Origin of the sequence: Pseudomonas sp. CG7 (genome assembly GCF_023701885.1) — a bacterium.
Classification (GTDB): domain Bacteria; phylum Pseudomonadota; class Gammaproteobacteria; order Pseudomonadales; family Pseudomonadaceae; genus Aquipseudomonas; species Aquipseudomonas zanjanensis.
On sequence record NZ_JABAEE010000003.1, the window covers coordinates 115344 to 173014 of the forward strand.

54 protein-coding genes and 1 pseudogene (1 of these 55 only partly in view) are annotated in these 57671 nt (G+C 55.0%); 46 read left to right on the forward strand and 9 right to left on the reverse strand.

From position 1 onward, the window contains the following. Positions 1–168 precede the first annotated feature (168 nt). From HGO40_RS02455 to HGO40_RS02590, 28 genes and pseudogenes are all read left to right on the forward strand, one after another. Complete coding sequence (locus tag HGO40_RS02455) at positions 169–918, forward strand: electron transfer flavoprotein subunit beta/FixA family protein (RefSeq protein WP_250961732.1); 750 nt, start codon at positions 169–171, stop codon at positions 916–918. A 1-nt stretch (position 919) separates the two neighbouring features. Beyond that, on the forward strand, positions 920–1849 hold the full coding sequence (locus HGO40_RS02460; protein WP_250961733.1) for an electron transfer flavoprotein subunit alpha/FixB family protein: 930 nt from the start codon (positions 920–922) through the stop codon (positions 1847–1849). A gap of 110 nt (positions 1850–1959) precedes the next feature. After that, positions 1960–2742 (forward strand): glucose 1-dehydrogenase, encoded by a 783-nt coding sequence (locus tag HGO40_RS02465; protein WP_250961734.1) that lies wholly within the window; start codon positions 1960–1962, stop codon positions 2740–2742. Between the two features lie 38 nt (positions 2743–2780). After that, on the forward strand, positions 2781–4313 hold the full coding sequence (locus HGO40_RS02470) for a class I adenylate-forming enzyme family protein (protein ID WP_250961735.1): 1533 nt from the start codon (positions 2781–2783) through the stop codon (positions 4311–4313). Positions 4314–4544: 231 nt separating this feature from the next. Then, the gene (locus HGO40_RS02475; RefSeq protein ID WP_250961736.1) at positions 4545–5243 is read left to right on the forward strand and encodes an aromatic ring-hydroxylating oxygenase subunit alpha; all 699 of its coding nucleotides are present in this window, start codon (positions 4545–4547) and stop codon (positions 5241–5243) included. Positions 5244–5339: 96 nt separating this feature from the next. Next, positions 5340–5906 (forward strand): SRPBCC family protein, encoded by a 567-nt coding sequence (locus HGO40_RS02480; protein WP_250961737.1) that lies wholly within the window; start codon positions 5340–5342, stop codon positions 5904–5906. Continuing rightward, positions 5903–7609, forward strand: coding sequence for an FAD-binding protein (locus HGO40_RS02485; protein WP_250961738.1), 1707 nt, complete (start codon positions 5903–5905; stop codon positions 7607–7609). Before HGO40_RS02480 ends, HGO40_RS02485 begins: the two co-directional genes overlap by 4 nt. Positions 7610–7643: 34 nt before the next feature. Further along, positions 7644–8627 (forward strand): thiamine pyrophosphate-dependent dehydrogenase E1 component subunit alpha, encoded by a 984-nt coding sequence (locus HGO40_RS02490; RefSeq protein WP_250961739.1) that lies wholly within the window; start codon positions 7644–7646, stop codon positions 8625–8627. Further along, on the forward strand, positions 8624–9619 hold the full coding sequence (locus tag HGO40_RS02495) for an alpha-ketoacid dehydrogenase subunit beta (RefSeq protein WP_250961740.1): 996 nt from the start codon (positions 8624–8626) through the stop codon (positions 9617–9619). The genes HGO40_RS02490 and HGO40_RS02495 overlap by 4 nt, the downstream gene beginning before the upstream one ends. 23 nt (positions 9620–9642) lie before the next feature. Continuing rightward, the gene (locus HGO40_RS02500; protein ID WP_250961741.1) at positions 9643–9873 is read left to right on the forward strand and encodes a biotin/lipoyl-containing protein; all 231 of its coding nucleotides are present in this window, start codon (positions 9643–9645) and stop codon (positions 9871–9873) included. Positions 9874–9903: 30 nt separating this feature from the next. Further along, positions 9904–10686, forward strand: coding sequence for a 2-oxo acid dehydrogenase subunit E2 (locus HGO40_RS02505; RefSeq protein ID WP_250961742.1), 783 nt, complete (start codon positions 9904–9906; stop codon positions 10684–10686). 187 nt (positions 10687–10873) lie between these two features. Next, a complete protein-coding gene (locus HGO40_RS02510) occupies positions 10874–12409 on the forward strand; it encodes a class I adenylate-forming enzyme family protein (RefSeq protein WP_250961743.1) in 1536 nt (511 codons plus the stop codon). A 26-nt stretch (positions 12410–12435) separates the two neighbouring features. Then, complete coding sequence (locus tag HGO40_RS02515) at positions 12436–13326, forward strand: crotonase/enoyl-CoA hydratase family protein (RefSeq protein ID WP_250961744.1); 891 nt, start codon at positions 12436–12438, stop codon at positions 13324–13326. 15 nt (positions 13327–13341) lie between these two features. Beyond that, positions 13342–14121, forward strand: coding sequence for an enoyl-CoA hydratase/isomerase family protein (locus HGO40_RS02520; protein ID WP_250961745.1), 780 nt, complete (start codon positions 13342–13344; stop codon positions 14119–14121). Positions 14122–14161: 40 nt separating this feature from the next. After that, positions 14162–15388 (forward strand): acyl-CoA dehydrogenase family protein, encoded by a 1227-nt coding sequence (locus HGO40_RS02525; protein WP_250961746.1) that lies wholly within the window; start codon positions 14162–14164, stop codon positions 15386–15388. A 9-nt stretch (positions 15389–15397) separates the two neighbouring features. Beyond that, positions 15398–16519: an acyl-CoA dehydrogenase family protein gene (locus HGO40_RS02530; protein ID WP_250961747.1), complete on the forward strand. Its 1122-nt coding sequence runs from the start codon at positions 15398–15400 to the stop codon at positions 16517–16519. Positions 16520–16586: 67 nt separating this feature from the next. After that, entirely contained in the window at positions 16587–17129 is a 543-nt protein-coding gene (locus tag HGO40_RS02535; RefSeq protein WP_250961748.1) for a nuclear transport factor 2 family protein, read from the forward strand. A 46-nt stretch (positions 17130–17175) separates the two neighbouring features. Continuing rightward, a complete protein-coding gene (locus tag HGO40_RS02540; RefSeq protein ID WP_250961749.1) occupies positions 17176–18228 on the forward strand; it encodes a zinc-dependent alcohol dehydrogenase family protein in 1053 nt (350 codons plus the stop codon). A gap of 269 nt (positions 18229–18497) precedes the next feature. Then, entirely contained in the window at positions 18498–19250 is a 753-nt protein-coding gene (locus HGO40_RS02545) for an SDR family oxidoreductase (protein WP_250961750.1), read from the forward strand. After that, the gene (locus HGO40_RS02550) at positions 19247–20044 is read left to right on the forward strand and encodes an SDR family NAD(P)-dependent oxidoreductase (RefSeq protein WP_250961751.1); all 798 of its coding nucleotides are present in this window, start codon (positions 19247–19249) and stop codon (positions 20042–20044) included. The genes HGO40_RS02545 and HGO40_RS02550 overlap by 4 nt, the downstream gene beginning before the upstream one ends. Before the next feature lie 17 nt (positions 20045–20061). Continuing rightward, the gene (locus tag HGO40_RS02555) at positions 20062–20883 is read left to right on the forward strand and encodes an SDR family NAD(P)-dependent oxidoreductase (RefSeq protein WP_250961752.1); all 822 of its coding nucleotides are present in this window, start codon (positions 20062–20064) and stop codon (positions 20881–20883) included. An 8-nt stretch (positions 20884–20891) separates the two neighbouring features. After that, positions 20892–21458, forward strand: coding sequence for a nuclear transport factor 2 family protein (locus tag HGO40_RS02560; RefSeq protein WP_250961753.1), 567 nt, complete (start codon positions 20892–20894; stop codon positions 21456–21458). 19 nt (positions 21459–21477) lie between these two features. Then, the gene (locus HGO40_RS02565) at positions 21478–22650 is read left to right on the forward strand and encodes an NADH:flavin oxidoreductase (protein WP_250961754.1); all 1173 of its coding nucleotides are present in this window, start codon (positions 21478–21480) and stop codon (positions 22648–22650) included. A gap of 156 nt (positions 22651–22806) precedes the next feature. Next, positions 22807–23355: pseudogene (gene folE, locus HGO40_RS02570) on the forward strand (GTP cyclohydrolase I FolE); the annotation flags it as partial. A 13-nt stretch (positions 23356–23368) separates the two neighbouring features. After that, positions 23369–24121, forward strand: a complete 753-nt coding sequence (locus HGO40_RS02575; protein WP_250961756.1) for a pteridine reductase — start codon at positions 23369–23371, stop codon at positions 24119–24121. 162 nt (positions 24122–24283) lie between these two features. After that, on the forward strand, positions 24284–25252 hold the full coding sequence (locus HGO40_RS02580; RefSeq protein ID WP_250961757.1) for a phytanoyl-CoA dioxygenase family protein: 969 nt from the start codon (positions 24284–24286) through the stop codon (positions 25250–25252). Between the two features lie 10 nt (positions 25253–25262). Then, a complete protein-coding gene (locus HGO40_RS02585) occupies positions 25263–26081 on the forward strand; it encodes an SDR family NAD(P)-dependent oxidoreductase (protein ID WP_250961758.1) in 819 nt (272 codons plus the stop codon). A gap of 51 nt (positions 26082–26132) precedes the next feature. Then, entirely contained in the window at positions 26133–26552 is a 420-nt protein-coding gene (locus tag HGO40_RS02590) for a carboxymuconolactone decarboxylase family protein (RefSeq protein ID WP_250961759.1), read from the forward strand. Positions 26553–26603: 51 nt separating this feature from the next. On the opposite strand, the gene HGO40_RS02595 is transcribed toward HGO40_RS02590, so the two are convergent. Continuing rightward, complete coding sequence (locus tag HGO40_RS02595) at positions 26604–27428, reverse strand: metalloregulator ArsR/SmtB family transcription factor (protein WP_250961760.1); 825 nt, start codon at positions 27426–27428, stop codon at positions 26604–26606. A 357-nt stretch (positions 27429–27785) separates the two neighbouring features. Between HGO40_RS02595 and HGO40_RS02600 the strand changes: the two genes are divergently transcribed. The 5 genes from HGO40_RS02600 (at position 27786) to HGO40_RS02620 (ending at position 35712) form a co-directional block, all read left to right on the forward strand. Further along, the gene (locus tag HGO40_RS02600; RefSeq protein WP_250961761.1) at positions 27786–29417 is read left to right on the forward strand and encodes a DUF1302 domain-containing protein; all 1632 of its coding nucleotides are present in this window, start codon (positions 27786–27788) and stop codon (positions 29415–29417) included. A gap of 21 nt (positions 29418–29438) precedes the next feature. Beyond that, positions 29439–30818: a DUF1329 domain-containing protein gene (locus tag HGO40_RS02605; RefSeq protein ID WP_250961762.1), complete on the forward strand. Its 1380-nt coding sequence runs from the start codon at positions 29439–29441 to the stop codon at positions 30816–30818. Positions 30819–30879: 61 nt separating this feature from the next. After that, positions 30880–31983 carry a YCF48-related protein gene (locus HGO40_RS02610; RefSeq protein ID WP_250961763.1) on the forward strand — a complete coding sequence of 368 codons (1104 nt, stop codon included), beginning with the start codon at positions 30880–30882 and terminating at the stop codon, positions 31981–31983. Continuing rightward, complete coding sequence (locus tag HGO40_RS02615) at positions 31967–34372, forward strand: efflux RND transporter permease subunit (RefSeq protein WP_250961764.1); 2406 nt, start codon at positions 31967–31969, stop codon at positions 34370–34372. The genes HGO40_RS02610 and HGO40_RS02615 overlap by 17 nt, the downstream gene beginning before the upstream one ends. Then, positions 34372–35712 carry a spinster family MFS transporter gene (locus tag HGO40_RS02620; RefSeq protein ID WP_250961765.1) on the forward strand — a complete coding sequence of 447 codons (1341 nt, stop codon included), beginning with the start codon at positions 34372–34374 and terminating at the stop codon, positions 35710–35712. Before HGO40_RS02615 ends, HGO40_RS02620 begins: the two co-directional genes overlap by 1 nt. 28 nt (positions 35713–35740) lie before the next feature. On the opposite strand, the gene HGO40_RS02625 is transcribed toward HGO40_RS02620, so the two are convergent. Next, positions 35741–36697: a LysR substrate-binding domain-containing protein gene (locus HGO40_RS02625; RefSeq protein ID WP_250961766.1), complete on the reverse strand. Its 957-nt coding sequence runs from the start codon at positions 36695–36697 to the stop codon at positions 35741–35743. A 345-nt stretch (positions 36698–37042) separates the two neighbouring features. On the opposite strand from HGO40_RS02625, the gene HGO40_RS02630 reads away from it, so the two are divergent. The 4 genes from HGO40_RS02630 to HGO40_RS02645 all read left to right on the forward strand — a co-directional run bounded on the left by HGO40_RS02630 (position 37043) and on the right by HGO40_RS02645 (position 41239). Continuing rightward, on the forward strand, positions 37043–38290 hold the full coding sequence (locus HGO40_RS02630) for a cytochrome P450 (protein ID WP_250961767.1): 1248 nt from the start codon (positions 37043–37045) through the stop codon (positions 38288–38290). Positions 38291–38311: 21 nt separating this feature from the next. Beyond that, entirely contained in the window at positions 38312–39469 is a 1158-nt protein-coding gene (locus HGO40_RS02635) for a serine hydrolase domain-containing protein (protein WP_250961768.1), read from the forward strand. A 78-nt stretch (positions 39470–39547) separates the two neighbouring features. Beyond that, positions 39548–40399: an HTD2 family dehydratase gene (locus HGO40_RS02640; protein WP_250961769.1), complete on the forward strand. Its 852-nt coding sequence runs from the start codon at positions 39548–39550 to the stop codon at positions 40397–40399. Positions 40400–40447: 48 nt separating this feature from the next. Then, entirely contained in the window at positions 40448–41239 is a 792-nt protein-coding gene (locus HGO40_RS02645; protein WP_250961770.1) for an HpcH/HpaI aldolase/citrate lyase family protein, read from the forward strand. A gap of 52 nt (positions 41240–41291) precedes the next feature. On the opposite strand, the gene HGO40_RS02650 is transcribed toward HGO40_RS02645, so the two are convergent. The 4 genes from HGO40_RS02650 to HGO40_RS02665 all read right to left on the reverse strand — a co-directional run bounded on the left by HGO40_RS02650 (position 41292) and on the right by HGO40_RS02665 (position 45341). Next, positions 41292–42068: an IclR family transcriptional regulator gene (locus HGO40_RS02650; protein WP_250961771.1), complete on the reverse strand. Its 777-nt coding sequence runs from the start codon at positions 42066–42068 to the stop codon at positions 41292–41294. Between the two features lie 483 nt (positions 42069–42551). Then, the gene (locus HGO40_RS02655; protein WP_250961772.1) at positions 42552–43502 is read right to left on the reverse strand and encodes an SDR family NAD(P)-dependent oxidoreductase; all 951 of its coding nucleotides are present in this window, start codon (positions 43500–43502) and stop codon (positions 42552–42554) included. 235 nt (positions 43503–43737) lie between these two features. Beyond that, the gene (locus tag HGO40_RS02660) at positions 43738–44058 is read right to left on the reverse strand and encodes a 2Fe-2S iron-sulfur cluster-binding protein (protein WP_250961773.1); all 321 of its coding nucleotides are present in this window, start codon (positions 44056–44058) and stop codon (positions 43738–43740) included. A 26-nt stretch (positions 44059–44084) separates the two neighbouring features. After that, on the reverse strand, positions 44085–45341 hold the full coding sequence (locus HGO40_RS02665; RefSeq protein WP_250961774.1) for an NAD(P)/FAD-dependent oxidoreductase: 1257 nt from the start codon (positions 45339–45341) through the stop codon (positions 44085–44087). A 409-nt stretch (positions 45342–45750) separates the two neighbouring features. Between HGO40_RS02665 and HGO40_RS02670 the strand changes: the two genes are divergently transcribed. Genes HGO40_RS02670 through HGO40_RS02680 form a run of 3 tightly spaced genes read left to right on the forward strand, consistent with a single transcriptional unit; the run spans position 45751 to position 48381 of the window. Then, positions 45751–46008, forward strand: coding sequence for a hypothetical protein (locus HGO40_RS02670; RefSeq protein WP_250961775.1), 258 nt, complete (start codon positions 45751–45753; stop codon positions 46006–46008). Between the two features lie 13 nt (positions 46009–46021). Beyond that, positions 46022–47623 (forward strand): GMC family oxidoreductase, encoded by a 1602-nt coding sequence (locus HGO40_RS02675; RefSeq protein WP_250961776.1) that lies wholly within the window; start codon positions 46022–46024, stop codon positions 47621–47623. Next, positions 47620–48381: an enoyl-CoA hydratase/isomerase family protein gene (locus tag HGO40_RS02680; protein ID WP_250961777.1), complete on the forward strand. Its 762-nt coding sequence runs from the start codon at positions 47620–47622 to the stop codon at positions 48379–48381. Before HGO40_RS02675 ends, HGO40_RS02680 begins: the two co-directional genes overlap by 4 nt. A gap of 125 nt (positions 48382–48506) precedes the next feature. Here HGO40_RS02680 and HGO40_RS02685 read toward each other — a convergent pair whose 3' ends face one another. Next, the gene (locus tag HGO40_RS02685) at positions 48507–49565 is read right to left on the reverse strand and encodes a hypothetical protein (protein WP_250961778.1); all 1059 of its coding nucleotides are present in this window, start codon (positions 49563–49565) and stop codon (positions 48507–48509) included. 248 nt (positions 49566–49813) lie between these two features. Between HGO40_RS02685 and HGO40_RS02690 the strand changes: the two genes are divergently transcribed. Continuing rightward, a complete protein-coding gene (locus tag HGO40_RS02690) occupies positions 49814–50749 on the forward strand; it encodes a FadR/GntR family transcriptional regulator (protein ID WP_250961779.1) in 936 nt (311 codons plus the stop codon). A 54-nt stretch (positions 50750–50803) separates the two neighbouring features. Here HGO40_RS02690 and HGO40_RS02695 read toward each other — a convergent pair whose 3' ends face one another. Next, complete coding sequence (locus HGO40_RS02695; RefSeq protein ID WP_250961780.1) at positions 50804–51823, reverse strand: LysR family transcriptional regulator; 1020 nt, start codon at positions 51821–51823, stop codon at positions 50804–50806. Between HGO40_RS02695 and cuyA the strand changes: the two genes are divergently transcribed. The 4 genes from cuyA (at position 51822) to HGO40_RS02715 (ending at position 56187) form a co-directional block, all read left to right on the forward strand. After that, positions 51822–52832: a D-cysteate sulfo-lyase gene (cuyA, locus tag HGO40_RS02700; protein WP_250961781.1), complete on the forward strand. Its 1011-nt coding sequence runs from the start codon at positions 51822–51824 to the stop codon at positions 52830–52832. The genes HGO40_RS02695 and cuyA overlap by 2 nt on opposite strands. Positions 52833–52989: 157 nt before the next feature. Continuing rightward, entirely contained in the window at positions 52990–54027 is a 1038-nt protein-coding gene (locus HGO40_RS02705; protein WP_250961782.1) for a YeiH family protein, read from the forward strand. A gap of 29 nt (positions 54028–54056) precedes the next feature. After that, positions 54057–54755, forward strand: coding sequence for a cysteate racemase (cuyB, locus tag HGO40_RS02710; protein WP_250961783.1), 699 nt, complete (start codon positions 54057–54059; stop codon positions 54753–54755). Positions 54756–54903: 148 nt separating this feature from the next. Continuing rightward, a complete protein-coding gene (locus tag HGO40_RS02715; protein WP_250961784.1) occupies positions 54904–56187 on the forward strand; it encodes a dicarboxylate/amino acid:cation symporter in 1284 nt (427 codons plus the stop codon). A gap of 68 nt (positions 56188–56255) precedes the next feature. Here the strand turns inward: HGO40_RS02715 and HGO40_RS02720 are convergent, their stop codons facing one another. Continuing rightward, positions 56256–56810, reverse strand: a complete 555-nt coding sequence (locus tag HGO40_RS02720) for a DMT family transporter (protein ID WP_250961785.1) — start codon at positions 56808–56810, stop codon at positions 56256–56258. Between the two features lie 94 nt (positions 56811–56904). Here HGO40_RS02720 and HGO40_RS02725 point away from each other — a divergent pair, with 94 nt between their 5' ends. After that, positions 56905–57671 carry the 5' portion of a LysR family transcriptional regulator gene (locus HGO40_RS02725; protein WP_250961786.1) on the forward strand. 136 nt of this gene lie beyond the right edge of the window, so the window shows 767 of its 903 coding nt (coding positions 1–767); the start codon lies at positions 56905–56907; its stop codon lies beyond the right edge, outside the window.

Sequence of the window (57671 nt, forward strand, 5' to 3'; positions counted from 1 at the left end):
TCGTGTGCAGGCGGCATCCGACGCACGGCAGCTGGTATCGGCAAGGTGCTCGCCAGTTGTGTAATAAACCAGGTGATCCGCTAGCCCCGTCGTGCGTTTCGGGATTGACAATGCGAATGGCTGAAGTTCACTATGTTGAACGTCATTCAAAGAATCGGTAGGTCCGCAATGAAAGTGCTCGTCGCCGTGAAGAGGGTTCTCGATTACAACGCCATGCCTCGTGTAAAGCCTGACGGATCGGGTATCGACCTCAGCATCCTCAAGATGTCCATGACCCCTTTCGCCGAAATTGCCGTGGAAGAAGCGGTCAAGCTCAAGGAAAGCGGGATCGCGACCGAGATTGTATTGGTGTCGATTGGTACCCAAGCCTGCCAGGACGTGCTGAGAACGGGATTGGCCCTGGGTGGGGATAGGGCAATTTTGGTCGAAACCGATTTGGCGATTCAGCCTCTGGCAGTCGCCAAAGCGCTCGTGGCAGTGTGTAAAAATGAACGTCCGCAGCTGTTGATATTCGGCAAGCAAGCCATTGATGACGACGCTTGCCAGACAGGTCAGATGACGGCTGCTCTTCTGGATTGGCCTCAAGCGACATTCGCGTCGAAAGTTGAACTGACCGACGAGTATGTCACCGTCACCCGTGAGGTCGACGGTGGCCTGGAAACCCGCAAACTGACCTTGCCTGCAGTGGTGACCACCGATTTGCGTTTGAACACCCCACGCTATGCCTCCCTACCAAACATCATGAAAGCCAAGAAAAAGCCCCTCGAAATTTTGAGTGCGGCTGACTTGGCCGTCGACTTGACGCCGCGCCTCAACATCTTGAATGTCTGCGAACCGGCGGTACGCAAAGGCGGTGTGATTGTGACGGATGTCGCGGCGCTGATCGATAAACTGCGTAACGAAGCGAAGGTGATTTGACATGGCCGTACTTGTAATTGCTGAACACGACAATTTCGCGCTCAAGGGCGCAACTTACAACACCGTCACTGCGGCCCTTCAAATCGGCGGTGACGTCCATGTGTTGGTTGCCGGAAGTGGTTGCGCAGGCGTGGCGGAAGAAGCGGCGAAAATCAGCGGGGTCAACAAGGTCTTGCATGCGGACGGCGCCGTTCATGCTCATGCCAAGCCCGAGAATCTTGCGGCTCAAGTGCTGGATCTGGCCCACGATTACACGCACGTCGTCACGCCCGCCAATGCCGTGGGCAAAAGTTTCATGCCGCGCGTTGCTGCACTACTGGACAGTTCGCAAATCTCGGATGTGATTGCGGTGGTGTCCCGTGACACTTTTGTACATCCCATCTATGCGGGCAATGCGCTGGCAACGGTGCAGTGCGTCGACCCTGTCATTGTCCTCACGGTGCGCAGTACCGGCTTTGATGCTGCACAGAAAAACGGGCAGGCGCGGGTAGAAGCAATCCCCGTAGCTGCAGAGTCCTCCTATTCACAATTCTTGAGTCAGCAGTTGACCCGCTCCGACAGGCCCGAATTAGCCGCAGCTTCGATTGTCGTTTCGGGGGGGCGTGGTATGGGGAGTAGCGAGAACTTCAAATTGCTCGAGACACTCGCAGACCAGTTGGGTGGGGCAGTGGGGGCTTCGCGTGCGGCAGTGGACGCTGGCTTCATGCCCAACGATTACCAGGTGGGGCAGACCGGGAAGATTGTTGCTCCGCAGTTGTATGTTGCGGTTGGTATTTCTGGAGCTATCCAGCACTTGGCGGGGATGAAGGATTCCAAGGTGATTGTGGCGATCAACAAAGATGCGGATGCACCCATCTTTCAGGTTGCTGATTATGGGTTGGTAGCCGATTTGTTCGAAGCGGTTCCCGAGTTGACGAAAGCGCTGGCGTAGAGCCTTTCGCTAAGGTGGCAGTGGGGTAAACTGCTGCCTCGACGAATGCCGTCAAGCTGCCTATAAGACACGCAAATAAAAACAATAATTAAAGCAGGGGGGAGCGCGCTATGCAGCTCTTTTCACTGGCGGGAAAAGTTGCATTGGTAACGGGTGCTTCCCGCGGCTTGGGCAAAGCCATGGCCTGCGGGCTGGCTGAAGCGGGTGCCCATGTCGTCGTGGCGGCCCGTGATCAAGTCGCTCTTCGCCTGGTGGTCGAAGAGATTCGCGACGCTGGTGGTCAGGCCGACGCGCAGGCATTCGATTTGACCGACGAGGCGGCTGTGATGGCGGCCATCCCCACCATCATTGGCCATCATGGTCGTCTGGATATTTTGATCAACAATGCCGGCATCTGCCTTTGGGAGCCGCTGCTTGAGTCTTCGCTGGATGCCTGGAAAAGAACGCTTGAGACCAATTTGACCGTCCCGTACTTGTTGGCGCGTGAAGCCGCCCGACCCATGTTGCGCCAAGGATCTGGTTCAATCATCAATATCGGTTCGTATGTCTCGCGCATAGGTCGCGAGAAGCTGCAAGCCTATGTCGCCAGCAAGCATGGGGTCATTGGTTTGACCAAATCGCTGGCGGGGGAGCTTGGAGCAAGTGGGGTACGTTGTAATGCCATCTGTCCCGGCTACTTCCTGACTGACATGGCCGAGCCTGTTTTAGCCAGCCCGGCATTGATGGAAACAGTCCGCAGCCATATTTCTTTGGGGCGCTGGGGCAATCCGCAGGAGTTGCAAGGCGCTGCGATATTCCTGTCCAGTCAGGCCAGCTCATATATTAACGGACATGCCTTGATGGTTGATGGTGGTGTGTCCGAGGTCCTTTGTTTGCCTGTGTCTGTTGCCTGAGTACGGCATGTGACCGGGTCGTTATTTGGAGAGTCGCCATGAACACAATAGGTGAATTGCTCGAGCGCAATGCCCGCTTGTTTCCGACGCAGGAAGCGGTGGTTTACCAGGATCGGCGGATAACCTACAGCCAGTTGGTCGAACGTGGCCATCGGTTGGCGTCAAGTTTGTATCGTCTGGGTATGCGTCGCCAGGACCGGGTAGCGATCCTGGCAATGAACTGCAACGAGTATTTTGATGTTTTCGCCGCGTGCCAACTTTCAGGCTTTATTTGTGCCACGGTTAACTTCCGCCTGGCAGCTCCGGAGTTGCACTACATCCTGAGTGACAGCGCGCCAAATGTGCTGGTGTTCGAAGATCAGTTCACGGAGGTGATTGAGTCATTGCGCAGCAGTCTGCCAGGTATTGAACATTACCTCTGTATTGGTGACTGTCCACCGTGGGCGCAGCCCTATGAGCAAGCGCTGATTGATGGCGATCCGCAGGGTGCCGGATTGCAGGCTGCGCCCGCAGATATCGTCCATTTACTTTATACCAGCGGCACGACGGGACGACCCAAAGGCGCTGCCCGCTCGCAACACGGCGATCTCTCACTGGCACAAAACCAGTCGGCGACCATGGACATGCGCACCAACGGCAGAGTTCTGGTGATGATGCCCATGTTCCATGCGGGTGGAATTTCCATGATGTTGTCAGAGTTCTGGCACGCCGGCTGTGTGGTGCTCCACCGAAAGTTCGAGCCGGTGGAGGTGCTGCGGACCATCGAGCGAGAACGTATCGTCACGGTTCATATGGCACCCACGATTCTCCAGCAGTTACTCGATTTACCCAATATTCGCGACTTTGATCTATCCAGCCTTGAGACGATTCTTTATGCGGCCGCGCCAATGCCGGGGGCGGTACTCAAGCGGGGAGTCGAGTTGCTGGGGCAGATATTTGTCAATTCCTGGGGCATGACGGAAACCACTGGCACGGTATTGCCACGCCACCTGCATAAGCTTGAAGGCAGTGAGGAAGAAGTACGCCGGCTCGGTTCGATCGGTCAGGCGATGACGTTCTGTGAGATCCGCATCGTTGATGAGCATGATCAGCCGTGTCCGATTGGCGCACCTGGCGAGATCTGGATCCGCTCGCCGGCAAACCTGGCGTTTTACTGGAATAACAGTGCCGCCACTATCGATGCATTGCGCGATGGTTGGCTGCGCACCGGTGATATGGCCTGGATGGATGCTCAGGGTTTCCTGTTTCTGGTCGATCGCAAGAAAGACATGATTATTTCCGGTGGAGAAAATATTTACTCCCAGGAAGTCGAGCAGGCCTTGATGCACCATCCGGAAGTGATAGATGTAGCCGTCATTGGTGTGCCCCATGAGAAGTGGGGAGAAACGGTCAAGGCTGTTGTTGTAAGGAAGCCGGGCAGTACGACCACAGAAGCTGAGCTGATTGAGTTTTCAACCACCCTGATCGCTCGTTATAAAAAACCTGCGAGTGTCGTGTGGGTGGATGAATTGCCACGTTTGCCGAGCGGCAAGATCAACAAGCTCGTTCTGCGAGCGCTCTACTGCGTGTGATCAGGGGTATCAGCAATGACGCCAGGAGCCCGTTAAGGACGTTGACACTATTTTGCACGCTGTTTATAGTTATGAACATCGTTCAGAATATACGATGCGTTGGATTCGGCGTCCGACCTGCCTGGAACTGAGTGAAACCACCGTTGGATCGCGTCTGACAGATTTCGAATTGATAGTCCTGTACCGAAAATAATAAAAGGCAGTTCGTTGCCTGATACCGGAGGATGTCTGATGACTGTTCATGAAACGGCTCCCCAGCCGATTCGCGTAGATTTCGTACCGCACGGCCCCTACATCTCGCCGCAGTTTTTGCAGCTTGAAAACGAGCGTATGTGGCCGAAAGTCTGGCAAGTTGCCTGTCGGCTCGAAGAGATTCCGCATGTCGGCGACTATGTGACCTTCGACGTGATTGGCGAATCAATCATCGTCACTCGCCTGACCGGCGACAAAATCAAGGCTTACTACAACGTCTGTCAGCATCGGGGGCGACGCCTGACCTCCGGTTGCGGCCACGCGACCAAATTCCACTGTGCGTTCCACGGTTGGCAATGGAACCTGGATGGCAGTCTGCTGCGGATTCTTGATGAGGAAGATTGGGCCGGGTGCCCGAGCATGGCCAAGGAAGACCTGGCACTCAAGGAAGTGCTGGTCGACACCTGGGGTGGGTTTGTTTTCATCAACATGGACCCGCAGGCCGAACCTCTGGCCAAATACCTTGCCCCTGTGCCTGAATTCACTGACTGTTTCGAATTCGAGAAAATGCGCTACCGCTGGTACAAGTCGATACGCTTGCCGTGCAACTGGAAGGTTGCACTGGAGGCCTTCAACGAGGGCTACCATGTCGCCGCGACTCACCCGCAGATTCTCGATACTCAAGGTGATGACGTCACTCGCAGTTTCGCCTTTGGCAAACACGGCATGTTCGGCTAATCGACCGCCACGCGCCTACCCGGTACTCCTTCATCACGAACTGGCAAGCCGATTCCAGAGGACATTCGCCCAGGGTTGGTGCGGTTCTATCAACTGATGGAAGATCAGTTGAAAGCCATTTTCACCGATCGTGACAATGAAGCCACCAAGCGTGTGATGACTGAGCTTGAGCCTACCCAGGATCAATTTCTGGTTCTCGGCAAGGCGATGGAATTCCAGCGTGAAGCGGCTATCGCCGACGGTGCAGGTTGGCCGGATATTTCTTTCGAACAGATGGCGAAGGCAGGTACTGACTGGCACGTCTTCCCTAACCTGGTCTTTCTGCTGTATCCGGACGGCGCGCTGTTTTATCGCGCTCGTCCGGATGGCGATAACCCGGATTCCTGCCTTTTTGATATTTGGTCGCTCAAGCGTTACGCCCCAGGTGCCGAGCCGGCAATCAATCGCGAGTTCTATCACGGTGTAGACGACTGGAAAACCGACACCGTAGAGAAGTTCGGACTGATCCTCAGTCAGGACTTCGTGAATATGGGGCAGGTGCAGCAGGGAATGAAATCCCGCGGCTTTGTCGGTGCACGGACAAATCCGCTGCAAGAAACATCGATCTCAAACTTTCATCGTGAGTTGCACGAATACGTGAACGCTACGGAGTCTTCGCGATGAGCGATTGGCAAGAAAGTTATGACTTGGTGATCGTGGGCAGCGGTGGCGGTTCGATGTGCGCTGCGCTGATCGCGCAGCAGCTCGGTAAAAAGGCATTGATCATCGAGAAACTGGACAAAATCGGGGGGTCTACCGGCTATTCCGGCGGTGTTTGGTGGGTGCCCAACAATGCGGTCATGAAACGTCATGGCGTCGATGACTCCTATGAGCGCGCTCGTCTTTACCTTGACAGTACGGTGACCTATGAGGGGCCGTCGACTTCACCGATTCGTCGTGAGGCCTTCCTCAGGACCGGGCCGATAATGGTCGATTTCCTCGAGCGCAATGGTATGGCATTTGAGTATGCCGATGGCTGGTCGGACTACTACGACGAGTTGCCAGGAGGTGAGCCGCGTGGTCGCTCGCTGATCGCCAAGCTTTTCAACATTCGGGAGCTGGGTGACTGGGCATCTAAACTTTCGCGTTATTTGGGGCCTGATATTCCTGCCACGAGTCATGAGTATCCCACACTGTTTTTGATGAAGCGCACCTGGGCTGGCAAGAGAAAAGCCATGCAGCTGGGCCTGCGCATGCTCAAGCAGAAAATACTCGGCCAGAAACTACTCGGCGGTGGCGCGGCAATTCAAGGTCGCATGCTCCAAATCGCACTGCGCAACAATCTACCGATCTGGACTGATACACCTGTCACCGATCTCGTGGTTGAAGATGGTCGAGTCACTGGTGTCGTGGCGATGCGCGACGGTAGGTCAATTCGCATTCAGGGGCGCGACGGGGTGCTGATCAATGTCGGCGGTTTTTCGCGCAATGCGGACATGCGTAAACAATATCAGCCGCAGCCTTCTTCAGCGAAATGGACCAACGCCAACCCCGGTGATACTGGAGAAATCATCCAGGCCGCCATAGCGCTGGGCGCTGCCGTGGATTGCATGGATGAGGCCTGGTGGGTAGTGACATCCCTCGGCCCTGACGAGAGCCTGCCCGAAGGAGCAGTCACCGCCAATGGTGTGCCTTTGCCGTTCATGCATCACCTGGATTTGTCGCTGCCTTATTCAATCATGGTTGATCAGGACGGCATCCGCTTCTGTGACGAGGCGGGGGCCTACATGGAAATTGGGCAGCGCATGTACCGTCGCCAGGCGCAAACCGGCAAAGCCATCCCTGCCTGGGTTGTGATGGACAGCCGTCAGCGCAAATTCTACCCGTGGGGCACTGCAATGCCTGGGCAAATTCCCCAGCAGTGGCTGGACAGCGGTTACATGATCAAAGCCGATACCCTCCAAGAGTTGGCGGCCAAATGCAGCATCGATCCAACAGGGTTGCTCGCAACGGTTAAACGCTTCAACAGCTTTTGCAGCAGCGGCGTCGATCTAGATTATGGGCGAGGCTCGCGGGCATTCGACCGATGCCATGGAGATCCGACTGTTACGCCTAACCCGAATCTGGGCAGTATCGAAGCAGGTCCGTTTTACGCCGTGCGCATGTACCCCGGAGACGTCGGTACCGCCGGTGGATTGGTGACCGATGAATTTGCCCGGGTGCTCAGGGATGACGGCAGCACCATCCAAGGCCTGTATGCGACCGGCAACTCAACAGCCGGTGTCACAGGGCGTTGCTATCCCGGCGCTGGCACCAGCATTGCCGCATCGTTCACTTTTGCCTACATCGCCGCGCAGCATTCGGCGGGCGTGGAAAAAATCTGGTAACCCGAATCCCTAAGGCTTCAACGGAGTTCACATCATGACAGGCGCAGTTCCAGACAGTGGGACGCTGGTGGGCATCTACCAGCGTATGGCTCGCATCAAACAAAACGACGAGCGTTTTCGCGCGGTCATCAAGTCCGGCAAGCTGGTGATGCCGTATTACTCACCCCGGGGGCAGGAAGTTATTCCTTCTGCAGTCTCAGCCAATCTGACCGACGAGGATTACATCTGCACGATCTATCGTGGTGTGCACGACATGATCGCCAAGGGTATTCCGTTGAAAGACCTGTGGGCTGAGTTCGGTGGTCGCGCCACCGGTACCTGCAAGGGCAAAGGCGGGCCGATGCATGTGACGCATCCGGGCACTGGCGTAATGGTCACAACCGGCATCGTCGGCAGCTCGATGCCGATTGCCAATGGTTTGGCCCTGGCCGCGCAGATTCGCGGTGAAAAGCGCGTATCGGTTGCTTACTTCGGTGATGGTGCGAGCAATATTGGCGCTTTCCATGAGTCGCTCAACCTGGCCTCGGTATGGAAGCTTCCAGTGGTCTTCGTCTGTCAGAACAATGGTTATGGCGAACATACCAAATACGCTAATAGCACCTCGGTAGCGAATATCTCCATGCGTGCTGCCGGTTACGGAATGCCTGGTGTAACGGTGGACGGGAACGATCCTGTCGCGATGTATAACTGCGCCAGGGAAGCTATCGAGCGTGCTCGTAATGGCGGTGGTCCGACACTCATCGAAGCGAAGACTTTCCGCTTCCACGGGCATGTGTTCGGGGATGCGGATGCCTACATGGACAAGGGTGAAAAAGATGCCTGGATTGCCAAGGATCCGGTGCCGCTTTTTCGCGCATGGTTGATCTCTACGGGAAATGCCAGCGAAGACCAGTTGTCCACACTCGAAGCGGCAATCGAGCTTGATATCGACGAAGCCCTCGAATTCACATTGTCCAGCCCATATCCAGAAGTCGCTGAGTTGAATCGCGATATTTTCAAGGATGAGGTGAGCGCATGAACCAGAAAACAGACGTCAAGATGAATACGATCCAGGCGGTCAATCTCGCACTGGATGACGCCATGGCAGCCGATGTGAATGTCATCGTTCTTGGCGAAGACGTGGGAGACAAAGAGGAGGGCGGGATCGTTGGTGTCACGCGCGGCCTGTCGACCAAGTATGGGGACTCGCGTGTGCGTTCCACACCCATTTCCGAACAGGCAATTATCGGCGCGGCGATTGGCGCTTCGATTGTCGGCATGCGCCCGGTGGCCGAAATCATGCTGATGAACTTCACCACAGTAGCGATGGACATGATCGTCAATCACGCCGCCAAACTGCGTTTCATGTCGGGTGGTCAAACCCACGTGCCAATGGTCATTCGGACGATGACAGGAGCCGGTTTTGGTACCGGTGGTCAACACGCCGACTATCTCGAAGCATGGTTTGCCCACACCGCGGGGATCAAGGTGGTCGCACCTTCCAGCCCGGCTGACGCTTACGGACTGATGCTCTCGGCCATCGAGGACGACGACCCTGTGCTTTTCATCGAGAACATGCCCACGTATTGGACGCCGGGCGAGGCGCCAGAGCGCGGCAAGAAAATCCCCCTAGGCAAAGCCAACATCTTGCGTGAGGGCACGGACGTCACATTGATCACCTATAGCCGACGCGTCCTGGAAGCCAGCGCAGTGGTTCATAAACTGGCGGAGCAAGGCATCTCGGTGGAGCTGATCGACTTGCGCACGATCGCGCCGATGGACACTGACACCATTCTGGCCTCGGTGGCCAAAACCGGTCGGGCGGTCATTGTTCACGAAGCCGTCAAACCGTTTGGAGTGGGCGCAGAAATCGCGTCGAGGATTTATGAGTCACTGTTTGCGCAACTCAAGGCGCCAGTGCAAAGGGTGGGTTCGCACTTCTCTCCTGTGCCCTTTTCTAAACCGCTCGAGGACGCTTACGTACCTGGCCTGGAGCAGATCGAAGCGGCCATTCGTGCCACTTTGAAATGAACATTCATTAGGAATACACCGCAATGACTACACAAGTTCTTATGCCCAAGCTCGGTTTTTCAATGAATGAAGGCACCCTCAGCGAATGGTTGATTGCCGATGGCGCAAGCGTTAAAGAAGGTGAAGCGCTTTACGCGTTGGAAAGTGACAAGTCAGTTCAGGAAATTGAAGCACCGATCAGCGGCACATTGAAAATTATTGCCCAGGCGGGCGAAGTCTATGAAGTCGGTGCGGTGCTGGCCGAAATCGTTTAAGCCGGGTTCGGCGCTACAGGGGAAAGTCTGATGAGCGGTGAAACGTTGGTAGAAGCACACAAGCCAGTCGTGTTCGGCAGCGATCTGCCGCGGTGGCCGCAGGTTGACTTCAGCGAATTCGGCGAAGTCGAAAGCAAGCCGCTGTCCAGGGTGCAGAAACTGACCGCGCAGTATATGTCGCGTAACTGGGTGATGATTCCACACGTTACTCATAATGACGAGGCTGATATCAGCGAACTGGAGTTGAGCCGCAAAGCTCGTAACCAGGTCGGCGCAACGGTCAAGCTGACGTTGTTGCCCTATTTGATCAAGGCGGCAGTTTCGGCACTGCAGGCGTTCCCGCAGTTCAATGCGTCCCTAGATGGAACCGGAAAAAATCTGGTGCTCAAGAAGTACTTCCACATTGGTGTGGCGGTGGATACCCGCTTTGGGTTGTTAGTGCCGGTACTGCGTAACTGCGATCAGAAGAGCATCTCCGATATTGCTTGCGAGTTGCAGGCCATTACCACCAAGGCGAGGGACAAGGGGTTGTCGATGGCTGAAATGTCTGGCGGCTGTTTCACTATCAGCTCGCTTGGCAGTTTTGGCGGGACCTCTTTTACCCCCATCGTAAATGCACCTGAAGTGGCGATTCTTGGTGTCACTCGATCGCAGGAAAAACCCCGACGCGGCGCTGGAGAGGGTATCGACTGGCGGCTGACACTGCCACTGTCACTGAGTTATGACCACCGCGTAGTCAATGGTGCTGATGCCGCCCGTTTCACTGCAAAGCTGGCGCAGTTGCTTGGTGATGTTACTGCGCTGGAAAGTTGATAGCGCGAGATCTATCAACTTTTCGCCGTTCATTAACCCAGCAGCTGGACACACATTTATTGGGTACGAGGGGTAGCATTTCAGCAATACGCTGAGTGAGCCGATCCCGATCCTGAAGACTTGTGAGTCGTCGCCTGACGACGGTCTAATCCGTTTAATAAAACCTGACAATAATGACGGAATTTCGATGAAAACACTCGGTGAGATGATCGAGCGAAATGCACGGTACTTCCCTGACGCCGAAGCACTTATTTCCACGTCCCGCAGAGTTACCAACCGGCAACTCGCGGAGCGTGCCAAGCGTATGTCGAGCCATCTGTATGGCTTGGGGTTACGTCGGCAGGATCGTGTAGCCATTCTGTCAATGAATTGCGTCGAGTACTACGAAACCTATCGGGCCTGTGAGTGGGCAGGGTTCATTGCCGCGACTGTCAATTTCCGACTGGCGCCGCGGGAAGTTCTTTATATCCTGCAGGATGCTTCGCCCAAGGCGCTGGTCTTCGAGTCGCAGTACGCGGACCTGATTGATCAACTGCGCATTGACCTGCCGAGTATCGAGCATTTCATCTGTATTGGTGTGAGTCCCGAATGGGCTGAGCCATTTGAACGTGCGATTGAGAACGGCCATGTCGACGGTCCTCCCATTCGCGCCGCTGCAGACGATTACGCCTATCTGATGTACACCAGCGGTACGACAGGAAAGCCAAAAGGCGTGGTACGCACCCATCATGCCATGTGTGCTACCGCTGACAGCTGTGCATTGATGACGGAGTTCAAGGGTTCCACTCGTGTCTTGCAGACGACGCCGGCGTTCCATATCGGTGGAATCGGATTCGTCAACGCAGCCGCTTGGGTGGGAGGTTCCACGCTCATCCATCAGGGTTTTGAACCCCGGGCGCTGTTATTGGCGGTGCAAGAAGAGAAGGCGACTTTCACCTTTCTGGTCGCTGCCATGCTTCAGGCGGTACTGGATGTGCCCGATGTCGCTGATTTTGATCTGAGCAGTCTTGAACATGTGGTGTCGGCGGCGGCTCCGATTCCTGTTCCGCTGCTTAAACGTGCCATTGCGTTACTGGGCCCGATTTTTTCCTTGCAGTACGGCATGACTGAAAGCAACGCCTGTGTCTTGCAGCGCCATGAAGTCAATCCTGACGGAACACCCGAGCAAGTGCATCGGTTGGAGTCAGTTGGCCATGCATGTCCAGGCATTGAGTTGCGGATCGTCGATGAACAGGGCCAGGACTGCCCGACCGGCATGCCCGGCGAGGTTTTGCTTCGCTCTGAAACTCAGCTCAGTGCCTACTGGAACAACTCGGTGGCCACCATCGAGGCGTTGCGTGATGGCTGGTACCACAGCGGCGACATGGGGTATCAGGATGATCAGGGCTTCGTTTTCCTGGTCGACCGCAAGAAAGACATGATTATTTCCGGCGGCGAGAATATCTACAGTCGGGAGGTCGAAGTGGCCTTGGAGCTGCATCCTTGGGTGAAGGAGTCGGCGGTGATCGGGATTGCCGATCCTCGCTGGGGTGATTCAGTCAAAGCGATCGTGGTCCGCATCCCGGGTGTAGAGCTCAAAGAGCTGGAACTGATCGCTCACTGCAAGGTGGTGTTGGCCAGCTACAAGTGCCCCAAAGTCGTGGAGTTCGTCGATGAGCTTCCGCGCATGGCCACCGGCAAGATCAATAAGGTCGCTTTGCGCGAACGCCAACGCGGCATCTGACGCTTATCGGGCGAAGAGGAAAGAACATGGGCAAGTGGTTGCAATCCAGTGAATGCGTAACGCTCGAGGTGTCGGATCGTATTGCACGCATTACGCTCAATCGTCCAGAGAAGCGCAACGCGATCAACAACATCCTGTTGCGCGAATTGAAGCAGGCGTTGTTGGAGGCCGACGATTTGAAGTCGGTCAACGTAATCATCCTGCAAGGCGCAGGGAAAGACTTCTGTGCGGGCTACGATCTTGTCACGACCTATGGCGACCTGAATGGAGCCGATCCGACGGAGTACCGCGGTACGCAGAAAAACTTCGATGACGACTGCTGGTCGATGGAGCGCCAGAACGAAACCGTCAACCTGTTCTCCGAAATCCACAAACCCATCATTGCCCGCGTGCACGGTAACTGTCTGGCGGGGGGCACAGATTTAGCCCTGGCCTGTGACATGGTCATTGCCGCAGACGATGCGAAGATAGGCTTTCCTGCCACCCGCGCCAATGGCTCGCCACCTGCACACATGTGGCTTTACCACCTGGGGCCGCAGTGGGCCAAACGCATGCTGTTGACTGGTGACTCTCTTTGGGGTCGGGACGCCGCCAAGCTTGGGCTTGTTCTGGATGCCGTGCCAGCGCAGGAGTTGGACGCTGCAGTTGATGAACTGGCCCGACGCCTTTCGTTTGTCGATGCGGATCTCCTTGCGGCGAACAAACGCATCGTCAACCTCGGCCTGGAACTCGCCGGTGCCAAGACCTTGCAACGTTTGGCTGTGGAGAACGATTCACGCGCTCATTTGTGTGATGGCCCACGACGCACGCAATTCAAGAAGGACATGCAGGATCTTGGATTGAAGGATGCCCTCAAGCGTCGTGACGAGCCGTTCGGCGATGGAATGATCAAGCTGTATGCCCGTGGCGAAAAATAACAGAGGGAAGATCGGATGGATGTCGAACTGACAGTCCGCGGCGGGGTCGCGCCCTTGACCCTTAATCGCCCGGACAGCTTGAACGCATTGACACCGCAGATGCTGGAAATGCTTATCCAGCATCTTGATCGGGTCGAGAGCGACCCGCAAATCCGCGCATTGATTTTCACCGGGGCAGGTCGGGCGTTCTGTGCCGGAGCCGATGTCAAGGGATCGGGCGCAGCCCCTGCCCAGATGAGCGTTAGCCATGCCCGACGCTCATTGGTGCCTTATCAGCAGGTCTCGCTCAAACTCTACAACTTGAACAAGCCCGTGGTCTGCGCCGTGCGCGGTGCCACAGTGGGCATCGCTTGGTCATTCGCGATGTGTGCCGACCATTTGATTGCGTCAGAGACTACCAAATTCATTCCGGCGTTCCTGTCCCGCGCCACCATTCCCGAGGGCGGCATGTTGCACTTGCTGGCGCGTCTGTGCGGTGAGTACCGGGCCAAGGAGATCATGTACCTCAATCGCACCCTGACAGGTCATGAGGCCTTCGAAGCGGGGCTGGCGAGTAAGGTCGTCGAAGACGAGCAACTGATGTCCACGGCGCAAAGCCTGGCAGAGGAGTTAGCCGCTGGCCCGACCTTTTCGATTGGCCTGGCGAAGCAACTGTTTCGAGCGACTTCCGGCAATTTTGAAGCTTACCTGGCGCTTGAGTTGAACGCGGTAGCCCTTGCGGTGAATTCTGCGGATGCCACCGAGGGACGCCAGGCCTTCAAGGAAAAGCGCAAACCTGATTTCAAGGGGCATTAAGCCCTGCGTCCCGGACGTTCTACGTGATAGAGGTTTTACCATGCATTTCGAATTCAGCCCTGAAGATGAAGCGTTTCGACTGGAAGTTCGTGAGTTCTTCAAGGAAAAAGTCAGTCCTGAAGTAGCCCGCAATGCCTTTGAAGGTGCGCACCCGCCACCGCGTGAAGTGATCCGTCAGTGGCAACAAACCTTACATGCCCGTGGTTGGGGGGCTCCGCACTGGCCCAAGGAATTTGGCGGCACTGATTGGTCGTCGATCCGCAAACACATTTTTCTGGAAGAGTTGGTCAATGCCGATGGCCTCGATTATGGATGGCAAGGCACCCACATGATGGCTCCCGTGGTCATCGCCTTTGGCAATAAATGGCAGCAAGACACGTTCTTGCCGCCGTTGCTCGCCGGGGATGTGTTTTGGTGCCAGGGCTTTTCCGAGCCCAATGCCGGTTCAGATCTGGCCAGTCTCAGGACGCGTGCCGAACTGAATGAGCAAGGGACCCACTATGTCGTCAACGGCCAGAAGATCTGGACCAGTGATGCGAAACTTGCGGACTGGGGTTTTTTCCTGGTCCGCACCGATTCCACGGTCAAACCTCAACGAGGTATTTCCTTCCTGCTGATCGACATGAAAAGCCCGGGAATCACTGTGCGCAACATTGTCTCTATCGATGGCGGTGACGGACTGGCTGAACTGTTTCTGGAGAACGTTCAGGTTCCCAAAGAGCAATTGGTGGGGGAGCCGGGTATGGGTTGGACTTATGCCAAATACCTGTTGGAAAAGGAAAGGACGTCGAGCGCCTTTATTTATTTCAACAAGCGCGAGCTTGAAAAGGCCAAGAACATAGCGCGGGCAGAAATGGTCGACGGCGTATCGCTGTTGGACACTCCAGCATTCAGTCGTCGAGTCGCGGCCATCGAAGCCGACATCCTTGGGCTTGAGTGGTCGGTGCTGCGAATTCTGGCGAAGGAAAACATGAGGGATAACCTTGATGCCGTGGTTTCGACCCTGAAAGTTCGCGGTTCAGAGTTGCAGCAGCAAGTCACCGAATTGCAGATCGATGCCCTCGGGCCACGGGCATTGCGTTTTTACGATCATGGTCCGAACCGCAAAACGCATGAGCATGCAGAGGGCGGTGAACTGGATGAGCTGTGGCCAGGTTATGTGCCGGGACGCAGCAACATGTACTTCTTTCAACGGGCATCGACCATTTACGGCGGTGCGCGAGAAGTGCAGAAAAACATTATCGCAAAACTCGCATTCGGTCTTTGAGGACGCACCATGGATTTCAATCTCTCTGATGAGCAAATGATGCTGCGCGATGGCGTGGAGCGTTTTATCAAGGATGACTACGGCTTCGAAGAACGTCGTCAGCAGGCCAGTCACGGTGAAAGCTTCAGCCGCAAGCATTGGCAGCAGTTCGCTGACCTGGGCTGGCTGGCGTTGAACTTGCCCGAGGATGTCGGTGGCCTCGAATGTTCATTTGCGGAAACGTCTATCGTGCTCGAGGCCTTCGGCCGTGGGCTGGTTCTTGAACCCTTTGTCTCCACCGCCGTACTGTGCGCCCGAATAATCGATCGTTCGGGCAATGATCAGCAGCGACAAGCGCTGCTCCCGGCGCTGATTCAGGGCAGTCTGTTACTGGCATTCGCCGACATGGAAAACGGCTCACGTTTTGCGGTGGGCTGCACCCAGCAGACGTTTGCTGAAAAGACCCCCGGTGGGTATCGGCTCAATGGTCTGAAAACCCTGGTATCGGGTGCGCCTTCGGCGGACAAGCTGTTGGTGACCGCAAGTCTGGATGATGCGACCGAGCCTGCAGTCTTTGTGGTCGACCGCGAAGCCGCCGGAGTGAGCCTGGACAGTTACAGACTGGTCGATAGCTCCCGAGCGGCTGATGTCCGTTTCAAGGACGTAGAGCTGGCGGCATCGGCATTGTTGATTGCTCCCCGCAATAGTCGGACAGTGCTCGACGAAGCCCACGACCGTGCCGCGCTGGCAGTCGTTGCGCAGGTTGTCGGGGTGATGCAAGGCGTGATGGACCTGACCGCCGACTACATCAAGACCCGCACGCAGTTCGGTCAGCCGATCGGAAAATTCCAGGCGTTGCAACACCGCATGGCGGAAATGTTCGTCGAGGCGCAGCACACGCGCTCGATCCTCTATCGAGGCATGGCCTACCTGGAAAAGTCCCCGGAAGAGCGGCGCAAGGCGGTTTCGGCGGCCAAGGCGGCCGCCGGCAAATCCGGACGTTTCGTTTGCGCTCAAGGTGTCCAGTTGCATGGCGCCATCGGCATGACCGAAGAATATCAAGTGGGACATTACTTCCGCCTGATGACGCTACTGGAAAAGCAGTTCGGCGATATCGACTACCACCTGACGCGATTCTCAGCCATAGGCTGATGATGGCTGCGCGAATTCTTAGGAATTCGCGGGTTTGCCCATAAAAACAACGTTGGAGGCACTGCTCATGATCAAGCCCGAAGGGTTGCTTGCGAAGGTTCAGGAATTGGCGGATCGCCAGGACATCCATGATTGTGTCACCCGCTACTGCCGGGCCGTCGACCGTTTCGACCGTGAATTGCTGCGTTCGGTCTACCACGTCGATGCCATCGACGATCATGGCAGTTTCGTGGGAGATCGTGATTCGTTCATCGATTGGGCGTTTGCCTATCACACCGAATACCAGCTTTCACATCATCACATGATTACCAACCACAGCGCTGACATCCAGGGTGATACCGCGCACTGCGAAACCTACTGGTTGTTCTTCGGTGAGAATCGCGTCAAACCTGACACTTTTGCCGTGGGGCGCTATATCGATCGTTTTGAACGACGCGACGGGCGCTGGGCCATTGCTGCTCGTGTTTGCGTCACTGAAAGTGTCAACTCGATTGATGCCACTGAGTTGCCCGAGGCATTCCGAAAAGTCCAGATGGGTAATGCCGTCAGCACGCGCTCGACTGACGATGTCTCCTGGCAACGTCCATTGACCCCTCGGCAAACGACCTGAATCTCGTTACGAATCGAACCCGAGATGTGAATAGGGCTGAGTGAGGGTGACTTGGCTGGTCATCCTCACCCATGAATCTGGAGTCTTCATGCGTTCATATTTTATCGATCACTATGGTGGTATTGACGGTTTGTGCCTGCGCGAAACCGACGCACCCAAGCCGCCGGGGCCTGGGCAGGTGCTGGTCAGGATGCGCGCCGCCGCCTTGAATTTCCGTGAACTGCTGATCCTCGCTGGACACTATCAGCAAATGTGTAAACCCGATCTCGTGCCTTGTTCCGATGGCGCCGGAGAAGTGGTCGCGGTGGGTGAGGGCGTGCTCCGGGTCGGGACAGGCGACCGCGTAGCATTGACATTTCACCCTCACTGGATCGCAGGTGAGCAGCCTCAGGGACTGGCCATACTGGGCCGCGGTGGCTCGGTCGACGGGACATTGAGCGAGTACGCCTGTGTGTCACAGGACGAAGTAGTAGTGGTCCCGCAACACCTGTCGTTCGAAGAGGCCTCGACCTTACCCTGCGCTGCGCTCACCGCTTGGTCGGCGCTCTGTGCGCATGGCGTCTTGTTGCCGGGACAGCGAGTCTTAGTGCAAGGAACCGGAGGGGTGTCGGTATTCGCATTGCAGTTGGCGAAACTGTTTGGCGCAGAGGTGGTTGCGCTCTCTTCAAGTCCTGAGAAGCTCTCGCGCTTGCGCCAGTTGGGGGCTGATCATTTGATTGATTATCGCGTCCATACCGACTGGCACAAGCAGGTACTGGCGTGCACGGGTGGCCAAGGGGTTGACCTGACCGTGGAGGTCGGGGGTGGCGATACCGTCGAGCGATCGGTTCAGGCCACACGTGTCGGTGGGCGGGTGAGTATGGTGGGTTTGTTAACGGGGAGTCCGGGATTCAGTGAAGGCTTTTTCTACCGTGGTCTGAGTATCAATACTATCCGCGTGGGGCATCGCGAACAGTTCGAGCAGATGAATAGAGCGATTGCCCTGCACCGGTTACGGCCGGTGATTGACCAGGTGTTCGATTTCGATAATGCGCCTGAAGCATTCACCCATCTCCAGCAGCGCAAACACGTCGGTAAGGTCGTGATTCGTATTAATTGACGTCCCGTCTCCGTAGCCTTTGGCGTCGCAAGCGCGAGCCATTTCTGCCCGTCAATGATCGGGGCGGGTGCGCTTCCAGATCCCTCTTTCTTCATCAGATATCCATTGGCGCAACGCTCAGTAAAGTGCGGGCAAGACACTGAAAGCGCAACGTACTGGCTTGACATGAAAAATGAACGCTGTTTATATAAATGAACGTAGTTTTCGGCATTCGACGCTACGTGTTTTACGAAGCACCTATAAAAACAAACAAAATCGAGGGAGGGTGTATGGATGATTCAGCAATGCTCGGTCCAGATCGATCGGTGAAGGACAAAAACATACTGGTCATCGCCGCAGGCTTTGACGGAGCCGACAGCCTTAAATCCGGCTTGCTGAAACATTCGGCCCAAGTCTGCCTGGTCACCGATGCGCAAGGTGTCGATGCATCCGGCACCTTTTTCGGTGCCGACTTCAGCTCAAGATCTTCTCTGGCCAGCGTACTGAGTCACGCTGCGCAACAACTGGGGCGGGTCGACGCAGTGGTTTTAGCACTGACACCGACGGCTGCTCTCGTTTCGCGCCCCATCACCTCGATGTCTGTCGACGATTGGCGCGAAGCCTGTCTGGATCCGCTGCGCCTCACACGTCACTGCTTACAGGAATCTTTCCGGCTGTTCGACGGCGGCACGGGCTGCATCATTGTTCTCGGCCCCAATTTTTCTCTGACCGGGTCAGCGGGCCTGACAGCGTTGTCGACCGTCAGTGAAGGGCAGCGCAGTTTGATGAAATCGGCGGCGAGGCAGTGGGGTGGGCAGGGCATCAGGCTCAATTGGGTGGGTGTCGATTCGCTGGTGCTGGCGCCGGCTTTACACGACGCCCCAATTCCCCCAAGTCCCGAAATGGGGCCGCCACCACCCGCACTCGGTTTTGCTCCGGCGTTGGCTGAAGGTGTGGCCGAATCTATTGCGATACTGGTTGGTGCAAGTGCTTTGACCGGTGTTTCGCTTCCCGTGGACGGTGGCGTATGGATGGTCCCATGAACAATCAAATTACGAATAAACGACTCCCGCAGATTCTTGAAGGCAAAACCGCATTGATCACCGGCGCCGGTGGTGGCGTCGGTCGTGGGATCGCGCTGGCCATGGCCGAGGTGGGCGCCAATGTGGGGATCGCGGCACGACGGGGCAGCACGGGCGAAGATACCGCTCAGTTGAGCCGGGCAGAGGGTGGGCAGGCACTTGCTATCGAGACCGATGTCACCCGCCTGGATGATGTGTGTCGCGCCGTCGATGCTGCCGTCGAACAGTTCGGGCGGTTGGATATCCTGGTGCACAACGCTACACATGGGGCTTCTGGTCACCCAAAGCGATTGGAAGATTTTTCCGATGGTGATTGGGATGAGCAGCTCGCGGTCGATCTGGCCGGGGCTCACCATTGCGCGCTGACGGCCTTCGACGCGTTGTCCGCGAACGGCTCTGGGCGCCTGATTCTGCTTTGTTCTTCTTTCGGATTGCACGGTGCATCGCTCAATCCGGCCTATGCCGCCATCAAGGGTGGCATTCGCGGTCTGACCAAGGCGCTTGCGCGTGAATGGGGACCAAACGGGGTCACCGTCAATGCGATCTCGCCATCGGCGCTGACCTCAGGGGCCGCAGCGTTCTTCGCGATGAATCCATCGTTGCGTGATCGTTACATTGCCAATTTTCCCCTGGGGCGGATGGGCAGTGAGCGCGAGGACGTCGGTCGTGCAGTTGCAGCTTTGTGCGGCGATGGCATGGGTTATGTCACCGGACAAATCATCCAGGTTGACGGCGGACTGTATACGGCCGTCTGAAGCGCGGGAGAAAAAAGATGAATCGACTACTGGGCAAAATTGCGATCGTCACCGGTGCCGCTTCCGGGATTGGTTTGGGCGCGGCCAAACGACTTGCACAGGAAGGCGCCAAAGTCGTGCTGGCTGACATCAATGGCGATGCCGCACAACGTGAAGCCCAACTGCTGCGAACTGCCGGGCTGGAAGCGGTTTCGGTGGTATTGGATTTGGGGGACGAATCGTCGATTCGCGCCATGATTGAATTCACGATCAAGACCTTTGGTGGTCTGGATGTGTTGTTCAACAACGCTGCAGCAACGCATCTTTCGCGGTTCAAGGATTCTGTTGTCGAACTGATGGACACCCAGGTGTGGGACGACACGATGCGAATCAATCTGCGCGGATGCATGCTGGCCAGCCGAATGGCAATCGAGCCCATGCGCCAGCGCGGCGGCGGTTCGATCATCAACACCAGTTCCGGCTCGGCTCAGGCCGGCGCACTGGGTTATAGCGCCTACGCCGTATCCAAAGCCGCAATCGAGGCGCTGACCCGTTACGTCGCGACCCAGCATGGCAAGGAGGGAATTCGCTGCAATGCGATCTCACCCGGACTGATCGTTACTCCGGCGACCTGCGAGGATTACGCCGGCCCGGCGGGTCAGATGATGCTCGAACATCATTTGACCCCACGCCTGGGCACGGTTGATGACATTGCCAGTGCCGTGTTGTTTCTCGCATCGGATGAAGCCGCGTTCATCACCGGGCAGGTGGTGAGTGTTGACGGTGGGTTATTGGCGCATCAGCCCTATTACGCCGATGAGCGTCGTGCTCGGTCTTCAAGCGGAGACGCCCGAGAATGAGCGGTGTCATGAGTCTGGAACAGCGCTTGGAGCGCGTCGAGGCGCAACTGGCGATTCAGCAATTGCCGGCGCGCTATGCCTTGGGTGTGGACTCGCGTGACCTGGATGTGTTGGTCAATCTGTTTATTGATGACGTTGATTGCGGGCGCTGGGGCAAAGGGCGCGAGGCGCTGAAGGCCTTCTATGGCAGTGAGTCGATCCTGCAAGCCTTCTACCGTTGCGTGCACCAGATTTGCGGCCAGACGATTGACTTCCAGGACGCTGACCATGCAACCGGCACCGTTTATTGTCGCGCCGAGCATGAAGACGGCGAGCACTGGGTGGTTATGGCTATCTGCTATTTCGATAGTTACGTGCGGCGTGAGGGGAAATGGTTTTTCGAGCGCCGTGACGAACGCCACTGGTATTCGACAGATTGGCTGCAGCGACCGGGGGTACCGACATGGCAACACTGGCCGGGAAAATACACGGAGCCGCGGTATCAGCCACAATTGCCAGATAGCTTCCCGCACTGGGAAAGCTTCTGGTCCCGCAGTTCGACTCAGCTACGCCAGCGTCTGACGCGACAACCGTAAATCTACTCAGGAGGGTTTCATGTCCAGCCTAATTGAGCCGCTGTTCGAGCCTTTGCAAGTTGGCTCATTGCGCTTGAAAAACCGTGTTGTTATGGCACCCATGACACGCAACTTTTGCCCTGACGGCGTGCCAGGCGAGAACGTGGCAGCGTATTACCGACGTCGAGCCGAAGGTGAAACCGGTTTGATTATCACTGAAGGCGTCGGTGTAGATCACCCTGGCGCGCTGGGAGAGGCGGGTATCGGTGAAAGCGATCTGCCTCATCTCTATGGTGAGGCCGCGTTGGCTGGATGGCGGCAGGTGGTCGAGCAGGTCCAGGTAGCGGGCGGGAAGATTTTCCCACAGCTCTGGCATCAAGGCGTCATGCGTCTTCAAGGCACCGGCCCGAATCCGAACGTACCCTCCTGCCGCCCTTCCGGAGTCTGGGGGCCTGCAGGAGGGCTGACTTCATCGCCCGACGACTATGTCACGGCGCAACAAGTGCCTACGGCGCCCATGAGTGAATCAGACATTGCGGATGTGATTGATGGGTACGCGCGCAGCGCAGGCCATGCAAAAGCGTTGGGATTCGATGGCATTGCCATTCACGGTGCCCATGGCTATCTGATTGATACATTTCTTTGGGACGTGACTAACCGGCGCAGTGATCGCTGGGGAGGAGATCGAGGGGGCCGAAGCCGTTTCGCCGTAGAGGTCGTGAAGGCCATACGCGCCGCCATTGGGCCTCAGATGCCAATCCTGTTCCGTTTTTCGCAGTGGAAACAGCAGGATTTCAAGGCGCGCCTGGCCATGACACCCGTTGAACTGCGGGAAATCCTGTTGCCGATTGCCGAGGCCGGTGTCGATGTATTCGACGCCAGCGTGCGTTACTTCGATCGGGCGGAGTTTCCCGAGGTCGGTGGCGTTGACGGGGAGCTGAATCTGGCGGGTTGGGCAAAAAAACTCACCGGTCGTATGGCGATGACCGTCGGCGGGGTGGGCTTGAACAATGGTATGTACGACAGCCGCAAACAGGGTGGTGCGCAGGCGGCCAACAACCTTGAGTTGTTGATGAAGCGCTTTGGACGCGGTGAGTTCGATCTGGTGGGGGTCGGACGATCGCTGCTCCAGGACCCCAACTGGGCAAGCAAGGCACGTCTTGGGCATGCTTTCGAGCCATTTGCCAACGAGTCGTTGAACATTCTGACTTGAGTTTACGTGACGGGCGTTTCGCTACTGCGGCGGCGTGCTCCCACTTTCCGAATGATCCGATCCAATGCAACGAGTGAAATAATGACTGCGAAAGAAAACCTGGAGGGGTTGGCCCGTCCTACGCACGAAGAAGCAGAGGCGGCAGTACGCACCTAGCTCCGTTGGGCGGGAGATGATCCTGACCGTGAGGGGTTGCTCGATACTCCGCGGCGGGTGGTCAAATCCTACGGTGAGTTTTTTGCGGGTTACAAGGACGATCCGCGGGAGATCCTGTCCCGTACTTTCGAAGAGGTGGAAGGTTACGACGAGATGATCGTACTCACCGACATCCGTTTCGAAAGCCATTGTGAGCACCATATGGTGCCGATTATCGGCAAGGTTCACGTCGCCTATCTTCCGGACAGGCGGGTGGTGGGTATTTCCAAGCTTGCCCGGCTGGTCGAGGTCTATGCCAAGCGATTACAGATTCAAGAAAAGATGACCGTGCAAATCGCCGATACGCTCAGCGACGTATTGCAGCCTCTGGGCGTTGCCGTGGTCATCGAGGCCTCGCACCAATGCATGACGACGCGTGGCGTACATAAGGCTGGCGTGTCGATGATCACTAGCCGGATGGTCGGAGCGTTCCGAGATAATGGCGAAACCCGCCGTGAACTGCTGTCGATTGTCGGGCTGGCCGCGCACCCGCGGTTCGCCAATAGCTAAGCCGGAGTGTGCGATGTCAATTTTCCCCTTGAGTGGCAAAGCATTCCTGGTGACCGGTGGTGCCAAGCGCATAGGCGCGGCCATCGTCAAAGCCCTGCATGGGGCGGGAGCCTCGAGCATTTTGCACTACCGTGACAGCGCTCAGGAGGCTACTGATTTGGCGCTGAGCCTGTGCTGGAATCGTCCCGACTCGATCAAGCTGATACGCGCTGACTTGCTTGATAGTGCCGCGCTGGCGACGTTGGTTGAGTCAGCTGCCCAAGCCTTCGGGCGCCTGGATGGCCTGGTCAACAATGCTTCAAGCTTTTACCCGACGCCTTTGGGCCAGATCGATGCAAATGCGTGGGATGACTTGGTCGGAAGTAATCTCAAGGCGCCTCTGTTTCTCTCCCAGGCCGCCTGGCCACATCTGAAGGAAAGCGGGGGCGCGATTGTCAATATTGTCGACATCAACGCCGAGCGGCCGCTGGCAGGGTTCTCTACCTATTGCGCAGCCAAGGCTGGCCTGCTTTGTCTGACGCGCGCGTTGGCCACCGAAATGGGGCCGCAGGTACGGGTCAACGGCGTTTCGCCGGGGGCCATCGAGTGGCCATCGGACAACTTGTTCGACGCACAGGTAAAGGCGCACATGATTGAGGCTACGCCGCTTAAGCGCATCGGCGATCCAACCGATATCGCGCGCACGGTGCTGTTCCTGTTAGCCGACGCACCCTACATCACTGGACAAATACTGGCGGTAGACGGAGGAAGGTCGGCCCATCTCTGACACCGTAGTGTAGGTGCAAACCTGATTGTTCAACGCCGTTGAAAGGTGTTTTGAGGAACGTGCGGATTATCGTGGGAAAGAGGCGCACTACTATGGGCCCAGCCATTGCCCACTTGATGTTGTTCTGGCGGGTTTCCACGTATCCCAGAAAGGGACGAGATAATGAGTACTGCCGCTCCTGCCTCGAATCAGCTACGCATGCGCGAGCTCAACGTTTCCAACCACCTTCTCGATGATCGAGCGGCACTGGATGCCGCTTGGGAGCGCGATGGCTATCTATTCTTTCGTGACGTGCTGGACCAGGGAGCGGTCGCTCGCCTTCGCGGCGTCTACATGAGCGAGCTGGATCGATTGGGGGTGGTCAATAAGGACGATCCGCAGGCGCTATACAATGGCAAGAGCCTGGATAATTTCCCGTTTCGAATGGAGCCTTTGGTCGAGCGGGATAGCTGGCGCCCGGTTGTTTCAGAACCGCGGATCTCTGAGTTTTTCCAACGCTTGTTGGATGACCAGCCGTTCTGGATTCCGACGGTAGAGTACCGGGCGACACCGCCTACTCAGGAGCGTAACCCCAGTCGAATGGATTACCTGCATCAGGACGGTTTTTACAACGTGGGTATTCCTTTCAGGATCTGCTGGATTCCCTTGTCGGTGATTGACGATGCGGTGGGTGGGTTGGCGCTTGCGGAGGGCCTGCACACCGGCCCGTACTTGCACGACGTGAGCAAGCCACCCTTGTTTCCCATTCCCAATGATGCCGTGCCTGATGGTGCTTGGTGTCGGGCTACCTACCGTCCAGGTGATGTGTTGCTGATGCACATCAACACACCGCACAGCGGCCTTGCCAACTATTCGGATCGGTTCCGTCTGTCGATGGACATTCGCTTGATGGGCGCTTCGGGTCATACCCCGATCATTGGCACATTGACCGCGTTATCTTCCTCCTCGGTAAGTGTCATCGGTGATGACGGCCGCACAGGGAAGTTTACTGTCGATGCCGACACCTATTGCCGTGGCATCGATGGCAAGAAAGTGCCGCTGGAGGAAATCCCTCAACGGATGAAAGCAGGGGACCGCGTCATTGTCGCCTTCGTTGGTGAGCGGTCCACTCTGATCCGTCCACCGCACTGAGGATTGGCCGATGCCTACACCTACCATTTTCAACCAGCGCCTGGCTGGCAAGGTTGCCCTGGTGACCGGAGCGGGCTCGCAAGGGACTGGCTTCGGAACGGGAAAGGCCATTGCGTACCTGTTCGCTCGGGAGGGCGCCAAGGTGTGCCTGGTCGACCAACACGTCGAACGCGCCGAAGAAACCCTCGCCATGATTCAAGAAGCGGGTTGTGAAGCCTTTATCAGTGCGGGGGACGTGACGCGCGACGAGGATTGTTTGCGATTTGTCAGTCAGACCGTGGAGCGCTACGGCGCTTTACATATCCTGGTCAACAACGTTGGGATGGCTACCGGTGCGCAAGGCTTCGAACAGCATCCCATCGAACTATGGCACCGGGTAATGGATGTCAATCTGAAAAGTGTTTTTCTGATGTGCCGCCATGCACTCCCACAGTTGACGGCTTATCCCGGTTCGGCTGTGGTGAATATTGCCTCGACTGCCGGTTTGCAAGGCAACGGTTCGGTGGCCTACGGGCCATCGAAGGCGGCGATGGTCCAGCTCACCCGTGAACTGGCGGTGATGTATGGACGTCAGGGGTTACGTGCCAATACGGTTGCCCCCGGGCATATCTTTACGCCGCTGGTGGACGGCTTTGTCAACGAAGACATGCGCCTCAGACGCCAAAAAATCGCCCCCTTGAACATCGAAGGCGATGCTTGGGATGTTGCCGCTGCCACCCTGTTTCTGGCCAGTGACGAAGCACGCTTTATCACCGGCACCTGTTTGCCAGTGGATGGCGGGGTGACTGAAGTTGCGCCGTTGACGGCATATGCGATGGTTCAGGCCTGAGTTCAGCAGCGGACTTGCAATCAAGCCGCACGACCTACGGAGATCGTACTCATGAATGACAATTGGCAAGCCGGACACGAACTGATGGTCAAGATGATGGGGCCTGAGTTCGCCAAGGCCAGCGAGGCCAATGCCGAGTCCGGGGCCTTTGCGGCTGATGTTGCGCGTATGGCTATCGAACATGCTGTTGGTGGCGTTTGGGCCCGTCCGGGTTTGGCGTTGAAATACCGTAGGGCGGTTGTGATAGGTGCATTGATCGCCCAGCACCAACCCGATGAGCTGAAAAATCACCTGCGTTTCGGGTTGAACAACGGCCTGACGGTATTGGAGATCCAAGAGATCATTATCCAGACATTGCCCTACGTTGGCTTCCCGGCAGTTTCCAGCGCACTGGGTGCCACGATCGAAGTACTGCGCGAGCGCGGGCTGGATGATCAGGTACTCAAAGCGAATGAGACCGGCCTGTTGTAAACGATACTCGCCAGGCACCGGTAAAGGGTGTCTGGTTGAACGCACGTCTCATCACATTTGCCCGGTGGTTTGTTGCGCGAACGCCTCATCAACGGTTTCATGCAGGGTACGTAGCAACCTTGCCAGATCGGCTCGGTCCTCGGGCTTGAGACTTTGAATCGCGGCGAACTCGGGACCGTAATCCCGATTGACTAGAATGTGTTCCTGCAATTGATGCCCCTTTTGACTCAAGGTCACGAGACTGACCCGACGGTCCTGTTCACAGGCAATGCGTGTCACGAGCGCCTGCGCTTCCAGACTGTCGAGTAGACCGGTGATGCCTCCTTTACTGACTCCCAGTCGTCGCTGCAGCTTCGAGGGTGTCGAGGTGTGGTGCGCAGAGACGGTAAGCGCATCCAGCAACAGCAGTTCACCTCCCAGCAGTCCATTCCTGCTGGCGACTTCCTTGAGATTGCGCTCCAGGTATCGCCCAAGGTGCAGCATGCGATGCGTGATCGAGTAGGCCTGCGCATCCTGCCCTGGCCATTCATCGGCCCACTGTAGCGCATCCCGCTCAATCTCATTGGCAAGCATGGATACGTTCCGTTTGCCATCGACGGACGATTCAACCTCGTGACTCGGATGCAGCGCCAGCAGATACCGTTGTAGTGCATCCAACGCCTCTGGCTTGGCTTGGTAGATACGACGCTGACCCTCTCGCCGCTCACGAACCATGCCGGCTTCGCGCAGCACTTTCAGGTGCTGGGAAATAGATGACTGGCTGATGCCGAGCGTCTGAGTCAGTTCACCGACGGAGCAGGGCGCGTCGAGCAACCGTTCGTAAAGCGATCGGCGACTGCTGTCGTTGAGGGCGGCGAGAATGAGCGGGAATGACATGCAAAGCATCCATGGCGAGACTGGGCGTCGATCACGGTGATTTTTATTACGCTCGCGCCTTGATTGCAAGAAATTGCCGCCGTGAGAGCCTGGTGTTTTCGATAATTGATTCAAAAGTAAATTTGTTTTTCGAGCGCTGTGACCTAGGCTTGAAACCTACTCGCGTTTGCTGGGTATAAGAGGTTCGTTTTAGGCGTATTTAATCGAATTTTTTGCTTGTAAAATTGGCTGATTTACGATTAAAAGGAGGTGAGTCATCGCCGTTTAATATTAGATAAATCTAATATATTTAGCGTTTGATGTTCTCGGCTGACAGAAAATCCTGAAAAAAATAATAAACATGGGATGGAACAATCGATGAAGAAGCAGCGTGTTATCAAATCAGCAATCGGGAGGGGGAGACCGCGACTGAAGCTGTTCACGGGGGTTAGCCTGGTGTTGACTTGCTGCCAGGCCCAGGCGTTCAGTTTCGACATGGGGGACTCTGATTTCACTGCTCGGTGGGACAACACGTTGCGCTACAACGTGGGCATGCGAGCGCAGAAGCAAGATGGCTTGGTCAATCGTGCTGGCGGGGGATCTTACGATCAAAGCAATGCACAGTTCGACAGGCGGGATTTAGTCACCAACCGCCTCGATTTGCTCAGTGAGTTCGACTTGCGCTATCAGCAGAACTACGGGATGCGGATTAGTGCCGCCGCCTGGTACGACGCTGCCTACAGCGGCAACGCCGCTCGTACCCCCGCGACCAATTACTCTGACTATCACTACAGTTCGACGGTCAAGCGCTTTTATCGTGGACCGTCCGGTGAAATCCTTGACGCTTATGTCTTTGGTACCTTTGATGTGATCGGGCGCCAGGCCGACGTGCGACTCGGACAGCATTCAGTGATTTGGCGGGAAGGCCTGTTTGGAAACACCAACGCCATTTCGTATGCCCAGTCGCCCAACGATTCGCGTAAAGCCACAGCCAATCCGGGGGCGTCAGCCAAGGAAACCGCATTACCTGTCAGCCAGCTCTCCACTATTTTGCTGGCCAGCGATGAAGTCAGCGTGGCCGCGCAATACACGTTTGACTGGAAACCAAACCGTATCCCTGAGGGCGGAACCTATTTCGCCGGTGCCGACAATATTCTGGAAGGACCTGATATCTGGGGTTACACCGGCACCGGCGCTCCCATCTACCGTGGCAAGGATATCGAAGGTCATAGCGGCGACTACGGGCTACTCCTGCGTTGGCGCCCTGATTGGTTCGACGGCACTCTTGGTGTGGTGTATCGCAACTTCGACGAAAAGTCGGCCTGGGTGTCGCAAGCCGATTCACTGGGTGTGCGCCATGCGGTCTATGCCGAAGACGTGGACCTGTATGGGCTGACGCTGAGTACGGTGTTGGGAGGTGTCTCAATAGGCGCAGAGCTGTCTTATCGGGAAAACATGCCACTGAACTCATCCGGCACGGTGACCCGTGGTAGTCGGCTTGAAGGTGCCAAGGGCTCAACGGTACATGGCCTGGTCAACGGGGTCATGACGTTTGGCGACAATCTGCTCTCCGATTCTGCGTCGCTCTCCGGTGAGTTGAACTGGAGCCACCTGGATAAGGTGACCTCCAACCCGCAGGCATATCGGGCCAAAAGCTACAACGCCGGATGTGCGGCGGGCGGCAAGATGCTCGGTTGCTCAGATGACGATTTCTTCGGCGCGTCCCTGGCGTTCACGCCGGTTTGGGTTCAAGTATTCCCCAGTATCGATCTGAGTACGCCGATGTTCATCTCGCGAAATCTCAGCGGGAACGCGCCGACTAATGGCGGCGGCAGCGAAGGTTTCACGACCTACAAGGTTGGTGTTTCCGCTGATGCCTATGCGCGTCATAAATTCGACCTCGCCTACACCTGGTACACGCAGAAGACTGACTCCGATCGCGGCTTGATTCTCGGCGCTCCCTACAAGGACAAAGCCGTTCTTTCTCTGACCTATCAGACTACTTACTGAGCCTGGCTACGGGAGTCTCACATGAAATCTTGTACGTTGTTGTTGGCATTTTTGGGCAGCGCGATGGCGTTACCTGCTGTCCAGGCGGGAGTCTCGGCTGAGGAAAGCGCTAAGCTTGGGCAGTCGCTGACCGTGTTCGGCGCCGAAAAAGCCGGAAACGCCGACGGCTCCATTCCTGCCTATACCGGTGGCTTGCCTGTGACCACAAATCCATCCGGTTTCAAAAGAGACAGCGGAAAATGGATCAGTCCCTTTGCACAGGAGAAACCGCTGTATTCGATCACGGGTAAAAACCTGGCGCAGCACGTGGACAAACTCTCAGAGGCATCCAAGGCGCTGCTTGAGCGCTACCCCAGCTACCGCATTGACGTTTACCCGACTCACCGTACCACCCGTTACCCGCAGTACATTCTCGACAAAACCCTGAAAAACGCGACTCAAGCCAGCCTGGCGAAAGAGGGACTGGCAGTGAAGGGGGCAATCGGCGGTATACCGTTTCCCATTCCAAAGAGTGGGTACGAGGTGATGTGGAATCACATGGCGCGGTACAGCGGAGTGGCCGCTGAGTATCACATGCGAAACTTTTATGTGGACAACACCGGAAAGTTGGTCAACTCCGGAGAGATTCGACTCTCGTCGAGCTATCCCTTCCACAATCCTGAAGCCACTGCCGAAACGATCAAAAAAGACGACGCTTATATTTTCCGCCAAGCCTACAACTTTACCGGGCCTGCACGCAGTGTCGGCGATGCGACCACTTACTTCGACGCCATTGATATGGAGGCCATGCCGCGACGGGCCTATACCTATTCGGCCAGCACACGTCGGGTTCGATTGGGTCCGGACATCGCCTATGACACACCGATTGCGTCACAAGGTGGAGTCACCACGTATGACGATGCCAACCTCTACAGCAATAAGATGGACCGGTTCGATTTCAAATTGGTGGGCAAGCGCGAAATGCTCATCCCCTACAGCATCTATGACTTGTCGTTTCAAGTGAAGTCGGACAAATCGCTGACCCAAAATCATGTCAATCCTGATGTTGTACGGTGGGAGTTGCACCGCGTTTGGGTGGTCGAGGCGACGCTCAAGCCAGGTTTTCGGCACCTGTACAGCAAGCGGCGCTTTTACCTGGATGAGGACTGGAGCGGCGCGGGCATGAGTGATGAGTACGATGGTGCCGGCAAGCTGTACAAGGGCTTGTTTCAGGGCATGACTCAGCTCTATGACAAGGAGATCCCTCTGGCGCAGACCTACTGGGCCTACGACCTTTCCAGCGGCGTTTATTCGTTTTCGCAGCACATGGCGGATTTGGAGCTGGGCTGGCGGGTGGGGGACAAACCACAACCCAACCGCGTGTTCACGCCTGAAGCGCTGCAGAACCGAAGCGGTCGATAGGCCGACGATTCAACGCCCATCACGGTCGCACTCGCGGCCGGGATCGCTGGAGAGTGTTTTCATGAGCCGTTCATGTTTTTTACGTTACGTGGCTGTTTGGGCCGCGGTGCTTGGCTGTGGCTGTGTGAGCGCTGCCTCGCAATCGTTTACTGACCCGCTTGATCAGGTTGCCGCGTCAACGAGTAAGGCCGCGATGGCACCTTTGATGGCGGTCGCTCGCTTGCCCAACGGACGTTTGGTTGCGGCAGGGCGCCGAGGCATCATTGTTTACACCGATGAAAGTCAGGCGTGGCAACAGGCCCAGGTTCCGGCAGCGGTGGACCTGGTTGCGCTCAGTTTTATCGATGACGATCAGGGTTGGGCGGTAGGGCACGGTGGCATTGTTCTCAACACCGCCGATGGTGGCAGAAGCTGGCGCAAGCAGATTGACGGGCGGCAGATTGTCGACCTGCTGATTGATCACTACCAGGCCCTGGCACAGAGCGGTGACGAGAAAGCGCAGGCGTCGTTGCTCGATGCTCAAGGCCTGAAAGAGAGCGGGCCCGGTTGGCCTTTGCTGGATGTGTGGTTTGCCGATGCGCGCCAAGGGTATGTCGTGGGTGCCTATAACCTGGCGTTGCGCACCGATGATGGTGGGCAGCATTGGACAGTGATCAGTGACCAGCTCGACAATCCTCTAGGCATGCACCTGACATCGATTCATGCAGTGGACGGCGAGTTGTTCATTACCGGTGAGCAAGGGTTGTTGCTGCGGCGCCAGGGTGATCGCTTCGTCGCCGTCAGCACGCCGTACACCGGAACCTTTTTTGGCCTGCTGGCCCGGCCTGGTCTTCTTCTCGCCTACGGACTGCGTGGCAACGCGTTCATCAGCCACGATTCGGGCGACAGTTGGCAGACGGTCCAGACAGGAACTCAGAGTACGTTGACCGCGGGCGCGGTTCTCAACGACAGGAGCCTGGTGCTGGCGAGTTTGAGCGGGGAAGTGCTGCTGAGTCGAGACGACGGGATGAATTTCAAACCTATTCGCACGGACCAACCGATGCCGTTTTATGGCGTTAGCCGCGATACCGATCAGGGGCTTGTGCTGGTGGGCGCGCGGGGCGTCCAGCGCCAGGCATTGAACGTGGAAATCTCCAGGGAGCGTCTCGATGCAGCTGCAATCTGACACGCACGTACCCAGCAGCGAGGGTGATCTGGGACATTTTGATGCTCGCTCAGGGAATCTGGTTGAGCGCCTGATCTTCAATCACCGGGGCTGGATCGTATTCGCCTGCCTGCTGGTGACTATTGGCCTTGGGTATTTGGCAACCGGTTTGAAGGTCAATGCCAGTTTTGAAAAACTGCTGCCGGTCGGGCATCCCTATATCCAGAACTATCTGGCCAACAAGGACGAACTTAAAGGCCTGGGCAACAGTTTGCGCGTTGTGGTTGAAAACACCGAAGGCGACATATACGACCCGCAATATCTGGAAGCCTTGCGGCAGGTCAATGACAGTTTATTTTTGATTCCCGGGATCAATCGACCGTCGGTGAAATCGATCTGGATGCCGGTGGTGCGCTGGATCGAGGTGACTGAAGAAGGATTTCGCGGCGGGCCCGTGATGCCGGATACCTATTCAGGCGATCAGGCATCGATTGACCGTTTGCGCGAGAACATAGGCCGGGCAGGTCTGGTTGGGGATCTGGTCGCCAGCGATTTTCGTTCGAGCATGATCGTTGCGCCATTGCTCGATCGTTATGCCGACACCGGCCAACCGATTGACTATGGCGCTCTGGGCAAGCAACTGGAGGAGCAGGTTCGTAGCAAAGCTGCTACCGCGCTACCGGACCACCCTGACAAAATTCGAGTTCATGTGGTGGGCTTTGGCAAGTTGGTAGGTGATTTGATCGAAGGCCTCTACCAGGTCATGGCGTACTTCGCCGTTGCGGCGGTCATTGTTGCTGCAATCATCTTCAGTTACACCCGCTGCGTAATCAGTACCGTTCTCGTGCTGGGGTGTTCTCTGGCGGCGGTGGTTTGGCAACTGGGACTGATCAGCTTGCTTGGTTTTGAACTTGACCCGTCCTCGATTCTCGTGCCGTTTCTTGTGTTTGCCATCGGCGTGTCCCACGGCGCCCAAAAGATGAATGGCATCACTCAGGATATCGGTCGCGGTGTCCATCGTTACATTGCGGCACGCTTCACTTTTCGCCGATTGTTTCTGGCTGGGATGACTGCTCTGTTAGCCGATGTCGTGGGCTTCGCCGTGTTGATGGTTATCGACATCCCGGTCATCCGCGAACTGGCGCTCACCGCCAGTCTGGGGGTGGGTGTGTTGCTGTTCACTAACCTGATCCTGCTGCCGATTCTGCTGTCGTTTACCGGCGTCAGTGCCAAGGCTGCGCGGCGCAGTGTTTCGCCAGGTCAGCCGCGGACAAAAGGTGTGGTTTGCGCATGGTCGGTACTGGAACGCTTCACTGATACCCGCTGGGCAGTTGCAGCCATCATTGTTGCTTTGGTATTGGCCGTGTCGGGTTTTTGGGTCAGCCTGCACTTGCAGGTGGGGGACCTGGACGACGGAGCCCCGGAGTTGCGCGCTGATTCCCGGTACACCCGCGACAACGCTTACATCACTCAGTATTACGGCCAGTCCAGCGACCAGTTCGCGGTCATGGTCAAGACCCCGCCCAATGGCTGTGAAAAGCGCGAAACCATCGTCGAGATCGACCGCCTGGATTGGACGCTGCGTCAGGTCCCAGGTGTCCAGGGTACTGTGTCGTTGGCCGACGGCGTGGCCCGCCTGACTTCGGCACTGTTCGAAGCTTCGCCCAAATGGATCACCATCAGTCCGAACCAGGCGCTGGTCAACACCGCGGTACTGCGCGCTCAGGATGCCAATCCTGCGTTGGCCAACGCAGACTGCTCTATCGTGCCGGTGATTGCGTACCTTTCGGATCACAAGGCAGCAACCCTCGATCGGGTACTCAAGACAACCGAGCTTTTTGCCGCTGAGCATAATGGGGAACTGCGTCAGTTCCTGCCTGTTGCCGGTTCGGCGGGCGTTGCTGCGGTGACCAACATTGTCGTTCGTGAGGCTAACCGCACCATGTTGGTTTATGTGTACCTCGCGGTCAGCGTGTTGTGTTGGATAACCTTCCGAAGTTGGCGTGCAGTGCTTATCGCGGTGCTGCCATTGATGCTCACCTCGATTCTCTGCGAAGCGTTGATGGTCGTACTCGGCATTGGCGTCAAGGTGGCTACCTTGCCGGTCATAGCGCTGGGTGTAGGGATTGGCGTGGACTACGCGTTGTACTTGCTCAGTATCCAACTGAACTTGATGCGCCGAGGTGTGCCATTGCGCGAGGCGTACAGTCAGGCGTTGAATTTCACTGGCAAAGTCGTAGCGCTGGTAGGGCTGACACTGGCGGCCGGCGTCATGACCTGGGCGTTTTCACCGATCAAGTTTCAGGCTGACATGGGCATCCTGCTGACGTTCATGTTTCTCTGGAACATGGTGGGAGCGCTCATCCTGATTCCCGCTCTTTCCCGATTTCTACTGCCGAGGCAGCCTTGATGAAACCCGAGTCGCTGCCCACCGGGCATGTTTTCCCCAAGCCAGCTGTGGCTTGGTACATCGTCGTTGTGCTGTTCATTCTGTATTGGTTGTCGCTTTTGGATCGCTTGCTGATTTCGTTACTGGTGGCCCCGATTCGCCGGGATCTGGGTATCAGCGATTTTGAGCTTTCATTGTTGCAAGGTTTCGCATTCGGTCTGTTCTACGCAGTCTGCGGTTTGCCGTTGGGCTGGCTGGTGGACAGGTTTAGCAGACGCTGGGTGATTTTTGCCGGCGTTACAGTCTGGACCGTCGCCACGGCGTTTTGCGGGGTTGCGCAGAATTATTGGCAACTGTTCCTCGCGCGTATTGGGGTCGGAGCGGGGGAGGCTGCATTAAGCCCTGCAGCCTATTCGTTACTGGCTGACAGTTTCGAACCCCATCGCTTGACCACTGCCATGACGGTCTACTCGATGGGATCTCTGTTCGGTACGGGTATGGCTTACCTACTCGGCGGACTCATCGTGGGGTTGGTGGCCGAGCATGAGAGTGTGTTGCTGCCCATACTGGGCGAGGTCCGCTCCTGGCAACTGGTGTTCCTCGTCATCGGCTTGCCGGGAATACTTATTGGCCTACTGGTGTTCACGTTCAAGGAGCCGCCACGTCAGGTGCAACTGTCCCACATCGCGGTTCAGGCACACGGTGAAGGGGCGATGCGTGAAGTGTTTGTCCATATGCGGGAGCATCTGCGATTTTTCCTCTGCCATCACGCCGGCTTTACCATTGCCTGCATGGCCGTGACCGGACTCGCCCTCTGGGCGCCAACCTACCTGAGTCGCAGCTTCGCCTGGAAACCCGCGGAGATCGGGCTCTGGTTGGGCATGGTCGGTACTGCCAGCGGGATCATTGGCGCGTTGTTGTCCGGGCAATGGATGGATCGTTGCTACGCACGTGGACAACACGATGCGCACATGCGCTGGTACGCCATCAGTTGCATGATCAGTTGCCCTATCGTAGTGGTGGGGGTGCTGTGGAATAATCCTTGGGTGTTCCTGGCGGCGTTTGCCATGGCGCAAATACTTGTCAGCCCAATGATGGGGATAGCGGCGGCAGCGTTGCAGAGTGCTTCGCCTGCGCAGCTTCGAGGCCGGCTGTCATCGATTTATTTGTTCGTCATGATCCTGCTGGGCATTGGTTTAGGCCCGACGCTGGTGGCGGCGTTTACTGATTTCATTTTCCATGATGACGCCAAGTTGGGTTACTCCCTTGCATTGTTGTTTGCCGTTGCTTGCCCGATAGCCAGCATTATCCTGCTGACGGGCATGCCCTCGATGCGTCGGGCTGTTGATAGCCTGAGGTGATACTTGATCACCTCATCATTACTGTGGATCAGAGGAATGTCGGTCGCTTAAGGTCCGACAGAGGTGTTCTTCGCGGTGGAGTGACTATTTCACCGTCAGCGGGATAGTGCTCAAGCAGGAAGTCCACGAAGGCATGTACTTTTCGTGAATCTCGACGGCCTTGCGGGTAGAGAATCTCAAGGGCAGGTGCCCGTGATGTCCATTTCTCCAAGACCTGTTGTAAGTAACCGGCACGCAACAGATCGTTCAAGTGAAACGCCATCCCCTGAACGATGCCCAGACCGTTCAATGCAGCTTCGATACGGGTGTTGCCCTGAGTGATCGAAAGTCCTCCACTGACTTGTATGTTTGTCTGTGAACCATCGTGCTCGAAGCTCCAGGGCAGCAGCCTTCCTGTTCGCGCAACCAGGTAGTTGATGCACTCATGCTGGGGCAGATCGTCCGGAGTCAACGGGATGCCTCGATCCTTCAGATACTGAGGTGACGCGACAGTCAGCAGCGCCGAATATCCCAGTGGTCGAGCAATCATTCCCGAGTCACGCAATGGGCCGAGTCGAATCATCACGTCGTATTGAATTTCGACGGATTCGTTGATTTGTTCGGAGTCGGAAAAGTCCAATTGGATATCGGGATACCGGCGGCGAAATTCTGGAAGCAATGGCATGATCAGGTACTGGGCAATGGTACTCGGGACGTCCAGATGCAGGCGCCCACTTGGCTGCCCCCCCGTGCCCGCAAGTAGCGACTCCATGGCCGTGATTTCGTCATGAATCTGCTGGCAGTGCGCGTGGTACAGCAAACCCTCGTCAGTCAAGCTGAACCGTCGAGTTGTGCGGTTCAGCAAGCGCACCCCGAGTTCCGCCTCAAGGTTACTCAGATGTGTGGAAACCATCGAAGGAGACAGACTCAGAGCGGCTGCTGCAGCGCTTAAACTTCCCCGTTCGATAACGGCTAAAAACACTTCCATGCTGCGCAATTTATCCATACGGCTACCCGGCAATTCGTCAATGTCATTGAAAGATTATTCAATTTACTCGGGGCTATCCAGAAGCGGAGCTTGCCTGCTTACGCACGTACTGGCGCGCAACCCTGAGCATCGCTTTTATCCAACGCGCAGTGGCTTTTCGCGTGTTGGCGTGTAATAGGCTTTTTTGTACGACGATCCTCTTGCTCCCGTTCAGCACCATGACTATAGTGAACGCCATTCTTATATGTGAACAGCGTTCGGGCTGGTTGGGCTGAAAGAATCAGGAAGCGAGCTGGTTGGGGTTCTGAGTCCTCCCGTACAGGGACGAATTCGTACAGCGACAATAGCAATAGGAAAATAATAATGATTGCCAGGCTCTCTATCGAAGATTTCGACGATCCGGACTTCAATCCGTTCATGGAGGACGCTCTGGTCTTCGGCGACCATATTGATCCTTACGCGAAGCTGGCCCAGATGCGTCAGCAGGCGCCCGTTCACAAAGTTGAATACCGGCAGATGATGGGGCTTTATCCCGATATCACCATGCCCGCCGATGCACAGCATTATTGTGTGTTCGGCTATGACGAAGTCGCTCAGGTGTTGGGTGACCCGGCCACCTTTAGTAACCACGCCTACGAATACAATATCGGCATTAGTTTCGGCCACAGCATCTCGACGATGGATGCCCCGGAGCATCCACGCGTCCGTCGAATCTTTCAGAAAGCCTTCTTGCCCCAAACCGTCGCGGCGTGGGGTGAAACCCTGGTCGATCCAGTGTTGCACGAGTTGATGAGCAAGTTTGTGGGCCGAGGCGAAGCGGATCTGGTGCAGGAATTCACACTGCACTATCCCTTTCACATCATCTATCGCCAGTTGGCGCTGCCGCCTGAAGACGTGAGCGTTTTCCATAAGCTGGCGATTGCACAAACGGTCGTCGCCGTCGATATCGAACACGGCACCGAAGCGTCTCGTAAACTCGGCGAGTATTTCAGCCTGCTGGTCGCAGAGCGTCGAGCTCATCCTGGGGACGATCTCATCAGCTCACTGGCCCTGGCCGAGGTTGATGGCGAGCGGTTGCCGGAGAACATTCTGATCTCCTTCTTGCGCCAATTGGTCAATGCCGCAGGTGATACCACTTATCGTGCTACCAGTGTGCTGCTCACCGGACTTTTGAATAACCCCGAGCAACTTGAAGCGATTCGCCAGGATCGCTCTTTGATTCCCCAAGCTATCGAGGAAGCTCTGCGCTGGGATGGCCCGGTATTGATGCAAAGTCGATTCGCCCGTCAAGCCGTGTCGTTGGGCGGGGTCGACATTCCAGCTGGTTCGTTTATCGATGTAGTCGCGGGGTCCGCCAACCGGGACGAGCGCAAATTTCCCGATCCGAACACCTTTGACATCTTTCGCAAGCCTCAGCATCGGCATTTTTCTTTCGCGTTTGGCCCCCATGTGTGCATCGGTCAGCACTTGGCCAGGGTCGAGATGACCCGGGCACTTTCGGCGATTCTTGATGGCATGCCAAATCTGCGTCTTGACCCCGACAAACCGGCTCCGCAGATACGGGGAACGATGATGCGCGTGCCTCACTCGATCCACGTGAAGTTCGGCTGACCGCTATAAGAGGTGACGATGATGAATCAGGTGATGATCCCACAGGCACAGGCGATTGTGCAGAAGGCGCTGGACTTTGCTACGGGGGAAGGCGGGGAAAGTGGCGTTCAGGTCGCAGCGTACCTCGACGGGAAACTGGTGATTGACGCCTGGAGCGGGATCGTCGATCCCGCGGACCCGCGCCCGGTTAACGGCGACACGTTATTCAATGTCTACTCGGTGACCAAAGCAGTAGCCGCCACTGCGTTGCATATCCTTGCAGATCGGTGGCAAATCGAATATGAGGCGCCCGTGAGCCGTTACTGGCCCGAATATGCGGCAAACGGTAAAGAGCGCACGACAGTGCGAGATGTACTCACCCATCGTGCAGGCATTCCGCAAATGCCTGCGGACATGACGCCTGAGCGAATGTGCGACTGGGCCTGGATGACCCAGGCCATTGCTGATCTGCACCCTCTCGCCGAGCCAGGAACCAAAACGCTGTACATGTCGATGACATTTGGATGGGTCGTCGGTGAACTGGTGCGTCGTGCAGATATCAAGCATCGTTCACTGGGTCAGTTCGTGCGTGAGGAAATCTCAGAGCCATTGGGCATCAGTGACCTTTGGATCGGGCTTCCCGACGCGGCGGTGCCACGAGTGGCCAAACAGGTCAACGCAATGGTTCCTGTGCCTGCCGAATATCTCCCGCCCTTGTTTACGGCGTCCATGCCGGACGCGGTGGCATTGGTTCCACCAGTATTCGAGCGGACTGATGTCCGCCGCGCGGAAATCGCCGGGGTAGGGGGGATTTTCAGCGCGCGATCTGAGGCGAGGTTCTGGGCATTCCTGGCCAACGGCGGCGAGCTGGACGGTGTACGCCTGCTGTCCAAAGAACTGGTTGCGACCTTCAATACACCTCGGGCCAACAGCGATGAACCGGACTCGGTGATGTTCGGATTCCCGATACCGATTACCGTGGGTGGTTTCTGGTTTGGTGGTGATTACCCGCCCGTAACCTGCGTTCAGAACCCTCGCGCCATCTGCCACCCCGGACAGGGTAATTCAATCGGTTGGGCTGATCCCGATTTGAATCTGGCAGTCGCTATTTGCCACAACAAATTGTTCAACCCATCAACGCCAGAACAGGACCCGTTGTTGCCTATCGCTCTGGCAGTGCGTCAGGCGCTGGGGGTGTAACGCCAGCTATTGCATCAGGCGCAAATCCCTTGCGCGAGAGCGGTTTTTCATCTGAGATAGCCAGGGGCAACATCGGTTATGAGTATCGATATCAAACATCTCCAAAGCTGGATAGGCCGTCAAGAAACGGTGGCAGACGAACTGACATTAACGCCGATGACGGCGCTTGCAGCGACGCTGGACCATGGCGATGGAGTTTTCCACTCGGGAGATCTGCTGCCAGAGTTATGGCATTGGCTTTATTTCCTGCCTGTAGCGCGGCAATCGAACATCGGCGAAGACGGACATCCGCGGCGAGGTGGCTTTCTGCCGCCGATTGAATTGCCCAGTCGTATGTGGGCGGGTGGACGATTGGAATTTATCCGCAATCCTCAAGCGGGCGATAGAGTCGAACGGATCACTACCATTGTGGATGTCAGCCACAAGAGCGGGCGCAGTGGCGAGTTGGTGTTTGTCACGCTGCAGCATGAAATTTGCGATGACAACGGGCTATTGATTCGCGAGGAGCAAGATCTGGGCTATCGCGATAATTTGAAGCCTGGGAGCCCATTGCCACCGGTGCCGTCCGGCCTGACACCTTTATGGACGCGAACCATCAATCCTGATCCCGTTCTCCTGTTCCGATACTCTGCGTTGACACTCAATGGGCATCGGATTCATTACGACCGGCCCTACGCTCAGGACGTCGAGGGTTACCCTGGGCTGGTGGTTCATGGCCCGCTTATCGCTACGTTGCTGGTCGATCTGTTTCATCATCACATGCCTGGCGACCGGATCAAGCATTTCAGTTTCCGGGCTTTGCGTGCGTTATACGACACGGCACCGTTTCGACTCTGCGGCGTTCCTGCAGAAGATGGCCGGGAAGTGCGTTTATGGGCCGAAGGGTCTGATGGCGGCGTATGCATGGAGGCCACAATCAAGTTGGTCTGAAGAAGAGGCCGTGCTGGACTTTCATTCATCTGTTTCAGGAAAAGAATTATGCGTTCCTATCTGTTTGTTCCTGGTAATCGTTCGGAGCGCTTTGCCAAGGCACTGGCGGCGGGTGCCGATGTGGTGATTATCGATCTTGAAGACGCCGTAGCGCAAACAGACAAGTCATCGGCTCGCGAACATGTAGCAGAGGCGGTGAACGCGGGCGCCCAAGTGTGTGTCCGGATTAACGCTTACGGTACACCTTGGTTCGAGCAGGATCTCGCACTGCTGGCCTCAATCAACGTCCTGAGCGTGATGCTGCCTAAAGCGGAATCGGTCGAACCCTTGCACGCATTGCGGGCCGTGACTCAGGTACCAGTGATTGCTTTGGTGGAGACGGCGCTGGGCGTTCATCAGGCATTGGAAGTTGCCCGCGGGCCAGGCGTGGAGCGGATTGCGTTCGGCTCGGTAGATTATCAGTTAGACATCAGCAGTGATGGCAGTGATGAGGCGCTCCTGTACGCACGCTCGCAGATTGTCGTGGCATCGCGAGTGGCGGGTATCGAAGGTCCGATAGATGGTGTCAGTGTGGCACTTGATGATGAGCAGGCACTCAGCCGGGAATCCTGCCGGAGCAGGGCGTTGGGGTTTGCTGGAAAGTTGTGTATTCATCCGCGTCAGGTGGCGGTGGTCAACCGGTGTTTCAGTCCGTCGGAGCGGGAGCTAGCCTGGGCTCATGAAGTGGTTCAGGCTTTTGAACAATCGGGTAACGGCGCGGTTTCAGTGCGTGGAGAGATGGTTGACCTGCCGGTTCTGCTCAAGGCAAAAAAAATCATCGCCCTGCTCAGCACTGTTTGAGTCGGGGGGAGTAACCCGATTGAGCTAAATCCCAATCGGATTATTCAATCAGTCAACTATGGCCCAACAGCCCAGACGCTTCGGTTGCTACGCGCACTAGCAGCTCACGCAACTCAGTAAGCTTGTGTTGCATGCGTTCTGCAGGTGCTGCAATAACCAGCGCGGCGGCTACCGTACCATCGGTGTGATAGACCGGAACGGCAATTCCAGCCGCTCCCTCGGTCAGCTCGCTGATGCTGATGGAAACACCGCTTTCACGAATTTCCTTGAGCTGTTTTTTCAGCGTGCCACGATCGGTTACGGTGCGCCAGGTCATGGCCTTGAGTTTGGCAGTCTTGAGGTAAACCTCCTGATTACGATCATCCTGGAAGGCAAGCAACAAGCGACCCGGTGCGGTGCAATGCAATGGCCGTGGAGCTCCTAGCGGCGAGACATAGCGAACCGGATTCTGAGAATCGATACCGTCTATGTGCGTCACCATTTGCGATTCCATGTCGATGACCGACAGGTACACACTTTCACCTGATTTGGCGGCCAGTTCTTCAAGGTACGGGCGCATCAGTTTGGGGAAGTTGCGAGTCGCGAGAATATCGCCCGCAAGACGGTAGATGAACGGGCCAAGGCGATAACGATTGCCACCGTGGCTCAAATAACCCTCGGCGACCAGCGGGCGTAGCAACGTCAGAAGACTGCTCTTGGGCGACTCGAGCATGTTGCTCAATTCGGCTAGGGACAGACCGTCGACGGACTTGGCCAGCGTTTCAAACAAACCCAGGATGCGCGTAACAGAACGCGGGCCTATGGATGGTTGGGGTTCAGCAGTATCCACATCGGGTTTCCTTTTCAAATTTTTCAAGCAATGCCTTAAGGTGGATGAGTCATCGCCCACTCTACGGTCTGGCTGCGTTCGTGCGTGCATCATATCAAATGCCGTTTATCAGCCTTCAAAAACTGAATCGGCTAAGTAATATGGGGATTTGTGGGTAGTTTATTCGATTTCTCACACCTCCATATAGTGCGATTTGTTCAATCTGGAAGGTTTTTTTTGGTTTTTCTGAACGCATAACTGAACAGAGCTCAGTTGGATTTTGCTAATGCGCGCTCCAGAATTGAGGGTTTGAGTGCCAAAACGGGCGTCGACCAACGAGGTTGTCGATATGACGGATAGGCTTGGGGGCCGACGGTTCAGTCAATACTGCCAGGAGTGTGCGAGGTCGATTTTTTCCAGAAGATGAGTGCTGAAGCATTTGTTTGGTCGAACGTGTGATCAGAGGCGGGCGCCCCGCAGCAGAGGCGCGGTTGAAGAAGAGGGCTATTTGTGGAAGGTACGATGGATGATGTCGAACTCGTCTGATAAAGAGCCAGGAATGTTAAAGCTGCGTGTGTCGGCAATTTGCTCGAAGTTGGCCGCTACTTCTTCGACGCTGGCAGGTTCAAGGCGCGGTCCGATCCAACCATCGGCTACGCCAATGAAGGCACGAGCGTAACGGCCTACCGAAGCAGAGTAAATCGCGTGAGTGCTTTGGCAGTTTTCGCTGGCAAGGTAAACGACCAACGGCGTGACGAACGTCGGCTCATAAGCATGACCCAACTGTTCGCCGAAGGCAGCGTACTGGGCCCCAAACGCTTCGAGTTGTTTGGGGTCCATGGCGGCTCCCATCCGACTATTGGCGGTTGGTAACAATGCGTTGCACAGCACCCCATGCTCTTTGCCCTCAAGCGAAAGTATGTTCATCAAACCAATCAACCCAGCCTTCGCGGTGCCATAGGCGGTTTGCTGGGCATTACCAAAAACGCCAGCGGCCGACGAGGCAAAAACCACTCTGCCGTAGCCCTGTTTTTTCATGATTTTATACGCTGGCTGCGTAACGTAAATTGCGCCCTTGAGGTGAACGTCGATAATCGAGTCGAGATCTTCGTCATTCAGGTCTTCAAACAAGGCATTGCGCAAATGACCAGCGTTATTGATGACGATATCGACTTTTCCAAAGGCATCCAGTGCAGCCTGGACAATGGCCTCGCCGCCCGCACGGGTGGCAACGGAGTCGTAGTTGGCCACTGCCTTGCCACCGGCTGAGCGGATTTCTTCAACCACTTGATCGGCCATTCTGTGGGAGCCACCTTTACCGTCAAAGCTGCCACCCAAGTCGTTGATAACCAGCGATGCGCCGCGCGCGGCGAGCTCCAAAGCGTAAGTCCGGCCAAGGCCGCCTCCAGAACCTGTGACAATAGCGACGCGCCCTTCGAAATCGACCTTGCTCATAAACCGACCCTCTACAGTGGTTGTTATTGGAGTTGCAGGCTTATTATTGAACGATGTTCGTATATATGTCTATGGTGATGTCTGAGCTTGGGGAGAACACTCGTTTCGCGCTCGGCGTGGCGTGTTGATGCCGGTATTGGCCCCTGACCCACCCAGCGTCGTAGAAAGTGGACGGCTATGAAGCGCAACTGGCCCGTAGTCCCGGCGTTCATGGTGGGTGGCAAGTGTCGAGCATTCAGGTCTGAGACGCCGGCAGACGAATGATCAGTCCGTCCAGTTCAGGGGTCATGTTGATTTGGCACGTGAGCCGGCTTCGGTCATCGACATTCATGGCGCAACTAAGCATGTCAACTTCGTAAGAGGCAGCAGCGGGCATGTGCTCGGCCCAGTCAGGCTCGACATACCCATGGCACGTTGCGCAGCTGCAACTTCCGCCACAGTCACCGAGAATTCCAGATATCTGGTTGTTTATGGCAACTTGCATGACCGATTGGCCGACTTCGGCTTGCACGGTTTGTTCGCTGCCGTCGTGCTGAATAAACGTAAGTGTTGGCATCTTTATAGTTCTCTCGCCAAGTGGGATCAAGAAGTCGGTAACAGGCTTTTCAGTGGCACGCTGGCGGCGGCCAGTTGCTCAGGTGCCAAGCGGATCTGTTCGGCAATGATGCGTTTGGCAAGCATGAATTCTGGAGGTCTATTGATCGTATCAGCGGCCAGCACAAGCCCGTCCTGCAGGTAGAAGGCACTAAACGAATCACTGTCCATTGAGCCGCGTATCACCAGTTGATCGTATCCTTGCGACAATCCAACCATTTTCAACTTCAGGTCATATTGATCGGACCAAAACCAGGGAACGACGTTATAGGGTTTGTGCTTGCCGCAGATCGCTGCCGCCGCGGTCCGCGCCTGCTCCAATGCGTTTGGCACGGATTCCAGGCGCAAGCGTCGACCCAGCGAAGCATTGGGATGGTTCGTGCAATCACCTGCCGCGTAAATATCCGGATCGCTGGTTTGCGCGTGATCGTTGACCAGGATTCCATTGTCGACCGCCAGTTCAGCTTCTTCCGCTAGTTCGGTGTTGGGAATCAGGCCAATCCCTACCACCACTAAATCCGCTGGTACCCGGGTGCCATCGGCACACAGTACAGCCGACACTGCATCGCCGGAACCATCCATTTCCAGACCACTGACCTGTACACCCGTCCGAATTTCGACGCCGGCTTCACGATGTTTGCGTTCGTAATAGGCTGAGAGTTCTGGAGCGGTGACCCGCGCCAATACTCTGGGAAAAGCTTCCAGCACAGTCACTTTGAGGTGTGCTTTGATTGCTACGGCTGCGACCTCCAGACCAATGTAACCACCCCCCACGATGACCAGTCTCATGTTCGGCTCAAATTGACGCCGCATGGCATCGACATCAGCCATCGTCCGCAAATAGTGAAAGTTACCCGATTGCGCGGCAAGCACCGATTGAGGAACCTGTAAAGGGCGTGGGCGGCCGCCGGTGGTCAGTACAAGTTTGTCGTATCGAATCAGTTCGCCGTTGGCTAATTCGACTTTTTTGGTTTGTCGATCAATACGCAGCACACGCATGTCACTGATAATTTCGACGTTGGCTTTTTGGTAAGTGGCTGGGGGTTTGATCAACAGGCTTTCCGCAGTCGCTGATCCGGACAGGTAGGTCTTGGAAAGAGGAGGGCGGTGATAGGGCAAGTGTGGCTCTTCACCGATCAAAATTATCCGCCCGTTCCAACCATTGTCGCGCAGACTGGTGGCCAATTCTCCGGCTGCATGACCGGCGCCGATGATCACGGCTGTACGATAGATTTCTTCAGTCATTGTTCACCTGACCTGTGGCGACTGCCTGGCGCACTGCAGACGCGGCTATTGTTATACTATTTTATGAACGCTGTTGCGTATACTGAATGCTACTGTAGGTGACTGTCAAACGCCTTTGGTGCAGTTCGACGTGCCGGCGCAGGCGTTGGAGGATCAAGACTTCGGTCTTGTTTTCCAACCTTTCAGCATCTATTCCGAGTTGGAAACGATACGCGGCTCAAGCGCAAATAATTCTTCTACTCGCTGCTTGCGGGCACAGATATCTGTGATTATAGTGAACGTAATTCGTATATGTGAATGATGTTTGCACGTGCTGGCGAGGAACACCCGATGAAGGTTCGAGTATCGAATTCTAGCGTTGTTGTCGTGAGTGCACACCGGTACCTGATGCAATCCGGAGACAATAATAATGGGTGAACAGTTGATTTTTGAAGCGTTCGACCACCCTCTCTTCCACCCTTTCCCGGAAGGTGCGTTGATGGCTAACGATCGCTTTGGCCTCTACACCAAAATCTCTGAAACGCGTTCCCAAAGCCTCTCAACGCTGAATACGCCAGGTCTTTTTGGATTTTTCACAAAGCCCTTTTGCCTCATACCAATATGGCTGACGGCATTCACGCATCGCTCTAACCATGCCATGGTCAACGTAGCCATGACGGACCTTTGAAGAGTTAAACCCAATGAAAGAATTCGACTACATCATCGTCGGTGCAGGCTCGGCTGGCTGCGTATTGGCCAACCGGCTCTCCGAGCAGCCTCAAAACAGCGTTCTTTTGATCGAGGCTGGACCGGAGGACCGCAATCCGCTAATCCATATGCCCAAAGGATTCGGGAAACTCATGTCAGATCCCAAGTACACCTGGTTTCTCCCGGTGACGACTGATCAACATGCCGGACGTAGTACTGAAATTTGGGTGCGGGGTAAAATGCTCGGCGGTTCAAGTGCCAGCAATGGCATGGTTTATATGCGCGGTCACCCACAGGACTACGATGACTGGGAAGCCAACGGCGCCACCGGCTGGGGCTGGAGCAGCATGGCGAAGGCATTTCGCAGTATCGAGAACCATGCGCTGGGCGAGAGCGAGTTGCGTGGTGGCAAAGGCCCGTTGAAAGTGTCCATCTATGGCGACCGCAATGCTCTGGGCGATGCGGTGGTCAACGCCTGCAAGGGGCTCGGTCTAAAGTTTAAGGACGATATCAACGGTCTTGACCACGAAGGTGTGGCCTATCTGACGTACACGATCAGTGGCGGAGTCCGGCAGAGTGCTGCGAAGGCTTTTCTCAGCCCGGTTCGTCGGCGCAGCAACCTTACTATCGTCACTGATACGCAGGCGCGACGAGTGTTGTTCGACGGCACGCGAGCTGTCGGCGTCGAGTGTCTACGCAATGGAACTCTGGTGTCTTACACCGCACGCCGAGAGGTTATCCTCAGTGCTGGGGCACTGGAAACGCCACGCCTGTTGCAACTCTCGGGAGTAGGAGACACAGCGCATTTGACAGGGTTGGGCGTTCCCGTAGTTGCGCACAATCCAAATGTCGGGCGTAACATGCGTGAACACTTGCTGTACTTCCTTCAGGTGCGCCTTCGCCATTGGCGCGACAGCCAAAACCGCGAGTTTAGCGGTATCCGCTTGATCAAAAATGCTTTGCGTTACTTTCTCACTAAAACCGGTCTGATGGCGTTGGGATCGTATCAGATTGGCGGCTTCTTCAAAAGCCGTCCAGGATTGGATCGTCCAGACGCGCAGTTAATGATGGCGCCGTACTCGCTGGACTTTTCTTCGCCCACTTATGGGTTTGATCCGTTCCCTGGCATGCAGTTATTTACCTACGCACTTCGTCCTCGCAGTCTCGGAAGCGTACAAATCACCTCGTCGGATCCAGCTCAGCCGGCACAAATTGTCACCAACTACCTGACTGATCCTTATGATTGCGAAGTATCCGTAGCAGCGTTCCGCTTCATGCGCAAAGTCGTCAACAGCACGTCGATGAGTCACATGGTATTGGAAGAAACGCACCCGGGTCCAAAGGTGCAGACAGACGAGGAGATTGTCGCTGAGTTCCGACGTCGGGGCCAGTCCGGGTTCCACGCTTGTTCAACCTGCGCCATGGGCTCGGGTGAAGCGTCGGTCCTGGATCCACGGCTGCGGGTCCGGGGAGTTCAGGGGTTGCGTGTCATGGACTTGTCGGTGATTCCGACAATGGTTTCAGGTAATACCAATGGTCCAATGATGGCAATGGCGTGGCGTGCGGCAGATCTGATCATCGAGGATGCACGATGAGCCGATTTGAGGACTATGCACGGCGCTTCCAGAATATTCGCCTGGAATGCAGGGGGGGCATTGTGCAGTTGGCAGTACATAGTGATGGACGCGCTCTGACGTGGGGCGCGCTTGATGGCAGCGTTCACACGCAGTTGGGAGATTGCTTCAAGGAAATTTCCCGTGACCCCGATGTTCGCGTACTGATCATCACCGGCACGGGAGACGCGTTTTGCGCGGCGATGAATATGGCCGAGATGCCGAGTGAGCCAATGTCCCAGGGCTGGCACCGCTTGCAGCGTGAAGGCAAGGATTTGCTGATGAACCTGCTGGATATCGAGGTTCCGGTGATTGGGGCTATCAATGGGCCGGCTTACATACACGCTGAAATTCCGCTGCTGTCGGACATTGTATTGGCCAGCGACACTGCTGAACTTGCCGACTTGGCGCACTTTGTGTGCGGAGTCGTGCCCGGCGATGGCGTGCAAGTGGTGTGGCCCATGCTGCTGGGCCCCAATCGAGGGCGTTACTTTCTCTTGACTGGCCAGCGCTTGAGCGCGACTGAAGCTCTGGCACTCGGGGTTGTAGCCGAGGTTTTGCCGGCTGACAAACTGTTGGCCCGGGCTTGGGAGTTGGCCGAACAGATGGCCAGTAAACCTATGAATACCTTGCGCTATACCCGCGTTGCGTTTACCCAGCCGATCAAACGTCGGCTCCTGGATGAGTTGGGCTACGGCCTGGCGATGGAAGGGCTTGCTACGATCGCTATCACGCATTGACGGCCTCAACAGCGATGGTGTGTTGGCTCATGCTTTGGATTCGCGCGTCCAGGCCGAATGACCCTTACACAGAGGGGGAACGTAAACAGCAACCACGGCCGACATGACCATGATTGCTGTATGTGTCAGTACTTCTTGAAATCGACGCTGATGCGATCACCCAGGTCAGGGAAACGATTGATCGGCCGGCTACCATGATCGGGTGCCGTCTCGCCCCACGCGAACCAGACGTCCGGCTCTCGAGTGTCGCCGACGCGACGCCAGCGGCCATCCACCTGTGGGTTCTTCAACGTCCCTAAGCCCACCAGACGGCCTTTAGGGTCTGGCACAAACTCCCAGTCTTCGCCGAAGGCACTATAGCGGATACCCTCCTGCCAGTAGCCATTGGAACCGAAATCAACTTCTCCCGTTACGTCGTAGGTGAAGCGTACTTCCCCCTTTTCGTTGGTGAGGATGGCGAAGCCGAACTGGTCATTACCCAGCGTAAAGTGTCCGGCATCAATGCTACCGTCCTTGTAGCGAGTGGCCCAAGTGTACCAGACCAGCTCAAGCTTTTCCTGGACCAACGCGTCCTTGCTCTTGTAAATCTCCCCACCTTCGTACATGTAAATGGGGTCGAAGCCGATCATGCCACGGACCTTCTTGCCCAGAATGACCCCTTCCATTTCGAAAATATTGGCGACGTAGTACATGCCTGCATCGGCGCCGGGTAAGTACCAATGCATACCGGGGTTCACCAGTGTGCCGCGGATATCCATGACACCTTCTTCTTGCCAGCTACAATCCTCTGGGCTCCATGTGACATGAAAAGGATTGCCTGCCAGTTCGGGATCGCTGCGCCAATGAACATGGTTGTTTTCGAGGGTGCACCGGCAGTTGTCATTGGGTACCGAGTCACGACCGGCTGGGTGCATGTGCATGCCGTCATCATGACCGGAGGTGGTCAATAGATAAAACCGTCGACGTGAATCTTTGGCGGCGCCAGGCAATCCCGCAGGTATCCGGCGCATGGCGGTGTAAATTTCGCCGTCCTCGTCACGAAAAGTACCCCAAAGGTAGAGCGCTTCGGGAGGCATGCCGAAATAAGAGCGATCCGACATCATGTCTTCGAGGGTGGGTTCGAAAGCGCTGGCAAGCGGCTGCCACCCAAAGTCGCCACGGCGTGGTCGAGTGATAGTTCCCATGTTTATGTTTTTCCTTGTCTTTGTTGTTGGAAGAGGTTGGGTTTCCTTGGCCGCAAGGGTCAGTCAAATAAATTATAGAGACCTCTTTTTTGTTGCAAATACTTTTCGCAGCTGCAGTTGTTCGCCACCGTGAGATTTGTTTAATCGTCAGTATGTGTATCGCTTGTGCATTGATTTGTATTGGTTTTAAAATCAAAGATCACCTGCTATGTGAATAATATTTTTTATCGTTACATGTAACGTATTTGGTGGACATTTTGCCCAAAACAGCTGCTGAACGAGTTGCCAATTACCGAGCTAGGAAAAAAACTGAAGGGATGACGACGCTTTCTTTGCTCGTGCCTGTGGGCGATGTGGATCTTTTCAATGAGTTCGCTGCCCATCGGCGTAGCCAGCATCGCGAAGCCGTCGACCTCCACAATCCTACGAGACGCTGTTCGTCGATGATCGAAAGGCTGACGCCTGGACTGAGTCAGCAGCCCATGGAGAAGGGTGATGCCCCGAAACTCAGGCAAGGCCATGCCGAAATATTGGTCAGCACGATTATTCAGCGTATAGCCAAACTCGGCTGGCCGGTGGGTATGCCGTTGGGATCGGAAGCAGAATTGATGAAGACGTATAAGGTCAGTCGTGCAGTATTGCGACAGGCAATTAGGCTACTTGCGCATGACTCAATTGCGAGAGTGCAGAGGGGGGCAGGGGGCGGACTTATTGTCGCGCGTCCTGATTTTCAGGCAACCACCCGAGCGATCAAGGTCTACCTGGAATACGCTAAAATTGGCCCTGGTGAGATTTATGCAACGCGCAAAACTTTAGAATTGGCAACTCTTGATAACGTGATTGAGTGCCTGGATTTAGCGGGCGAGCAACGTCTGCGTGAACAGATCGCAATCGAAGTGACGTTGGATGGTCATGCCGGGACCGACGAACTGCTGCGGTTTCATTTTTTGCTTGGCGAGTTAAATGGTGACATAGCCTTACGCTTGTTCACTGGTGTGGTGTTGCAATTGGCTGACGAGCACTCGACGTTCCATTCGCGCTCGTTTCAAGACCGAAACGCAATTGTGGAAAGAGTGAAGCAATTGCATGCCAGCATCGCCGAAGCGCTAATCGCCCGAGATAAAGAAAAGGCAATTGCACTCATGGCGCACTACATTGGCGGTATAAAAAACTGGCTCGCTTAGTAGTTTCCTAGTGATCAAGTGGAGCTTGCAGAGACGGAGTGAAAACATCAGTTATCAGTCCGCCCCCAGCTTTTTCCAAAGCTGAAGAATTTCGGACTTGCGGGGTTCAAAATGTCGGTAAAGCATGATTTTCAAGTCGACACTGGGGAAGTGCTTGATATGTTTTAATTCTTTATTGTCTAGCTCTCTCTTCACAAGTCTTGATGGAAGCCACGCCATCCCCGCGCCTTTGACGACCATTGCTTTAATGCTCTCTGTGAGGGCAGTTTCATAAATCAAATTGAACTTAACAAGGTTCATTATTTTGGAGAGGCATTCTTGTTGGATAACTCGCCCGAAAAAGGCTTCAGCAGTAAATCCTATTAAGTTGATCTCCTGTATGTCCTCAATATGATCACCGTAAATAGTGCTGTCGGCACACACCGGGATCAATTGTTCAACGCCAACTTGTATACCGATAACATCTTTCCTGTCGAGCTCGTGTAGTAGGTTGAGTGCGGAATAGCAAAGAAGCAAATCGCTTCGTTCTGCCAGAAAAGACTCCATGCAGTCGTGCAAGTCACTGGCATTGACTTTTAAAGTCTTTTCTCCGGTGGCGAGCATGAGTGTTTCATACCATTGAGGGATGAACGATACACTCAATGAATGTTGTGTGGACATTACAAGCGCATGTTCTTGATTGCTATCGACTTGAAAGCGCGCGCGGATTTCGTAAAGGTTATTTAGAATCTCGCGCATTGGAACAAGCATTTCTACCCCAAGCTCAGTCAACTTTGTCGGAAAGGCGTTCCTATCTACCAGGCAGCCCCCAAGCCAGTTTTCCAGCGATCTTACACGACGACTAAATGCAGGTTGCGTTACAAAACGTGATTCAGCTGCTTTTGTGAAGCTTCCATGCTCCGATAGCGCTATGAAGTCCTCTAACCACTTAATATCCATCTTTTTTGCACCTAAATAGTGAACGGTGAGGGCCATGCAAAAAACTAACCGAGACCAGCCAGAACAGCATTGGCCAGCATTTTCAGAATAGCCTATCTTCAACACAATTCTCCACACAACAAGGTATACGGTCATGCATCTGTCCCGCTTTCCTCGAATTCGTTTCGCTCATTTGTCGACACCCCTTGAGCCCATGGAAAATCTGAGTAAACACCTCGGAGGCCCGAAAATTTGGATCAAGCGTGATGATTGCACAGGCCTTGCTGGCGGTGGGAATAAAACTCGAAAATTGGAATTCTTAATGGGAGATGCAGTACATAAAGGTGCTGATACGATCATTACCCAAGGGGCTACACAGTCCAACCATGCGCGCCAAACTGCAGCCATCGCCGCTAAGATGGGCATGCAATGTCATATTTTGCTGGAGGATCGTACCGGCAGTGACGACGTCGAATACAACTACAACGGTAATGTAATGCTCGATCAGCTGTTTGGTGCGTCGCTGAGTAAATATCAAGCTGATACTGACATGAATAAGGCCATGGCTGACCTGGCTGAGAAACTTCGAGGTGAGGGTAAAAAGCCCTACATTATCCCTGGTGGCGGTTCGAACGTAGTCGGCGCGCTGGGGTATGTCAACGCAGCTTTGGAGCTCTTAGGCCAAGCAAAAGACATGGGGCTCAAGATTGACCACGTTGTTCACGCTACCGGCAGCACGGGCACGCAGGCGGGCTTGGTCACAGGATTCGTTGGTAGCAATAGCTTGATCCCGGTACTGGGTATTGGTGTACGCGCTGCCCGCGAGGCACAAGAAGCGAACGTTTTCAAACTTGCAGAACAAACGGCTGAATACCTTGGCATTGCGGGTGTCGTCAAGCGCGAACATGTAGTCGCTAATTGTAATTACGTGGGCAGTGGGTACGGCATACCGACACCAGATGGCATCGAGGCAATCGAGTTGTTTGCACGCTGCGAGTCTATTTTGTTGGACCCTGTCTATTCAGCGAAGGGCGCAGCCGGGATGATTGATTTAATCATCAAGGGTGAGTTTGACAAGGCTGAAAACATTGTCTTCGTGCACACCGGTGGCAGCCAAGCTCTTTTTGGATACCGCAACGCTTTTGATTTTCCTAAATATCGCTAAATACCCCGTCGAGAAGGATGCGGTTAACGCATCTTTCTTTGCTGCCGAATAAATAAGTGGGTAGGTGAAGGTCAACGCGTTGCGTCAGGGCTAAGCCAAACTCTACTCGGTGAGCGTTGCTAAACCAATTGAGTGCCTTCGACGGTTGGAGTGGTGCATGGCCTTTATATCAATATCGTCTTCGAAATCTTATGTGTTTAGTCTGGTTGATACTGTCAAGCAGGTGCTGCCCGGGTTATTCCTTTGTGTCATGGTTGCCACGTCTGCTGTGTTCGTGTCGGAACACTACAATGGTCCCACTATTTTATATGCGCTTATATTCGGGATGGCGTTAAATTACCTCTCGTCAGAAGGACGTTGCGTACCTGGTATTCAATTTACTGGCAAAACGCTTCTGCGACTTGGCATTGCATTACTGGGTGCAAAAATCACGATGGATCAGCTGTCTAGCCTTGGCTTAATGCCTGTCATGATCGCTATGAGTGTTGTTCCTTTGACAATCGCATCTGGATACATTTCTGGTCGACTGCTGAAGCTTGATACGACGCAGAGTATTCTTTCTGGATCAGCTGTTGGCATATGTGGAGCTTCAGCAGCCCTGGCAGTATCAACCGTTCTGCCTGCCAGGGAGCATTCAGAAAAAGAACTGGTTTTTACCGTAATTTCAGTAACGGCGCTGAGTACCATTGCAATGGTGGCTTATCCTATGATTGCCTCCGTGCTGAAACTTAATGCCACTGAAAGTGGAATATTTTTAGGAGCGACGATTCACGACGTGGCACAAGTGGTCGGGGCTGGCTACATGATCTCAAGTGACACTGGCGATATCGCGACGTTCACAAAACTGCTGCGAGTCGCCATGTTAGTGCCGGTAGTTGCAATCATATCACTCGTCGTCGCACGCCAGAATAATCGTTCTAAAGGCCAAGCTGCCAAGCTTACGCTTCTTCCAGGGTTTCTCGTTGCGTTTATCTGCATCATGCTATTTAACAGCCTGGGCTATATTCCAGCGCCTGGTGTGAAATGGATGGGTGAAATCTCGCGCTGGTGCCTTATTGTCGCGATGGTTGCATTGGGCATGAAAGCCTCGCTGAAGGAGCTAATGTCAGTAGGATGGCGACCCATGGTTCATGTCGTTCTTCAAACCGTGTGTCTGGCTGTATTTGTCGCCACGTGGATTCTGATGGCTCGTTAATTCTGCAACTCGAGAGCGTGGAGCTTAAAATGAGTAATAAAATAGTGGGCGTTATCGGTGGTATGGGGCCGGAGGCGACGGTCGATCTGATGGGGAAAGTTATATCCCTGACGCCCGCAAAAGACGATTCTGACCATATAAGGATGCTGGTTGATTGTAATCCACAGATTCCATCCAGAATAAAAGCACTTGTCGAGAAAACGGGTGATAGTCCGGCAGCGACAATGATCAATATGGCAAAGAGCTTAGAGGCTTTCGGTGCGGATTTTTTGGTGATCCCGTGCAATACAGCACACTATTACCATGCCGAGGTAGCAGGAGCTATTGATATTCCGGTGCTCAATATGCTTGAGGTTACGGTTGAGCATATATTGGAAAAGCACACTTCAGCTCAGAAAGTTGGAGTGTTGGCTTCTACCGCTGTCATCCAATTAAAGTTATATGAAAAAATTCTAGTAAGGCACGCTGTTGAGGTCTTAGCACCTGCGCCTGCTGAACAAAAGAAAATTATGGATTCCATTCGTCAAATCAAAGCGGGGGTTAAAACTTCGCTGGTGTTAAAGCCGCTAATGGATGCCATTTCTTTTTACGAAGCACAAGGTGCTGATTGCATTGTTATTGCATGTACCGAGATCTCTGTCGTCGCTGCCGATTTGAAAAGTAATGTAAGTCTATATGACGCGTCTTACTTGCTAGCGACGAAAATTGTGTCCGTAGCAAAAACCTGATCGATAGATTTTAAGGAGCGCAACCACAGCATTGTTTTTTCTACCAGCTTATCAGCATCTGTCTGTACGACTCGTTAAGGCGTGGCAGATAGCAAAGCGCTATCGGCCACATTGGCGTCTAAAATAACAAAATTGCTATCGAGGGAATATGAAAAATAAAAATCTCCCACGCCGAATCATGTTGGCTATTGGTCTTGGTATATTGGTTGGTTGGCTTCTTAATGAGTTTTCCGCTGATAAAGTGGCAGCGGCTCAAATAGCGGGCTACTTAAATTTAGTGACCGATATATTCTTGCGAATGATAAAAATGATCATCGCGCCATTGGTGTTCGCGACGTTGGTGTGCGGAATAACCAGTATTGGGAGTTCGAAATCAATAGGTCGTATCGGTTTACGATCGATGATTTGGTTTTTTAGCGCGTCAGTAATATCGTTAACGCTGGGCATGCTTCTGGTCAATGTTTTTCAACCAGGCGCAGGTATGAATCTCGCCATTCCGGGCACTTCCGTAGCCGTTGTTGAAACGGCCGGATTTAGCCTTAAAGGCTTGGTAGGTCATGTATTTCCTCGCAGTATAATTGAAGCCATGAGCAACAATGAAATTTTACAAATTGTGGTGTTTTCGATCTTTTTTGGATTTGCGCTTTCGCATATAAAAAAGGCAGGATTTAGTTCAATTTCGAACTCGCTGGAAGAGCTTGTAAAGGTGATGTTTAAAATAACCGATTATGTGATGCTATTTGCACCTATTGGAGTTTTCAGTGCAATTGCAAGCGTCATTACTACCCAAGGACTTAGCCTTCTAGCCGACTATGGGCGATTGATAGGGCAGTTCTATATCGGCATTGCCATACTTTGGTTGATTATTTTCAGTGTGGGCTATTTCTTTTTAGGAAAGTCAGTCTTTACCCTGGGCAAGCTAGTCAGAGAACCTGTGTTGCTGGCATTTTCGACAGCCAGCAGTGAATCTGCCTATCCTAAAACCATCGAAGCACTGGAGAAGTTTGGGGCCTCTAAACGAGTCATCAGCTTTGTTCTTCCATTGGGTTATACCTTCAACCTTGATGGCGCGATGATGTATCAGGCGTTTGCGATTATGTTTATCGCACAAGCCTATAATATTGATTTGAGCTTCACTCAGCAGTTTTTGATACTACTGACTTTAATGTTGACTAGTAAAGGCGTGGCAGGTGTTGCCCGGGCTTCGGTTGTCGTGGTGGCGGCAGCGTTACCCATGTTCAATCTTCCAGAAGCAGGGCTGCTATTAATCATCGCCATTGACCAGTTCCTGGACATGGGGCGAACGGCTACAAACGTAGTGGGTAACTGTGTAGCGACAGCCGTCATTGCCAAAACCGAGGATAAAGAGGAAGAAAATATGCCCCAACAGGATAACTTGGTACTTCATGCTCCGGCCAGAGAAGTCACCTAAAAATCTCCGCACTAGCCCTCAATGCTAACCAAAAATTGCAGGGCTATTCTGAGTCGATGAGGGGTGTGTCATCCAGTGTGCTGATCCAGTGGTGGATGCAAGTCATCTGCTACTGATATCACTGTGTGAACGCTTTTATCGGGTGCAGAGAGATTTGTACTGCTGCACTGTGCAACCACCAAACCAACGAACATTATCCCGACGCCGATAGCACGTCCCAGGTTGATGGGCTTAGCGGTCAACCCCAGCAATCCGAAATGATCGAGAAGCATCGCGGCAATCATCTGCCCCGCGATGACACAAACGATGAAACTTGCAGCGCCAATTTTTGGCAGAAGCGCCAGTGAGGTTGCGACATAAATTGCGCCGGTGATCCCTCCGATCCACATCCACCAAGGGCCTTGGAGGGCGTTTGAGAGAGATGGCAGACGTAAGCGAAAAGCGAACGCCACTATCAACAGTGCAAAAAAACCTATGAATAGTGCTGCAGCGGCCCCCCACAATGGGTTTCCAAGAACTCGGCCAAGGGTACCGCCGCTTGCTGCCTGGACAGGAATTAGCGCTCCTGCCATCAACGCCATCACCAATGGTACAAATGCTAACAGTGCTGTTTTACTGAACATCGTCGTCTCCGTTAACGCTTTTATGTACTCGTCAATGCTCGCTCATATGCTAAGCTTATGAAAATCGTTTGCGTGCACATGAGTTATTCGCCTGATGGATGAACTTCGCCGTATTGACCTGAACTTGCTGCTGGCGCTACATGCGCTGCTGATCGAAAAGCACGTCACGCGGGCTTCTGTTCGGCTTCACAGAAGCCAGCCGGCGGTGAGCCATGCCCTTGCACAGCTTCGAGCCCACTTCAACGACCCGCTTTTGGTTCGGCGCGATGGCCAGATGAATTTAACGGCACGAGCGCAGTCGCTGGTCAAGCCCCTGCAGGACGCTCTGAACAGCCTCAACGGGTTACTCAGTGCAGCAGACTTTGATCCATCTATTGCAAAGCGGCGATTCAGACTTTCACTATCTGATTACGCGTCGCGGATCATTTTGCCCTCGCTAATGACGTACATTCGCAAGCAAGCTCCCGGTGTCGACATTGCAATTAGCCAGGCGAGTCGAGAAACAATGGTCGGCCAGTTACTGGATGGTGAGCTCGATTTGGCGCTTGGGATATTTCCTGTACTACCCGTTGAGATCGCCACACAGGAGCTTTTTCACGAGGGATTCGTGAGCATCGCCGATAAAGGCTCACTGCCCCCAAAAGGTATTCTGTCTTTGGACGACTGGCTATCGCGGCCACATGTCATGGTCGCGATGCGCCCTGATGCGACGGATGAGATTGAGCGTGCTTTGAGCTCACAGGGACTGGAGCGACGCATCGCATTAGCGCTTCCACATTGGAGCGCAGCCGTTGAAGTACTGCCTGGGACTGATCTGATTCTTACCGTAGCAAAACGCGCAGCAGCGTCATTAAAGCAGCT

What these genes read in the sequence shown, in the direction of transcription:
- HGO40_RS02455 (WP_250961732.1), top strand. Translation starts at nt 169, where the DNA reads ATGAAAGTGCTCGTCGCCGTGAAGAGGGTTCTCGATTACAACGCCATG.
- HGO40_RS02460 (WP_250961733.1), top strand. Translation starts at nt 920, where the DNA reads ATGGCCGTACTTGTAATTGCTGAACACGACAATTTCGCGCTCAAGGGC.
- HGO40_RS02465 (WP_250961734.1), top strand. Translation starts at nt 1,960, where the DNA reads ATGCAGCTCTTTTCACTGGCGGGAAAAGTTGCATTGGTAACGGGTGCT.
- HGO40_RS02470 (WP_250961735.1), top strand. Translation starts at nt 2,781, where the DNA reads ATGAACACAATAGGTGAATTGCTCGAGCGCAATGCCCGCTTGTTTCCG.
- HGO40_RS02475 (WP_250961736.1), top strand. Translation starts at nt 4,545, where the DNA reads ATGACTGTTCATGAAACGGCTCCCCAGCCGATTCGCGTAGATTTCGTA.
- HGO40_RS02480 (WP_250961737.1), top strand. Translation starts at nt 5,340, where the DNA reads ATGGAAGATCAGTTGAAAGCCATTTTCACCGATCGTGACAATGAAGCC.
- HGO40_RS02485 (WP_250961738.1), top strand. Translation starts at nt 5,903, where the DNA reads ATGAGCGATTGGCAAGAAAGTTATGACTTGGTGATCGTGGGCAGCGGT.
- HGO40_RS02490 (WP_250961739.1), top strand. Translation starts at nt 7,644, where the DNA reads ATGACAGGCGCAGTTCCAGACAGTGGGACGCTGGTGGGCATCTACCAG.
- HGO40_RS02495 (WP_250961740.1), top strand. Translation starts at nt 8,624, where the DNA reads ATGAACCAGAAAACAGACGTCAAGATGAATACGATCCAGGCGGTCAAT.
- HGO40_RS02500 (WP_250961741.1), top strand. Translation starts at nt 9,643, where the DNA reads ATGACTACACAAGTTCTTATGCCCAAGCTCGGTTTTTCAATGAATGAA.
- HGO40_RS02505 (WP_250961742.1), top strand. Translation starts at nt 9,904, where the DNA reads ATGAGCGGTGAAACGTTGGTAGAAGCACACAAGCCAGTCGTGTTCGGC.
- HGO40_RS02510 (WP_250961743.1), top strand. Translation starts at nt 10,874, where the DNA reads ATGAAAACACTCGGTGAGATGATCGAGCGAAATGCACGGTACTTCCCT.
- HGO40_RS02515 (WP_250961744.1), top strand. Translation starts at nt 12,436, where the DNA reads ATGGGCAAGTGGTTGCAATCCAGTGAATGCGTAACGCTCGAGGTGTCG.
- HGO40_RS02520 (WP_250961745.1), top strand. Translation starts at nt 13,342, where the DNA reads ATGGATGTCGAACTGACAGTCCGCGGCGGGGTCGCGCCCTTGACCCTT.
- HGO40_RS02525 (WP_250961746.1), top strand. Translation starts at nt 14,162, where the DNA reads ATGCATTTCGAATTCAGCCCTGAAGATGAAGCGTTTCGACTGGAAGTT.
- HGO40_RS02530 (WP_250961747.1), top strand. Translation starts at nt 15,398, where the DNA reads ATGGATTTCAATCTCTCTGATGAGCAAATGATGCTGCGCGATGGCGTG.
- HGO40_RS02535 (WP_250961748.1), top strand. Translation starts at nt 16,587, where the DNA reads ATGATCAAGCCCGAAGGGTTGCTTGCGAAGGTTCAGGAATTGGCGGAT.
- HGO40_RS02545 (WP_250961750.1), top strand. Translation starts at nt 18,498, where the DNA reads ATGGATGATTCAGCAATGCTCGGTCCAGATCGATCGGTGAAGGACAAA.
- HGO40_RS02550 (WP_250961751.1), top strand. Translation starts at nt 19,247, where the DNA reads ATGAACAATCAAATTACGAATAAACGACTCCCGCAGATTCTTGAAGGC.
- HGO40_RS02555 (WP_250961752.1), top strand. Translation starts at nt 20,062, where the DNA reads ATGAATCGACTACTGGGCAAAATTGCGATCGTCACCGGTGCCGCTTCC.
- HGO40_RS02560 (WP_250961753.1), top strand. Translation starts at nt 20,892, where the DNA reads ATGAGTCTGGAACAGCGCTTGGAGCGCGTCGAGGCGCAACTGGCGATT.
- HGO40_RS02565 (WP_250961754.1), top strand. Translation starts at nt 21,478, where the DNA reads ATGTCCAGCCTAATTGAGCCGCTGTTCGAGCCTTTGCAAGTTGGCTCA.
- HGO40_RS02575 (WP_250961756.1), top strand. Translation starts at nt 23,369, where the DNA reads ATGTCAATTTTCCCCTTGAGTGGCAAAGCATTCCTGGTGACCGGTGGT.
- HGO40_RS02580 (WP_250961757.1), top strand. Translation starts at nt 24,284, where the DNA reads ATGAGTACTGCCGCTCCTGCCTCGAATCAGCTACGCATGCGCGAGCTC.
- HGO40_RS02585 (WP_250961758.1), top strand. Translation starts at nt 25,263, where the DNA reads ATGCCTACACCTACCATTTTCAACCAGCGCCTGGCTGGCAAGGTTGCC.
- HGO40_RS02590 (WP_250961759.1), top strand. Translation starts at nt 26,133, where the DNA reads ATGAATGACAATTGGCAAGCCGGACACGAACTGATGGTCAAGATGATG.
- HGO40_RS02595 (WP_250961760.1), bottom strand. Translation starts at nt 27,428, where the DNA reads ATGTCATTCCCGCTCATTCTCGCCGCCCTCAACGACAGCAGTCGCCGA.
- HGO40_RS02600 (WP_250961761.1), top strand. Translation starts at nt 27,786, where the DNA reads ATGAAGAAGCAGCGTGTTATCAAATCAGCAATCGGGAGGGGGAGACCG.
- HGO40_RS02605 (WP_250961762.1), top strand. Translation starts at nt 29,439, where the DNA reads ATGAAATCTTGTACGTTGTTGTTGGCATTTTTGGGCAGCGCGATGGCG.
- HGO40_RS02610 (WP_250961763.1), top strand. Translation starts at nt 30,880, where the DNA reads ATGAGCCGTTCATGTTTTTTACGTTACGTGGCTGTTTGGGCCGCGGTG.
- HGO40_RS02615 (WP_250961764.1), top strand. Translation starts at nt 31,967, where the DNA reads ATGCAGCTGCAATCTGACACGCACGTACCCAGCAGCGAGGGTGATCTG.
- HGO40_RS02620 (WP_250961765.1), top strand. Translation starts at nt 34,372, where the DNA reads ATGAAACCCGAGTCGCTGCCCACCGGGCATGTTTTCCCCAAGCCAGCT.
- HGO40_RS02625 (WP_250961766.1), bottom strand. Translation starts at nt 36,697, where the DNA reads ATGGATAAATTGCGCAGCATGGAAGTGTTTTTAGCCGTTATCGAACGG.
- HGO40_RS02630 (WP_250961767.1), top strand. Translation starts at nt 37,043, where the DNA reads ATGATTGCCAGGCTCTCTATCGAAGATTTCGACGATCCGGACTTCAAT.
- HGO40_RS02635 (WP_250961768.1), top strand. Translation starts at nt 38,312, where the DNA reads ATGAATCAGGTGATGATCCCACAGGCACAGGCGATTGTGCAGAAGGCG.
- HGO40_RS02640 (WP_250961769.1), top strand. Translation starts at nt 39,548, where the DNA reads ATGAGTATCGATATCAAACATCTCCAAAGCTGGATAGGCCGTCAAGAA.
- HGO40_RS02645 (WP_250961770.1), top strand. Translation starts at nt 40,448, where the DNA reads ATGCGTTCCTATCTGTTTGTTCCTGGTAATCGTTCGGAGCGCTTTGCC.
- HGO40_RS02655 (WP_250961772.1), bottom strand. Translation starts at nt 43,502, where the DNA reads ATGAGCAAGGTCGATTTCGAAGGGCGCGTCGCTATTGTCACAGGTTCT.
- HGO40_RS02660 (WP_250961773.1), bottom strand. Translation starts at nt 44,058, where the DNA reads ATGCCAACACTTACGTTTATTCAGCACGACGGCAGCGAACAAACCGTG.
- HGO40_RS02665 (WP_250961774.1), bottom strand. Translation starts at nt 45,341, where the DNA reads ATGACTGAAGAAATCTATCGTACAGCCGTGATCATCGGCGCCGGTCAT.
- HGO40_RS02670 (WP_250961775.1), top strand. Translation starts at nt 45,751, where the DNA reads ATGGGTGAACAGTTGATTTTTGAAGCGTTCGACCACCCTCTCTTCCAC.
- HGO40_RS02675 (WP_250961776.1), top strand. Translation starts at nt 46,022, where the DNA reads ATGAAAGAATTCGACTACATCATCGTCGGTGCAGGCTCGGCTGGCTGC.
- HGO40_RS02680 (WP_250961777.1), top strand. Translation starts at nt 47,620, where the DNA reads ATGAGCCGATTTGAGGACTATGCACGGCGCTTCCAGAATATTCGCCTG.
- HGO40_RS02685 (WP_250961778.1), bottom strand. Translation starts at nt 49,565, where the DNA reads ATGGGAACTATCACTCGACCACGCCGTGGCGACTTTGGGTGGCAGCCG.
- cuyA (WP_250961781.1), top strand. Translation starts at nt 51,822, where the DNA reads ATGCATCTGTCCCGCTTTCCTCGAATTCGTTTCGCTCATTTGTCGACA.
- HGO40_RS02695 (WP_250961780.1), bottom strand. Translation starts at nt 51,823, where the DNA reads ATGACCGTATACCTTGTTGTGTGGAGAATTGTGTTGAAGATAGGCTAT.
- HGO40_RS02705 (WP_250961782.1), top strand. Translation starts at nt 52,990, where the DNA reads ATGGCCTTTATATCAATATCGTCTTCGAAATCTTATGTGTTTAGTCTG.
- cuyB (WP_250961783.1), top strand. Translation starts at nt 54,057, where the DNA reads ATGAGTAATAAAATAGTGGGCGTTATCGGTGGTATGGGGCCGGAGGCG.
- HGO40_RS02715 (WP_250961784.1), top strand. Translation starts at nt 54,904, where the DNA reads ATGAAAAATAAAAATCTCCCACGCCGAATCATGTTGGCTATTGGTCTT.
- HGO40_RS02720 (WP_250961785.1), bottom strand. Translation starts at nt 56,810, where the DNA reads ATGTTCAGTAAAACAGCACTGTTAGCATTTGTACCATTGGTGATGGCG.